Annotated in this window: 43 protein-coding genes and 2 pseudogenes (2 of these 45 running past the window's edge); 27 read left to right on the top strand and 18 right to left on the bottom strand. The window is 72.7% G+C overall.

Going from position 1 to position 57,671, the window contains the following annotated elements:
- Positions 1–746 carry the beginning of a glycosyltransferase family 2 protein gene (locus ABZX65_RS20355; protein WP_355341547.1) on the bottom strand. Its footprint begins 868 nt before the window's first position, so 746 of the gene's 1,614 nt are visible here — the first part of the coding sequence; it begins with the start codon at positions 744–746; its stop codon lies off the left edge, out of view.
- 168 nt (positions 747–914) lie between these two features.
- On the opposite strand from ABZX65_RS20355, the gene ABZX65_RS20360 reads away from it, so the two are divergent.
- The 4 genes from ABZX65_RS20360 (at position 915) to ABZX65_RS20375 (ending at position 4,471) form a co-directional block, all read left to right on the top strand.
- Positions 915–1,352, top strand: coding sequence for a BlaI/MecI/CopY family transcriptional regulator (locus tag ABZX65_RS20360; RefSeq protein WP_355341551.1), 438 nt, complete (start codon positions 915–917; stop codon positions 1,350–1,352).
- 304 nt (positions 1,353–1,656) lie between these two features.
- Positions 1,657–2,745, top strand: coding sequence for a M56 family metallopeptidase (locus ABZX65_RS20365; protein WP_355341554.1), 1,089 nt, complete (start codon positions 1,657–1,659; stop codon positions 2,743–2,745).
- Between the two features lie 105 nt (positions 2,746–2,850).
- The gene (locus tag ABZX65_RS20370; protein WP_355341557.1) at positions 2,851–3,594 is read left to right on the top strand and encodes a glucose 1-dehydrogenase; all 744 of its coding nucleotides are present in this window, start codon (positions 2,851–2,853) and stop codon (positions 3,592–3,594) included.
- Between the two features lie 115 nt (positions 3,595–3,709).
- The gene (locus tag ABZX65_RS20375) at positions 3,710–4,471 is read left to right on the top strand and encodes an NAD(P)H-binding protein (protein WP_355341560.1); all 762 of its coding nucleotides are present in this window, start codon (positions 3,710–3,712) and stop codon (positions 4,469–4,471) included.
- Between the two features lie 58 nt (positions 4,472–4,529).
- Here the strand turns inward: ABZX65_RS20375 and ABZX65_RS20380 are convergent, their stop codons facing one another.
- Positions 4,530–5,831, bottom strand: a complete 1,302-nt coding sequence (locus tag ABZX65_RS20380) for an MFS transporter (protein WP_355341563.1) — start codon at positions 5,829–5,831, stop codon at positions 4,530–4,532.
- Between the two features lie 203 nt (positions 5,832–6,034).
- Here ABZX65_RS20380 and ABZX65_RS20385 point away from each other — a divergent pair, with 203 nt between their 5' ends.
- Both ABZX65_RS20385 and ABZX65_RS20390 read left to right on the top strand, forming a co-directional pair.
- Entirely contained in the window at positions 6,035–6,391 is a 357-nt protein-coding gene (locus ABZX65_RS20385; RefSeq protein WP_355341566.1) for a YciI family protein, read from the top strand.
- A 7-nt stretch (positions 6,392–6,398) separates the two neighbouring features.
- Complete coding sequence (locus ABZX65_RS20390) at positions 6,399–7,712, top strand: RNA polymerase sigma factor (protein WP_355341569.1); 1,314 nt, start codon at positions 6,399–6,401, stop codon at positions 7,710–7,712.
- Positions 7,713–7,743: 31 nt separating this feature from the next.
- On the opposite strand, the gene ABZX65_RS20395 is transcribed toward ABZX65_RS20390, so the two are convergent.
- On the bottom strand, positions 7,744–8,226 hold the full coding sequence (locus ABZX65_RS20395; protein ID WP_355341572.1) for an NUDIX domain-containing protein: 483 nt from the start codon (positions 8,224–8,226) through the stop codon (positions 7,744–7,746).
- Between the two features lie 283 nt (positions 8,227–8,509).
- On the opposite strand from ABZX65_RS20395, the gene ABZX65_RS20400 reads away from it, so the two are divergent.
- Positions 8,510–9,511, top strand: coding sequence for a threonine/serine dehydratase (locus ABZX65_RS20400; RefSeq protein ID WP_355341575.1), 1,002 nt, complete (start codon positions 8,510–8,512; stop codon positions 9,509–9,511).
- Between the two features lie 91 nt (positions 9,512–9,602).
- Here ABZX65_RS20400 and ABZX65_RS20405 read toward each other — a convergent pair whose 3' ends face one another.
- Positions 9,603–10,688 (bottom strand): DUF5937 family protein, encoded by a 1,086-nt coding sequence (locus tag ABZX65_RS20405; protein ID WP_355341578.1) that lies wholly within the window; start codon positions 10,686–10,688, stop codon positions 9,603–9,605.
- 99 nt (positions 10,689–10,787) lie between these two features.
- Here ABZX65_RS20405 and ABZX65_RS20410 point away from each other — a divergent pair, with 99 nt between their 5' ends.
- From ABZX65_RS20410 to ABZX65_RS20420, 3 genes are all read left to right on the top strand, one after another.
- Positions 10,788–12,002, top strand: a complete 1,215-nt coding sequence (locus tag ABZX65_RS20410; RefSeq protein WP_355341581.1) for an MFS transporter — start codon at positions 10,788–10,790, stop codon at positions 12,000–12,002.
- 267 nt (positions 12,003–12,269) lie between these two features.
- Positions 12,270–13,739 carry an aldehyde dehydrogenase family protein gene (locus ABZX65_RS20415; RefSeq protein ID WP_355341584.1) on the top strand — a complete coding sequence of 490 codons (1,470 nt, stop codon included), beginning with the start codon at positions 12,270–12,272 and terminating at the stop codon, positions 13,737–13,739.
- Positions 13,740–13,794: 55 nt separating this feature from the next.
- Complete coding sequence (locus ABZX65_RS20420) at positions 13,795–14,382, top strand: short chain dehydrogenase (RefSeq protein ID WP_355341587.1); 588 nt, start codon at positions 13,795–13,797, stop codon at positions 14,380–14,382.
- Positions 14,383–14,487: 105 nt separating this feature from the next.
- On the opposite strand, the gene ABZX65_RS20425 is transcribed toward ABZX65_RS20420, so the two are convergent.
- Positions 14,488–15,075, bottom strand: coding sequence for a helix-turn-helix domain-containing protein (locus tag ABZX65_RS20425; protein ID WP_355341590.1), 588 nt, complete (start codon positions 15,073–15,075; stop codon positions 14,488–14,490).
- Positions 15,076–15,145: 70 nt separating this feature from the next.
- On the opposite strand from ABZX65_RS20425, the gene ABZX65_RS20430 reads away from it, so the two are divergent.
- Positions 15,146–16,039 carry an NADP-dependent oxidoreductase gene (locus ABZX65_RS20430; protein WP_355341593.1) on the top strand — a complete coding sequence of 298 codons (894 nt, stop codon included), beginning with the start codon at positions 15,146–15,148 and terminating at the stop codon, positions 16,037–16,039.
- Positions 16,040–16,234: 195 nt separating this feature from the next.
- Here ABZX65_RS20430 and ABZX65_RS20435 read toward each other — a convergent pair whose 3' ends face one another.
- Positions 16,235–17,407 (bottom strand): ROK family transcriptional regulator, encoded by a 1,173-nt coding sequence (locus ABZX65_RS20435; RefSeq protein ID WP_355341596.1) that lies wholly within the window; start codon positions 17,405–17,407, stop codon positions 16,235–16,237.
- Between the two features lie 516 nt (positions 17,408–17,923).
- Here ABZX65_RS20435 and ABZX65_RS20440 point away from each other — a divergent pair.
- The 3 genes from ABZX65_RS20440 (at position 17,924) to ABZX65_RS20450 (ending at position 23,514) form a co-directional block, all read left to right on the top strand.
- Entirely contained in the window at positions 17,924–21,241 is a 3,318-nt protein-coding gene (locus ABZX65_RS20440; protein ID WP_355341599.1) for a GH92 family glycosyl hydrolase, read from the top strand.
- A gap of 224 nt (positions 21,242–21,465) precedes the next feature.
- Positions 21,466–22,311, top strand: a complete 846-nt coding sequence (locus ABZX65_RS20445) for a hypothetical protein (protein WP_355341602.1) — start codon at positions 21,466–21,468, stop codon at positions 22,309–22,311.
- A gap of 135 nt (positions 22,312–22,446) precedes the next feature.
- Entirely contained in the window at positions 22,447–23,514 is a 1,068-nt protein-coding gene (locus ABZX65_RS20450) for a chitinase (RefSeq protein WP_355341605.1), read from the top strand.
- 73 nt (positions 23,515–23,587) lie between these two features.
- On the opposite strand, the gene ABZX65_RS20455 is transcribed toward ABZX65_RS20450, so the two are convergent.
- On the bottom strand, positions 23,588–24,472 hold the full coding sequence (locus tag ABZX65_RS20455) for an LLM class F420-dependent oxidoreductase (RefSeq protein ID WP_355341608.1): 885 nt from the start codon (positions 24,470–24,472) through the stop codon (positions 23,588–23,590).
- A 160-nt stretch (positions 24,473–24,632) separates the two neighbouring features.
- Entirely contained in the window at positions 24,633–28,643 is a 4,011-nt protein-coding gene (locus ABZX65_RS20460; protein WP_355341611.1) for a family 78 glycoside hydrolase catalytic domain, read from the bottom strand.
- Positions 28,644–28,910: 267 nt separating this feature from the next.
- On the opposite strand from ABZX65_RS20460, the gene ABZX65_RS20465 reads away from it, so the two are divergent.
- Both ABZX65_RS20465 and ABZX65_RS20470 read left to right on the top strand, forming a co-directional pair.
- Positions 28,911–32,057: a glycoside hydrolase family 2 TIM barrel-domain containing protein gene (locus ABZX65_RS20465; protein ID WP_355341614.1), complete on the top strand. Its 3,147-nt coding sequence runs from the start codon at positions 28,911–28,913 to the stop codon at positions 32,055–32,057.
- A gap of 24 nt (positions 32,058–32,081) precedes the next feature.
- Positions 32,082–32,555 carry an FtsX-like permease family protein gene (locus ABZX65_RS20470; RefSeq protein ID WP_355341617.1) on the top strand — a complete coding sequence of 158 codons (474 nt, stop codon included), beginning with the start codon at positions 32,082–32,084 and terminating at the stop codon, positions 32,553–32,555.
- A gap of 74 nt (positions 32,556–32,629) precedes the next feature.
- On the opposite strand, the gene ABZX65_RS20475 is transcribed toward ABZX65_RS20470, so the two are convergent.
- Positions 32,630–32,773 (bottom strand): hypothetical protein, encoded by a 144-nt coding sequence (locus ABZX65_RS20475; RefSeq protein ID WP_355341620.1) that lies wholly within the window; start codon positions 32,771–32,773, stop codon positions 32,630–32,632.
- A 324-nt stretch (positions 32,774–33,097) separates the two neighbouring features.
- A complete protein-coding gene (locus tag ABZX65_RS20480; protein ID WP_355341623.1) occupies positions 33,098–33,766 on the bottom strand; it encodes a TetR/AcrR family transcriptional regulator in 669 nt (222 codons plus the stop codon).
- A gap of 130 nt (positions 33,767–33,896) precedes the next feature.
- On the opposite strand from ABZX65_RS20480, the gene ABZX65_RS20485 reads away from it, so the two are divergent.
- Positions 33,897–34,634, top strand: coding sequence for an SDR family oxidoreductase (locus ABZX65_RS20485; protein ID WP_355341626.1), 738 nt, complete (start codon positions 33,897–33,899; stop codon positions 34,632–34,634).
- A 114-nt stretch (positions 34,635–34,748) separates the two neighbouring features.
- On the opposite strand, the gene ABZX65_RS20490 is transcribed toward ABZX65_RS20485, so the two are convergent.
- The gene (locus ABZX65_RS20490; protein WP_355341629.1) at positions 34,749–35,738 is read right to left on the bottom strand and encodes a L,D-transpeptidase; all 990 of its coding nucleotides are present in this window, start codon (positions 35,736–35,738) and stop codon (positions 34,749–34,751) included.
- A gap of 338 nt (positions 35,739–36,076) precedes the next feature.
- Positions 36,077–36,454 (bottom strand): VOC family protein, encoded by a 378-nt coding sequence (locus ABZX65_RS20495; RefSeq protein ID WP_188284292.1) that lies wholly within the window; start codon positions 36,452–36,454, stop codon positions 36,077–36,079.
- A 123-nt stretch (positions 36,455–36,577) separates the two neighbouring features.
- Between ABZX65_RS20495 and ABZX65_RS20500 the strand changes: the two genes are divergently transcribed.
- From ABZX65_RS20500 to acs, 6 genes are all read left to right on the top strand, one after another.
- Positions 36,578–37,768 (top strand): histidine kinase, encoded by a 1,191-nt coding sequence (locus ABZX65_RS20500; protein WP_223187657.1) that lies wholly within the window; start codon positions 36,578–36,580, stop codon positions 37,766–37,768.
- Positions 37,765–38,520, top strand: a complete 756-nt coding sequence (locus ABZX65_RS20505) for a LytTR family DNA-binding domain-containing protein (protein ID WP_355341632.1) — start codon at positions 37,765–37,767, stop codon at positions 38,518–38,520. The genes ABZX65_RS20500 and ABZX65_RS20505 overlap by 4 nt, the downstream gene beginning before the upstream one ends.
- Complete coding sequence (locus ABZX65_RS20510; RefSeq protein WP_355341635.1) at positions 38,517–39,038, top strand: hypothetical protein; 522 nt, start codon at positions 38,517–38,519, stop codon at positions 39,036–39,038. The genes ABZX65_RS20505 and ABZX65_RS20510 overlap by 4 nt, the downstream gene beginning before the upstream one ends.
- On the top strand, positions 39,035–40,882 hold the full coding sequence (locus ABZX65_RS20515; RefSeq protein ID WP_355341638.1) for a cation acetate symporter: 1,848 nt from the start codon (positions 39,035–39,037) through the stop codon (positions 40,880–40,882). Before ABZX65_RS20510 ends, ABZX65_RS20515 begins: the two co-directional genes overlap by 4 nt.
- Positions 40,883–41,065: 183 nt before the next feature.
- The gene (locus tag ABZX65_RS20520; protein WP_188284288.1) at positions 41,066–41,713 is read left to right on the top strand and encodes an acetate uptake transporter; all 648 of its coding nucleotides are present in this window, start codon (positions 41,066–41,068) and stop codon (positions 41,711–41,713) included.
- On the top strand, positions 41,710–43,701 hold the full coding sequence (acs, locus tag ABZX65_RS20525; protein ID WP_355341642.1) for an acetate--CoA ligase: 1,992 nt from the start codon (positions 41,710–41,712) through the stop codon (positions 43,699–43,701). Before ABZX65_RS20520 ends, acs begins: the two co-directional genes overlap by 4 nt.
- A 108-nt stretch (positions 43,702–43,809) precedes the next feature.
- On the opposite strand, the gene ABZX65_RS20530 is transcribed toward acs, so the two are convergent.
- Positions 43,810–46,065: an alpha-L-rhamnosidase C-terminal domain-containing protein gene (locus ABZX65_RS20530; protein WP_355341645.1), complete on the bottom strand. Its 2,256-nt coding sequence runs from the start codon at positions 46,063–46,065 to the stop codon at positions 43,810–43,812.
- An 82-nt stretch (positions 46,066–46,147) separates the two neighbouring features.
- The gene (locus ABZX65_RS20535; protein ID WP_355341648.1) at positions 46,148–48,355 is read right to left on the bottom strand and encodes a hypothetical protein; all 2,208 of its coding nucleotides are present in this window, start codon (positions 48,353–48,355) and stop codon (positions 46,148–46,150) included.
- Positions 48,356–48,631: 276 nt separating this feature from the next.
- Here ABZX65_RS20535 and ABZX65_RS20540 point away from each other — a divergent pair.
- Positions 48,632–48,775: pseudogene (locus ABZX65_RS20540) on the top strand (transcriptional regulator); the annotation flags it as partial.
- Positions 48,776–48,784: 9 nt separating this feature from the next.
- Here ABZX65_RS20540 and ABZX65_RS20545 read toward each other — a convergent pair.
- The 3 genes from ABZX65_RS20545 to ABZX65_RS20555 form a co-directional block, all read right to left on the bottom strand.
- Positions 48,785–49,687 carry a class I SAM-dependent methyltransferase gene (locus ABZX65_RS20545; RefSeq protein WP_355341651.1) on the bottom strand — a complete coding sequence of 301 codons (903 nt, stop codon included), beginning with the start codon at positions 49,685–49,687 and terminating at the stop codon, positions 48,785–48,787.
- Between the two features lie 62 nt (positions 49,688–49,749).
- On the bottom strand, positions 49,750–50,097 hold the full coding sequence (locus tag ABZX65_RS20550) for a VOC family protein (RefSeq protein ID WP_355341654.1): 348 nt from the start codon (positions 50,095–50,097) through the stop codon (positions 49,750–49,752).
- A 1-nt stretch (position 50,098) separates the two neighbouring features.
- Positions 50,099–50,287 carry a ribbon-helix-helix protein, CopG family gene (locus ABZX65_RS20555; RefSeq protein ID WP_355341781.1) on the bottom strand — a complete coding sequence of 63 codons (189 nt, stop codon included), beginning with the start codon at positions 50,285–50,287 and terminating at the stop codon, positions 50,099–50,101.
- A 97-nt stretch (positions 50,288–50,384) separates the two neighbouring features.
- Between ABZX65_RS20555 and ABZX65_RS20560 the strand changes: the two genes are divergently transcribed.
- Entirely contained in the window at positions 50,385–51,299 is a 915-nt protein-coding gene (locus ABZX65_RS20560; RefSeq protein WP_355341784.1) for an EamA family transporter, read from the top strand.
- Positions 51,300–51,394: 95 nt separating this feature from the next.
- Here ABZX65_RS20560 and ABZX65_RS20565 read toward each other — a convergent pair whose 3' ends face one another.
- Positions 51,395–51,943 (bottom strand): DUF1062 domain-containing protein, encoded by a 549-nt coding sequence (locus ABZX65_RS20565; protein ID WP_355341657.1) that lies wholly within the window; start codon positions 51,941–51,943, stop codon positions 51,395–51,397.
- 473 nt (positions 51,944–52,416) lie between these two features.
- On the opposite strand from ABZX65_RS20565, the pseudogene ABZX65_RS20570 reads away from it, so the two are divergent.
- Positions 52,417–54,741: pseudogene (locus ABZX65_RS20570) on the top strand (GH92 family glycosyl hydrolase); the annotation flags it as partial.
- Between the two features lie 1,106 nt (positions 54,742–55,847).
- Positions 55,848–57,671 carry the beginning of a GH92 family glycosyl hydrolase gene (locus ABZX65_RS20575; protein WP_355341660.1) on the top strand. The gene runs 2,088 nt beyond the window's last position, so 1,824 of the gene's 3,912 nt are visible here — the first part of the coding sequence; it begins with the start codon at positions 55,848–55,850; the stop codon falls past the right edge of the window.

Raw genomic sequence — 57,671 nt, forward strand, 5'->3', positions numbered from 1 at the left:
GCGGTGAAGACGTCGACGGCCTGGCGGTGGGCGGCGACGCGGGCGGCCCAGTCGCCGATGTCCCGGCGGGCGGGCGCGACCGGCTCCCCGGCCTCGCGGCGCGCCCGCCGGACGCAGACGGTGTCGGGCACGACGGCGATCGGCGGTCCCGCGGCCAGGACGCGGGCGGTGAAGACGAAGTCCTCGTAGGCGAAGGTGCCTTCGGGGCAGCGGAGCCGGTGCCGGTCGAGGAAGGCGCGCCGGTAGAGCTTGTTGACGCACAGGGTGTCGCGCAGGAGCTCCGGATGGTCCTCGGGGGACGCGAGGACGGCGGCCTCGCGGTAGAGCGCGGACTGCCAGCGAACCTCACGGCCGCCGGGCAGTTCGCGGCGGACGGCGACGCCGACGGTGACCGGCGTGCCGTGGGTCTCCGCGGCGGTCAGCAGCGCGCGTACGGCGCCGTCCGGCAGCACGCCGTCGCTGTCGAGGAACATCACGTACTCGGCGGTGGCGACCGCGACGCCGTCGTTGCGGGGCGTGCCGCGACCGCCGCTGTTCTCGGCGCGGTGCACGACGCGCAGCCGGGGCTCGCGGGCGGCCAGCGCGTCCAGGACGTCGGGCGTCCGGTCGCGGGAGGCGTCGTCCACCGCGACGACCTCGGTGACGGCCGCGCCCTGCGCGAGCGCGGACCGTACGGCGGCGCCGACGGTTTCCGCGTCGTCGCGGGCGATGACGACGACGCACACGCCCGGCCCTGTCATCCGCATGGCGAACGGTCCATGGCGGCCACTCCCTGTCGGCCCTCTCCCGGTCGGCGGCCCGGTGCTCCGGGACGCCGTGATGCCGGTGGTTACTACACTCCTTGTAGTAACCACCCGGAACCGGAAGCTACTACAGACCTTGTAGTAGCGTAATAAGGGGAGACGAGATCACCGATGGCCCCTCAGCGCCGGAGCCGCGGCAGTCTGGCACGCGACATCCAGGCCGTACTCGCCGCGGGCGCAGGACCGATGACCCCGGCGCAGGTCCGCGACGCGCTCGGCGGGGAGCTGGCCTACACGACGGTGATGACGGTGCTCACCCGGCTGCACGCCAAGGGCGAGGTCACCCGGCGGCAGGAGGGCCGCGGCTACGCGTACACCGCGCCCGCGCACCCGGCCGAGGTCACCGCGCAGCGCATGCAGCGACTGCTCGACGCCGACGACGACCGCGCCGGTGTGCTCGTCCGCTTCGTCGGCACGCTCAAGGCCGCCGACGAACACCTCCTGCGCAGCCTCCTCGACCCTCCGGGCCCCGAAAGTCGCCGGAACGGCGAGGCAACCGACGGCGCGGCCGATCCGTCTGACGGACCGGAGTCGGACGGAAAGCGGTGAAGGTGCTGACAGCGGTGGACGCGACGAACGGGCGGCACGCGACGGGCGCGACCGCCGTGCCCGAATCGGCGCTTCAGGCCCCGACCGACCCGACCGCGTCGCGCCGTTCGGCCTCCCCGGACCCGACCGCTGTGCGCGGGCCGACGCCTCAAGACCCGACCGCCGTGCCCGGATCGGCGTCCCCGGACCCGACCGACTCGACCGCGTCGCGCGGATCGCCGCCCCCGGACCCGACCTGCTCGACCGCGTCACGCCGTCCGGCACCCCCGGACCGGCGGCCGGCGGCCGACACCGGGGAGGCGGCGTGACCGGAGCCGTCTGCGCGACCACCCTCGTCTGCCTGCTGTTCGCGCTCACCGCGCCGCGGCTCGGAAAGCTGCTGCCGCCCGCCACGGCCACCCGGCTGCTCGTGCCCGCCGCGCTCGCGGTGGCCGCCTCGACCCTGTTCGTCCTCGGCGAGCTGGGCTTCACCTGGCTCGGACAGGTGCCCGCGATCGCCGCGCTCGGACCGTGGTCGCCCAAGCGCCTCGACGCCCTCGACCCCGTGCCCGACCCGCTGGCGGCGGCCAGCCTCGTCCTGCTGGCCGCGGCCGTCGCGCACGCCTCGCTCACCGTCGTCCGCCGACTGCGCGCGCTGGCCGCCGTCTACCGGATCGCCCGCGGCCCGCGCACCGCCGACCCCGTGCTCGTCGTCGACAACGCGTGGCCCGACGCCTTCACCACCCCCGCTCCCGCCGCGCGCATCGTCATCACCACCGGCCTGCTCAGGGCGCTCACCCCGCAGGAGCGGCAGGTCGTCCTCGCCCACGAGCACTCCCACCTCAACCACCGGCACGTCTGGTGGATCCTCGCCGCCGAACTGGCCGCGGGCGTCAACCCGTTGCTGCGCCGTACCGCCAAGGCGGCCGGTCAGGCCGTCGAGCGCTGGGCGGACGAGGACGCCGCCCGCAGCGTCGGCGACCGGCAGCTCGTCGCCAGGACCATCGCCCGCGCGGCGCTGCTCCAGCACGACGCGCCGCACCCGGCCGCCGGAGCCGCGCCCGTCGCGGCGGCCACCGGCAGCGACGTCCCCGCGCGGGTGCACGCCCTGCTCGGCCGCCCGCCGCGCCGCCGCCCGCTGGCCCTCACGACACTGGCCGCGCTGCTGGTCGCCAGTACGGTCGCCACCGCCGCCGTCGAACGCACCGGCGAGCACCTCTTCGACCGCGCGGCCCAGCCGCCGCCCGCCACCGTGCGCGACCACGTCCATGTGCACGCGCGCGTCCCCGCGCCCCACCGCGCGCACACCCCCGCACCGGGCCGGGTCACCCGCCACCTCCACTCGTCGCTGGTGCCCGCCCTCGCACGGGACCGGGCCGACCGCGATACGGGCGGCGACCGCCTCCCGGGGTGAGCGCGGCTCGCACCGCCCTTGGCGCGCCCTGTTCCGCGCCGGTACGGACCGGCGTAGGTTCTGGGGCGGAGACCGCGGCCGCAACGGCCGCCGGGGGAGGGCTGCATGACCGTGCTCAAGGGCAAGACCGCTGTGGTCACCGGCGGTTCGCGGGGCATCGGCCGGGCGATCGTGGAACGGCTCGCACGCGACGGCGCGGACGTCGTGTTCGGCTACGCGCGCGACGCCGAGGCCGCGGCCGATGTCGTACGCACCGTCGAAGAGGCGGGCGGGACCGCGCGGGCGCTCCGGGCTGACCTCGTGGAACCCGGCGCCGCCGAGCGGCTGATGGCCACCGCCGACCGCCACCTCGGCGGCCTGGACATCCTGGTCAACAACGCCGCGCTGAGCATCACCCCCGCGCCCCTGGCCGACACCGACGAGGAGATGTACGACCGCGTGATGGCGGGCAACGCCAAGTCCACGTTCCTGACCATGCGTTACGCGGCCAGGCACCTGCGCGACGACGGCCGTGTCATCAACATCTCCACCCTCAACACGCTCCGCCCGGCGCCCGGGAACGCGCCCTACGCGGCCAGCAAGGGCGCGATCGAGCAACTGACCCGCGTGGCCTCCCGCGAGCTCGGCGCGCGCGGCATCACCGTCAACACGGTCTCGCCCGGCGCCACCGACACCGACCTCCTGCGCGAGGCCAACCCGGGTGCGGACTTCCAGCCGCTCATCGACCTCACCCCGCTCGGCCGCCTGGGCCGCCCCGCCGACATCGCGGACGTCGTCGCCTTCCTCGCCGGCCCCGCCGCCCGCTGGCTCACCGGCCAGAATCTCCGCGCGGACGGCGGCCTCAGCTAGTGGGGCCCTGCGGTCTCCCCGCCGTGTTCCCACGGTGGCCCCGCGACAGACCATCGGATTCCGGCTCCGAACGAGACCGCCGGACGACTCGCCAGACGAACACGGAGAAGACGTCATGACAGCATCCATCCTGGTCACCGGCGGTACGGGCACCCTCGGGCGGCACGTGATCCCGCTCCTGCCGGAGGCGGGCACCAAACCCCGGGTGCTGAGCCGTACGGCCCACGCGTCCGGCGACGGCGTCGAGTACGTCATCGGCGACCTGCTCACGGGCGAGGGAATCGACGCGGCGGTGGACGGCATCGAGACCGTCCTGCACCTCGCGGGCGACGCGAAGAGCGACGACAAGTCCACCCGCGCCCTGCTGACCGCCGCGTCGGCCGCGGGCGTACGGCACTTCGTCTACATCTCGGTCGTCGCGGCGGACAAGGTCCCGCTCGGCTACTTCAAGGTGAAACTGGCCGCCGAGCGGATGGTGGCCGAGTCCGGGCTGCCGTGGACGACGCTGCGCGCCGCGCAGTTCCACGAGTTCGCCTTCACCGTGATCGGGAAGATGGCCAAGCTGCCGGTGCTGCCGATCCCCGGCGTGATGCGGCTCCAGCCGGTCGACTCACGCGAAGTCGCCGCCCGCATGGTGGAGTTGGCCCTCGCCGAGCCCGCGGGGCGGGTCCCCGACATGGTGGGTCCCACCGTCTACACGCTGGCCGAGGCGGCCCGCGGCTACCTCCAGGCGGTCGGCAAGCGCCGCCCGATCATGCCGGTCCCGATGCCGGGCAAGGCCGGGCGCGTGTACCGGGACGGGGAGAATCTGACGACTGAGGGCGCCACCGTCGGCGAGCGCACCTGGGAGGCGTTCCTGGCCGAACGGGCGGTCTGACCACGGTACGTGGGCACACCGCGGGCCGCCGTCCGCTCCGCGTACGAGGGGGCGGCCCTCACGTACGCGGAGGTTCGCCCCTGCCCCGGACCGGATGCTCCGGCTGCCCGGACGCGTCCCCCGGCGGGCGCGGCTCGGGTACGGGGGCGGGGGCCGCGCCGCCCGCGACCCGTGTGCTCGACCGGCGGGTACCGGTCGTCGCGTAGGCCGAATAGCGCGGCACCCAGCGCAGCAGCGCGCCCGCCGCCGCGAGGCCGACCGCGCCCATGAGGGCGATCCCGGCCGCGAGGCTGCCGAGGGCGGCGGCGGCCGAGACGACCAGCGGACCGCCCGCCGCGCCGGAGTCCGCGCACAGCCGCCACACACCGAGGAACTGCGAGCGGGCGCGCGGCGGCGCGACATCGGCGCCGAGGGTCATGAGGATGCCGCTGCCGATCCCGTTGCCGAAGCCCATCAGCATGGCGACGACGGTCAGCGACGCCAGGCTGTGGGTCAGCGGCAGCGCGGCCTGCGCGCAGCCCAGCACCACCATGGACGGCACGGCGATCCACAGCCGGCCCGCCCGGTCCATCACCTGCCCCGACGGATAGAAGGTCAGGGTGTCGACCAGCCCCGCGATCCCGAAGACCACACTGGTGGACGAAGGGCTCAGACCCAGATGGTCGGCCCACAGCGGCAGCACCGTCTGCCGGGTCGCGCGGACCGAGGCCACCAGCAGGACGGCCAGGCCCAGCGTCAGGAAGACCCGGCGGTGGCCGCGCAGCACCGACCGTACCGAGGCGGTCTCCCGCACGGCCCCCGCCGCCGGGTCCGCGACGTCGCGCACGGTCAGCAGCACCACGACCGTCACCGCCGTGCACAGCAGCGCCAGCCAGTAGATGTCGTGCACCGGGAACCTGGTGAGCACGGCCGCGCCGAGGAACGGCCCGACGAAGGCGCCGACGCGCGACATGCCGCCGAGTGTGGACATCGCCCGCGCGCGCAGCCCGGTGGGCACGACCTCGGTGAGATACGACTGTCTGGCCAGGATGAAGACGGCGTTGGAGGCGCCGGTGACGGTCACGGCCGCCGCGAGCTGCCACACGCTGCGGGCCAGCGCGCAGCCGGACAGCGTCACCGCCGTGACCCCGGAGGCGACCAGCATCGCCTTGCGGTCGCCGAGCCGGGCCGCCAGCGCGCCGGCCGGCACGTCGCCGAGGATCTGCCCGACGCCGAGCAACGCCAATACCAGCCCGGCGCTGCCGACGCTCGCGCCCAGCGCTCTGCCGCTGAGCGCGAGCACCGGAGCGAGGGCGCCCATGCCCGTCTCGAAGATCAGGACCGGCAGGAAGACCGCCGGTATCAGACTCCTCAGGGACACGGGACGCGCACTCACCTGTTGATTGCCTCACCTCGGGCCGGACCTCACCGGGCACGCCCTCGGTCGGCGGCGGGCCGTCCACCATTCAACAACAGCCGAGATGTCGATCCGGGCCCGACCCGTTCGTATGGACAGTGAGAGCCGGTCGGCGCACCGGCCGCAGGAACCGGGCAGGAGCCCGGTACGGACCCGGGAGGCACCCCATGCCGCAGTATCTGCTCAGCGTCTACCAGCCCGACACCGACGAGCCGCCGTCCGCCGAATTCCTCGCCCCGATCCGGCGCGACCTCGACACGCTCAACGCCGAGATGAAGGCCGCCGGGGCCTGGGTCTTCGCCGCGGGCCTGTTCCCCGCGGGCACGGCCACCGTGCTGCGGCACAAGGGCGACGACATCCTGACCACGGACGGCCCGTACGTCGAGGGCAAGGAGCACCTCGGCGGCTTCACGATCATCGAGGCGCCCGACCTGGACGCCGCCCTCGCGTGGGGCCGCGCGCTCGCCCGCGCGACGACCCTCCCGATCGAGGTCAGGCCGCTCCGGTACGGGCCGTCCGAGTGACGTCGGCATGACGCGCGAGCCGGAGCGACGGCCGCCGTACGAGGGGCCGGAGCCGGGGCCGGAGCCACGGGCGGCGTACGGGCCGGGAAAGGGGGCGGCGCCCGAGCCGGAGGTCGCCCGCGTCTTCCGCGAGCAGTACGGCCGCGCCGTCGCCGTCCTCGTCCGCTCCTTCGGCGACATCGACATCGCCGAGGAGGCGGTCCAGGACGCGTTCACCACGGCGGTACGGCGCTGGCCGGCCGACGGGGTGCCGCCGAGCCCGGCGGGCTGGATCATCACCACGGCGCGCAACCGCGCGATCGACCGGCTGCGCCGCGAGTCCTCCCGCGCGGACCACCAGGCCCAGGCCGCGCTGCTGCGGGCCGACCGGGAACCGGCGCGAGAGGAGGGCCCCGTGCACGACGACCGGCTGCGGCTGATCTTCACCTGCTGCCACCCGGCCCTCTCCCCGGCGGCCAGGACCGCCCTGACGCTGCGGCTGCTCGGCGGGCTGACCACGGCCGAGATCGCGCGGGCCTTCCTGGTGCCCGAGCCGACCATGGCGCAGCGGCTGGTGCGGGCCAAGGGCAAGATCCGCGACGCGCGCATCCCGTACCGCGTCCCGTCCGACGCCGACCTGCCCGACCGGCTCCGCGCGGTGCTCGCCGTCGTCTATCTGATCTTCAACGAGGGCCACACGGCCGGTTCGGGCGACCGGCTGGTCCGCGCCGACCTGTGCGCCGAGGCGGTACGGCTCGGCCGCCTGCTGCACGCGCTGATGCCCGACGAGCCCGAAGTGCCCGGCCTGCTGGCGCTGATGCTGCTCACCCGGTCGCGGGAGGCGGCCCGCACCGCCGGGGACGGCGGCCTCGTCCTCCTCGCCGACCAGGACCGGAGCCGCTGGGACCGCGCCCTGATCGCGGAGGGCCAGGACCTCGTACGGCAGTGCCTGCGGCGGGGGCAGCCGGGTCCGTACCAGATCCAGGCGGCGATCAACGCCGTGCACAGCGACGCGCCGACGGCGGCGGCCACGGACTGGCCGCAGATCGTGACGCTGTACGACCAGTTGCTCGCCGTCGCCCCCGGCCCGGTCGTCGCCCTCAACCGCGCGGTCGCGGTGGCCGAGGTCCAGGGACCGGCGGCGGCGCTCGCCCTCGTCGACCGCCTCGACCTGGACGGCTACCACGTCCTGCACGCCGTCCGCGCCGACCTGTTGCGCCGCCTGGGCCGTACGCGGGAGGCCGCGGCGGCCTACGACGCGGCGCTCGGGCGGACCGACAACGCGGCCGAGCGGGCCTTTCTGGGCGGCAGGCGGCGGTCGCTCGACGGGCCGACGCCGTAGGGCCGGTGGGGGCGGCCCCGTATGCCCTTCGTCAACCGGCGCGCAGCGCGGCCAGGCGGTCGAGGAAGACGCGCTGCCCCTCCACGATCTTCTCGTGGGCCTGCGGCAGACCGAGCCAGGCCACCCGGTCGATCTCCGGGAACTCCTGGAGGCGGCCCGACCCCTTCGGCCACTCCATCGTGAAGGTGCCGGGCACGGCGAGGGCCGGGTCGAAGTCGGCGTGCAGCGCCCAGGCCGTGACGACCTTGCCGCCGGACTGCTCGGTCTCGCCGAGCGGGAGGAGTTCGCCGTCGGGCAGCGGCAGGCCGACCTCCTCCCGGAACTCGCGCCGGGCGGCGTCCACCGCGGCTTCGTCCGCCCCGTACTCGCCCTTGACGATCGACCACGCGCCCGCGTCGCGCCGGGCCCAGAAGGGCCCGCCCATGTGCCCGAGAAGGACCTCGATCCCGCCGTCCCGGTCCGCGCCGCCGATCTCGCGGAAGAGCAGGACCCCGGCGCTGCGCTTGTTCACCACACCGCCAAGTCTGGCCTCCCGGCCGAGGTTTACGGGAGAGGCACACCAGACAGACGCCTGCCGGACCGGGCCCGCGCAAGGCCGCGTCCCCCCGCGCCCCGGTCGGCACCCTCGCACGGCGCCGCTTTGGCCGCAGCCGTCGCCGTCCGCGCGGCGGGGGGATCTCCATGGCGACGTCGACCGGGTGCCACCAGGCGTCCTGGGCGGCGCGGGGCGCCGATCGGGCGCGTGGCACGATGATCGGACCGCGAACCCCCGAACCCCCGAACCCCCGGAGCAGCGCGTGCGCCACCTCGACTATGACGACATCCGGCAGGCGGCCGACCGCATCGACGGCCACATCAGGCCGGTGGCCGTCACCAGGGCCGACCCCGGCCTCGTCGGCGGCGGCCGGGGCGGCGAGCCCTACGAGCTGTGGTTCGCCCTGGAATACCTCCAGTTCACGGGCTCCTTCAAGGCACGCGGCGCGCGGAATTTCCTGCTCGCGCACAGCGCCGCCGGCACCCTCCCGGCCGCGGGCGTCACCATCGCGTCCGGCGGCAACGCCGGGCTCGCCTGCGCGTGGGCGGCCAAGGCCCTCGGCGTCCCCGCCACCGTCTTCGTGCCCGAGACGGCCCCCGCGGTGAAGGTCGCGCGCCTGCGGGCCTACGGCGCGGACGTACGCCTGGTGGGCAAGGAGTACGCCGAAGCGCTCGCCGCCTGCGAGGAGTTCACCGCCACCGCGGGCGCGCTGGGCAGCCACGCCTACGACCACCCGTACATCGCCGCGGGGGCGGGCACCGTACTGGACGAGATCCGTACCGCGATTCCCGGCCTGGACACCGTCCTTGTGGCGGTCGGCGGCGGCGGACTGTTCGCCGGGGTCGCCACCGCCGCGCGCGAGCACGGCATCCGCGCCGTCGCCGTGGAGCCGGAGAACGCCCGTACGCTGCACGCGGCCGTCGAGGCCGGTCACCCGGTCGACGTGACCGTGGACTCCGTCGCGGGCGACTCGCTCGGCGCGCGCCGCGCCACCGAGATGGCGGTCCACGCGGGCCGTCAGGACAACGCGCGGTCCGTCCTGGTGCCCGACCGGGCCATCATCGCCGCCCGCCAGACGCTCTGGGACGAGCTGAGGATCGTCACCGAGGTGGGCGGGGCCACCGCCTTCGCGCCGCTGCTGCCGACCGGGGGAGAGGACGGCGGCGGGCGGCCGTACGAGCCGCGCCCCGGCGAGAAGGTGGCGGTCCTGCTGTGCGGGGCCAACACCGACCCCGGCGATCTGGTGGCCCGCGCGGAAGGCTGAGCCGCGGCCGTTCGAGGGCGTCCCGCTGCGGCGGGGCGTTCCGAGCGGCACCGCTTAGCGCAGGACGGCCGCCAGCGCCGAGCGGCGCCGCTCAGCGCAGGACGGCCGCCAGCAGATCGGAGCCGAGCGACGTCAGATCGGGCGCGTTGAGGGTGTACCGGACGTAACGGCCGTGGCGTTGGCTCGTGAGCAGGCCCGCGCGGCGCAGGACGGCGAGGTGGCGGGAGACCTCGGGGGGCGACAGCTCCCAGGCGTGGGCCAGTTCGACGGTGGTGTGCGGGCCGCGCGCGAGGGTGCGCAGCAGCCGCAGCCGTACCGGATGCGCGAGCGCCTCCAGCCGGAGCGTGACCGTCTCCATCGGCACCTGCTCGGACGGGCCCGGCTCGGCCACCGGGTACTGCACCACCGGCCGCCACCCGGGCGCGTGCACCGCCACCAGGTGCGGGCGGCCGAAGACGCTCGGGATGAAGGTGACCCCGTCGTCGCGGGCGGCGGTCGCGCTGTCCTGGAGCTTGTCCACGACGATCCGGTCACCGCCCGGCGCCAGGGCGACCGCGCCGGAGACCGAGGCGAGCGCCGCACCGAGACCCTGCCGCTTGAGCAGGTCGTGCTTCAGGCGCAGGTCGGAGGCGATGCGTACGGCGGCCCCCGACCAGGCGGCGTCGAAGAACGCCCCGGCGCACTGTTCGAGGGTGTCGCGCACCCGCGCCCGCACGGCGGCCGGGTCCGCGAGCAGCCGTTCCGCGAACGCCTCCTGCAACGCGCCGCGCGCCTGGGCGAGGTCCAGGGCCCGTTCGCGCGCGGTCGCGTCGGTGAGCGGCGACGGGGAGCCGAAGTGGATCCGGTTGCTGCCGCAGGTGGTGACCAGCGCGGCGGTCACGTACCGGGCGTCGTCGATCCGGTCCACGTCGTCCAGTTCCTCGGCGAGGGTCGGCCGGGGCCGGGCGGGCACCAGGAAGTCGGCGCGCGAGGACCGCCACAAGAACTCCGCCTCCCGCAGCCGCTCGGCCAGCTCGGGCCGCAGCGCGGCCCACACGTCCGCGGCCCACCCGGCGAGCTGCGGATGGTGTCCGGGTTCCGCCAGGACGTGCAGCATCGCCGTCAGCTCCGCCAGCGGGGAGGCGGCGAACCGCAGCCGCTCGGGCGGCAGGCCGCCGATGTCGATCCGCAAGGTCACCCACCCATTATGAGCAGCGCAAAAGCCCCTGGCCGCGTCGGTTGACGGTCTGAGTCAACCGACGCGGCGGGCGCGGCGGCCGACCGCACCGTTGTCGCCATGGCAACCACCACCCAGATCCGGCCCCGCGCCCTCGTCCGCGCCTTCGGAGGCCCCCGCTACGCCGTCGCCATGACCGTGGACGCGCTCGGCACCGGCCTGCTCCGGCCGTTCCTGCTGCTCTACGGGGTGACGGTGCTGAGCCTGTCCGCGCCCGCCACCGGCATCGCCATGACGGCCGGTGTCGTCGTGGGGCTGGTGTGTGTGCCCGCCGTCGGGCTGTGGCTGGACCGGGGCGCGCGCAGTACGGCCGTGGCGGCGTCGATGCTGGTGCGCGTGCTGGGCGTGGCGCTGCTGCTGGCCACCCCGGCGGGCAACGGCTGGATGTTCGCGGCGGCGGCGCTCTTCCTCGGCATCGGCAACCAGGCGTGGCCCGCCGCCCACGCCGCCGTGGTGGCCACCGTCGCCCACGGCAGGGACCGCGACACCGCGCTCGCGGCGGGCCGCGCCCTGCGCAACGCCGGTATGGGCGCGGGCGCGCTGCTCGCCACCGCGTGCCTGGCGGGCGGCGCCGCCGCGTTGCAGGTCCTGGCGGGCGTCACCGGGCTCGCGTATGTCACCGCCGCCGTCCTGGCGTGGTCGGTCCGGCTGCGCACGGACCCGGTCGCCGCCCCCGCCGAGGGCGGCGACAGCGGTCCCGCGCCCCGGATGCGCGCGCTGCTGGCCGCCAATGTGGTCTACGTCTTCTGCCTCAACGTCCCCGAGATCGCGCTCCCGTTGGTCCTGGTGACCCAACTGCACGCGTCCCCGGTGTGGTCGGCGGCCGTCTTCGTGGCCAACACCGTGCTGGTGGTCACCCTCCAGGTCCCGGTCACCGTCCTGATGTCCCGCTTCTCCCGGCGGTCCGTGCTCGCCCTCGCTGGTGTCGTCCTCACCGCGTCCTACCTCGGCTTCCTCGCGGCCACCGAACTGCGGCACGGCTGGGGCGCCCCGGCCGTGGCCACCGTGTCCGTGGTCTGCACGCTCGGCGAGATCATCTACGCCGGAAGCGCCACCGCGCTGGTCACCGCCCTCGCGCCGGCCCACGTCCTGGGGCGCACCCTCGCCCGCTTCCAACTCTCCACCGGCTTCGGCCTCGCCGTCTCTCCCGCGGCCATCACCGCCCTCGCCCCGTACGGCTCGACCGCTCTGTGGGGCAGCCTCGCCGCCGCGACGCTCCTGTCCTCCGCCGCGGTCGCCACGGAGAAGGACCAGGGGGCACGGCTCAGCGGTTGACGCGGACGGAACGCCTCCTGCCGGACGGCCCTCCTGCCGGACGGCCCTCCTCAAAGCCGGTCTTCGCTGCTACGGTGAGAGTTCGGAAGGTTAACAAACTCAGACGGCCGGACCGGCGCTGTCGTGCTGCCCGGGCGCGCGCGGACCGCGAGGACACCGCCGCGCGGGCCGCCGTACCGCCGCGCGCCCGTACCCGACGCGCGGCGCCACCGGGACCCGCACCGCAACACCCGTACTTCGACCAGTGCTTCGACACGGAGGCCCGTTATGCCGACCCCATCCACGCCGCGCGCCCGGGACGGCGCTCTCTTCGTCGGCGGGGCCTTCGTCCCGGCCGAGAACGGGCGTACGTCGACGGTCCTCGACAAGGCACGCCAGGAACCGCTCGGCCGGGCGGGCTGGGCCTCGCCCGCCGACCTGGACCGCGCCGCGCGGGAGGCCGCCGTCGCCGGACGGGCCTGGGCCGCCGCGGACTTCGGCGTCCGCGCCGACGTGCTGCGCGAGGCCGCCGCCCGACTGCGCGCCCGCGCGGGGGAGTTCGCCGACCTCATCGTCCGCGAGACCGGCTCGATCCGCGGCAAGGCCGAGTACGAGATCGCCGGAGCGGTCGAAGAACTCCACCTGGCCGCCGCGCTCGCCGGTCACATACGGGCCGAGACGCTGCCCACGCGCGCGTCCGGCCGGGAAAGCGTCGCGCAGCGCGTCCCGTTGGGCGTCGTCGGTGTGATCACCCCGTGGAACTTCCCGCTGGTGCTGGCCATGCGCGTCCTCGCGCCCGCCCTCGCCGTCGGCAACGCCGTCGTCCTCAAGCCCTCACCGCACACCCCGCTCAGCGGCGGACTGCTGATCGCCGATGTCTTCGCCGAGGCCGGACTGCCCGCGGGCGTACTCCAGGTCGTGCCCGGCGGGCAGGACACCGGCGAGGCGCTGACCGCGCACCCCGACATCGCCATGGTCCACTTCACCGGATCCAGCGCCGTCGGCCGCACCATCGCGCGGGAGGCGGGCGAGCGCCTGAAGAAGGTCTCCCTCGAACTCGGCGGCAACAACGCCCTGATCGTCCTGGACGACGCCGACCTCGACCAGGCCGGACAGATCGGCGCCTGGTCCGCCTTCCACTACCAGGGCCAGACCTGCATCACCGCGGGCCGGCACATCGTCCAGCGGCCCGTCTTCGACGCCTACGTCGCCGATCTCGCCGCGCGTGCCGCCCGGATCACCGTCGGCGACCCGACCAGGGACGGCGTCGGCCTCGGTCCGATGATCAGCGCGGAACAGCGCGAACGGGCCCGCGAACTCCTCGCCGAGGCCGTCGCCGCAGGTGCCACCGTCGTCGAGGGCGGCGACGGCGACGGCCTCTTCCACCGGCCCACCGTCGTCACCGATGTCACCCGCGACATGGCCCTGTGGACCGAGGAGATCTTCGCCCCCATCGCCCCCGTGCTGGCTGTCGACACCGACGCCGAGGCTCTCGCCGTCGCCAACGACACCCCGTACGGCCTGGTCGACGCCGTCCTCACCTCCGACCTCGCGCGCGGTCGCCGCCTCGCCGCGGGGCTCGGCTCCGCCATGGTCCACGTCAACGACTCGACCTGCCTCGACGAGCCCCAGGCGCCCTTCGGCGGACTCGCCGCGTCCGGCCTCGGCGGCCGTTCCGGCGGTGAGTCCAACCTCCACGAATTCACCCAACTGCGGTGGCTCACCGTGCAGTCCACGCCGGTCCACTATCCGTACTGACCGGGTCGGGTGGGGCCGTTGAGGGGGAGGGGGCCGGTGGGGGATGATCGGGGGCATGAGGGCATTGGTGATCGGAGCTTCCGGAACCGTCGGGAGCGCGGTGGCCGCCGCGCTGACAGCGGCACGGCACGAGGTGGTCGCGGCCTCGCGCCGGGGTCCGCTGAAGGTGGACCTCGAAGTCCCGTCCACGATGGACACGCTCTTCGGTGAGGTCGACGGTCTGGACGCGGTCGTGTGCTGCGCCGCCAACGGCCCGCTGCTGGAGCTGGCGTCGGCCACGGACGAGGACTTCGCGACCGGGGTGCGGGCCAAACTCTGGGGCCAGGTCGCCCTGGTCCAGCGCGCGGCCCGCCATGTGCGCGACGGCGGCTCCATCACCCTGACCGGCGGCACCTTCGCCGCGCCCATGGCGGGCGGCTCGCTGGGCGCGCTCATCAACAGCGGCCTCGAGGGCTTCGTCCGCAACGCCGCGAGCGAACTCCCGCGCGGGCTGCGCCTCAACCTCGTCAGCCCCGGCTGGATCAGTGAGACCCTCCGGGCCATGTCCGCCGATCCCGCCGCGGGCACCCCCGTCCGCGAGGTCGCGGAGGTCTACGTCGGGATCGCGGAGGGGACGGTGCGGGGCCGCACCTTCCGCCCGTGAGCCGCGGGCGGGCTTTCTCTGCCTGAGCCGCGGGTCGCTGCGTCCCGTCCCTGGCGTTCCCGGCGGTCGTCGCGTTCCCCGCGTTCCCCGCGTTCTTCGCGTTCCTCACGCCTGCCGCAAGGGGCGGGCGGCCTCCCAGGCCGCCTCGATCATCGCGAAGACCTCGTCCACCGCGGCCTGCGGATCGGCCGACTCGCGGGCCAGCGAGAAGGCGTCGATCACGAACCTCGCGAGCGTCCGGCAGGCCGTCGCGCTCTGCGGCAGTCCGGGATCGGCGACGAGGGCCGCGGCCACCGACTCCGCGTGCCGCAGCCGCATCGACTCCTCGTACTTCCGCAGCGCGGGCGACCCGTCGATCATCCGCCAGACCGGCGCGGCGCCGTCCGCCGTGCAGTGCCGTACCAGGGCGTGTATCTCGCGGCGCAGCGCGGGCACGACCGGCTCGTCCGGCGCCCGGTCGGTGACCGCCCGCGTGAGGCGTTCCTCGAAGTCCTCGTCCTGCTCGAACACCAGCGCCTCTTTGGCGGCGAAGTGCGAGAAGAGCGTGGTGACGGCCACGTCGGCCTCGGCGGCCACGTCACGGATTCCCACCGCGTCGTAGCCGCGCTCCAGGAAGAGCCGCAGGGCGGTGTCGGCGATCTTCCGGCGGGTCGCGGCCTTCTTGCGCTCACGGCGTCCGGTCGGCACGGTCATGACCGCACACTATCAGCTACGAAAAAGGAACGGTTTCAAAACACTAACCGTTAGTGTTACGGTCCGTCGCATGAAGAAAGTGAGCTTCGCCGAGTTCGGCGGCCCCGATGTCCTGCGCCTCATCGACGCCGAGGAGCCCCACGCGGGCCCCGGCCTGATACGCGTCGCCGTACGGGCGGCCGGTGTGAACCCCGCCGACTGGCGGGTCCGGGAGGGCCAGATCCTCAAGGCCCATCCGGTCCAACTGCCCGCGGGCGTCGGGCTGGACGCCGCCGGGGTGGTGGACGAGATCGGCGAGGGCGTCGACGGTGTCGAGATCGGCGACCACGTATTCGGCGAAGGGACCAGCACCTACGCCGAGTTCGCGGTCCTCTCGGCCTGGGCCCGGATGCCCGAAGGGCTGACCTTCGAAGAGGCGGCCGGATACCCCTCCGTGGTCGAGACCGCGCTGCGGATCCTCCGCGAGGTCGGCGTCGAGCCGGGACAGACCCTGCTGGTCAGCGGCGCCTCCGGGGGCGTCGGATCAGCCGTCCTCCAGATCGCCCGCGACCGCGGCGTCACCGTCATCGGCACCGCGGGGCCCGCCAACCAGGACTACCTCCGCGAACTCGGCGCCCTCGCCACGACCTACGGCGACGGCTGGACCGACCGGGTCCGCGCCCTCGGCCCCGTCCACGCCGCGCTCGACCTCGCGGGCTCCGGCGTCGTCCCCGAACTCGTCGCCCTCACCGGCGACCCCCGCAAGGTCGTCTCCATCGCCGACCTCACCGCCCCCGACCACGGCGTCCGCTTCTCCGGCACCGCCGGCAGCGTCCCCGCCGCCCTCGCCGAGGCCGCCGCCCTCATCACCCGCCGCGCGCTCCGCATCCCCGTCGACACCTCCTACCCCCTCGCCGAGGCCGCCGCGGCCCACGCCGACAGCCAGGCCGGCCACACCCGCGGCCGCAGAGTCCTGATCGTCTGACCCGCCAGCCGGACGAGACCTTGCGGAGGCCCGAGGGCCTGTCCGGCGGATCACGAACGGCCCCTTCGACCCCTGGCACGCACGCCCGCCGCGTTGCCGGAATACCCGAATAGCTCCGCTATGAGGCCATCCCGGCGCCTTGCGCTCGCACGCGCCAGGCGCCGCCTGGACCGCCCATGATCCGCCGGACAGGCCCTAGGTCATCGAGTCCAGGGCGCGGGTCAGGGCGACGTGGACGGCGCCGAGGAGGGTGGCGCGGTCGGCGAGGCCGCCGATGGTGATGTCGGTGGGCCAGGTCAGTTCGTGGACGGTGCGGCGGACTTCCAGGAGGACCAGCTGGTTCTGGCCCACGCCGCCGCCGAGGACGACGAGGCCGGGGTCGAGCAGGGCGACGACGGCGGCGACGAGGCGGCCGATGGCGGCGGCGTGTTCGTCGACGACGCGGCGGGCGGCGGCGTGGCCGGAGGCGGCGGACGCGAAGAGGGCCTTGGCGTCCAGCGGCACGGGCCCGCCGCCGGAGGCGGGCCAGGCGGCGCGGCAGCGTTCCATCAGGGCGTCGGAGCCGAGGAAGTGCTCGAGCCCGGCGCGCCGGGGCTGTTGGGACTCCGACCAGGGGAAGGGCAGCATGGCGGCCTCACCGGCGGCACCGTTCGCACCCTGCATCAGGCGTCCGTCGAGCACGATGCCGACGCCGATCTTCACGCCGACCTGGATGTAGGCGAACATCTGCTGGTGGCGGGCGACACCGAAGCGGTGCTCGGCGACGGCGGCGCAGTTGACGTTGTTCTCGACGGTGACCGGCACGCCGTCGGGCACGGCGAGCGCGTCGGTGATCCGTACCGTGCCGTCCGGCTGAAGGCCACCGCCTCCGCGTCCCGCACCGGAAGCCCCCACATTCGGCAGCGTCGGCGCCGCGACCACCACCTCGCGCAGCGGCCCGTACCGCGCCCCGACCTCCTCGCGCACCGTACGCACCACCCCCGCCGCCGCGTCCGCCGCCTCCGGTGTGACCGTCGGCTGGTCGGAGGGCAGCCGCACCTCGGCGGTGCAGATCTCCTGCCCGTCGAGGGTGTACGCCGCCGCCCGGACCACGGTGGCGCCGATCTCGACGCCGAGGACGTGCCCGGCGGTCGGCGCGAGCGAGTAGAGGACGGCGCTGCGCCCGGTGGCGCCGCGTGAACTGCCCTGCCCCTCGACCAGCCCGAGCCGTGACAGCTCCGCCATGGCCACCGACATCGTGGGCCGGGACAGCGCGAGCGCGGTGCTGAGCTGCGGCCGGGTCGCCGGGCCGTCGGTGGCCAGCGCGCGCAGCACGGCGCGGGCGCTGGCGGGCAGTTCGAAGCGGTCGACGGCGGCGGTGGTGTCCATCAAGTCCCTTCTCGGACGGCGTCGGACGGCGTCGGTCAGTGCCCGGTCAGTGCCGGACCGTGCCGGTCAGTGCCGACCAGGCCCCGGCGGAAGTCGCCCGGCCTTCGGGGGGGGGGGGGGCGGCTCCCGATCCCACCCCGCGGCCCACGCGACAGGCGCGCAGGGCAAAGTTACCCGATCGACGTCACGGCACCCCGCTGTGTTCACCCGCTTGCCCAAACACCGCCGCCCGCGCGCCCGCCGCGAGCCGTACGCGACACCCCCCGACGCCGCGACTCCGCCTCCCGCCGAGCCGGCACTCCACCCCCCCGCCGGGCCGCCGCCCCACCCCGCTCCGAGCCGCCACCCCACCCCGCCCGCGGGTACCTGACAACTCTTGACACCCTCCAACCCCGGGAGGAACATCTACAGTTGATCGTTTGACAACGTTGTCGTAAGCGATACACACGAAGGGCGGGAACCGTGTCGGACAGATCAGTGCGACCCGTGGACAGCAGGCGGTGGAAGGGTCGCGGCGTGCGCGCCGTGGCCGCGGTGGCGACGGCGGTCCTCGGCATCGGCCTGGGCCTCGGCGCCGGGCCCGCCACCGCGAGTCCGGGCGCCTCCGGGGGGCATGACGCCGACCCGGCCTCGTACGTCAACCCCCTGATCGGCTCCTCGAACGCCGGCAACACCTACCCCGGCGCCGTGCTGCCGTTCGGCATGCTGGCGTGGAGCCCGCAGAATTCGACGGGCAACCAGTTCTCGACACCCGCCCCCGGCGGATACCGGTACGACGCGACGAAGATCCGCGGCTTCAGCCTGACCCACCTCAACGGCGTGGGCTGTTCCGGCGCCAACGGCGACATACCGATCATGCCGTACGTGGGCGACGTCGACTCCTCGCCGAGCGCCGACACCAAGGACGCGAAGTACGCCTCGACCTTCTCGCACGCCAACGAGACGGCGCAGGCGGGCTATTACCAGGTCGGCCTGGACAGCGGGGCCAGCGCGCGGCTGACCACCACCGAGCGCACCGGCACCGGCCAGTTCGGCTTCCCGGCCGACAAGCCCGCCAGCGTGCTGTTCCGTACGTCCAACTCCGAGAGCGGCAGCGCCGCGGCGGACGTCACCGTGAATGCGGCGGCCCGTACCGTGACCGGCTCGGTCAGCGCGGGCAACTTCTGCGGACCGCAGAGCGCGAACAACCGGCACGACGTCTACACCCTCTACTTCACGGCCCACTTCGACCAGCCATTCGCCAAGGTCGGCACCTGGACCGACGGCACCCTGACGCCCGGCTCCACATCGGCCAGCGGCGGCACCGGCTACAACTCCAGCGGCAACGCGACCGCGGGCAAGGGCTCGGGCGCGTATGTGACCTTCGCGTCCGGCACCAAGCAGGTGCAGGCCAAGGTCGCGATCTCGTACGTGAGCGCGCGCAACGCCGAGGCCAACCTGACGGCGGAGAACCCGCAGCGCGCCGGCTTCGACTCGATCAGGTCGAAGGCCACCGCCGCGTGGAACACCGCGCTGCGCAAGATCCAGGTGTCCGGCGGCTCCGCCGACCAGAACACCACCTTCTACACCGCGCTCTACCACTCGATGCTGGAGCCGACCCTCACCAGCGACGTCAACGGCCAGTATCTGGGCGGCGACCGCAAGACCCACTCGCTGGCCAGGGGACAGCACGAGCAGTACGGCACCTTCTCCGGCTGGGACCAGTACCGGGCGCAGGTGCAGTTGCTGACGCTGCTTCAGCCGAGAGTCGGCAGTGACTACGCGCAGTCGCTGTTCAACTATGCCCAGCAGCGCGACGGCGAATGGGACCGCTGGCTGCTGGAGAACGGCAAGACCAGCATCATGTCCGGCGACCCGTCCGACGCGGCGCTCGCGGGCATCTACGCCTTCGGCGGCCGGGACTTCGACGTCAGGGGCGCCCTCGCCTCGCTGGTGAAGGCGGCCACCGTGCCGACCGCCAACGACTCCGACAGCTCCGGCTGCAACGTCGAATGCGTGGGCCAGCGACCGGCGTTGGACAAGTACCTGACGCTCGGTTACGTGCCGTCCGACAACTGCCACTGCTGGGGAGGCGCCGCCGAGACCCTGGAGGACGCCGCCGCGGACTTCGGTCTCGCGGAGCTGGCGGGACAGGTCGGCGACCGAAAGAACCAGCGGAAGTTCCTCGACCGCAGCGGCAACTGGACCAACGTCTTCGATCCGAACGCGACCGCGCAGGGCGGCTACATGCGCGACCGCAAGTCCGACGGGTCGTGGGTGGGAGCCACCTTCAACCCCGCGACCGGCAGCGGCTTCGTCGAGGGCAGCAGCGCCCGCTACACATGGATGGTCTACTCCGACATCGCCGGACTGGCCAAGGCCATGGGCGGCAACGCGACCGCGATCTCCCGCCTCGACGCCTTCTTCCGGAACCCGGACGGCACCTTCGACTTCTCCGCGAAGGACGACACGCGCTACGACGCCACCAACGAGCCCGACATCAACGCGCCGTACGTGTACGACTACCTGGGCGCCCCGTACAAGACCCAGGAGACCGTGCGCGCCGAGACCGACGGCCTGTGGACCAACGCGCCCGGCGGCATCCCCGGCAACGACGACGCGGGCACGATGTCGTCCTGGTACGTCTTCTCCGCGCTCGGCATGTACCCGCAGGTGCCCAGCCGCGCCGACCTGGTGCTCTCCAGCCCGGTCTTCCCGCGCGCGGTGATCCACACCGGGCTCGGGAAGACGATCACGGTCAACGCCCCGCGGGCGTCGGCCGAGAACATCTACATCCAGGGCCTGCGCGTCAACGGCAAGAAGTCCGACCAGCCGTGGGTCCCCGCCTCGTTCGTCACCCGCGGCGGCACCCTGGACTACACCCTGGGCGGCACCGCGAACACCACGTGGGGGAGCGCGGCCAAGAACGCGCCGCCGTCCTTCCGCGACGGTGAGGCCCCGTTCTTCGCCTCGACCGACCCCGGCCAGGTGAAGATCGAGCCCGGCGGCTCCGCGGACGCCGCCGTCAAGCTGTCCACGATCCAGGACAAGAAGGTCGACGTCCGCTGGACCGCGAAGCCGCCCGCGGGCATCACGCTCAAGCCCGCGTCCGGCACGGTGACCGTCCCGAAGGGCGGTGCCACCAGCGCGAAGTTCTCCGTGTCGGTGGCCGCCGACACCAAGGCCGGGGTCTACACGGTCCCGATCACGCTCGGCTCCGCGCACGGCGGCACCGCCCCGGCGGCCTCGCTGTCGGTGACGGTCGGCGTACGCGGCACCCTCACCTGGTACGTCAACAACAACGGCATCTCCGCCGACGACACGAATCCGTCCGCCAACTTCGACGGCGAGGGCTGGAGTTACTCGGCGGCGGCGCTCGCCGCGGCCGGTGCCGCGCCCGGCGGCACGGTGTCCTCCGGGGGCTTCGACTTCACCTGGCCCCAGGTGGCACCCGGCGCGCCCGACAACATCGTGGTGGGCGGCGGCGACCAAGTGCTCGACGTCTCCAAGTCCGCAGCCGGTGCGACCAAGTTGAGCCTGCTCGGCAGCGCCAGCGAGGGCCAGACCACCGGCACGGTGACGCTGACGTACACCGACGGCACCACTCAGAAGGCCGACATCGGCTTCAGCGACTGGACGCTCGGCGGCGGCTCCCAGCAGCCCTCGTACGGCAACGTCGTGGCGGTGCACACCGCGTACCGCGACGTCCAGGGCGGCGGAAAGGACCCGGTGGGCACCGAGATCTTCTCCACCGCGCCGATCGCGCTCCAGGCGGGCAAGCAACTGGCCAGTGTGACGCTGCCGTCCAGCACGAACGGCGGTGACATGCACATCTTCTCCGTGGCGACCGCCTGACCCCGGCAGCCCACCGCGGAGAGCGCGGGGCGGGCGAGGACCGGCACGACCGGCCCCGCCCGCCCCGCACCCATGTCCGGCGCGAACGAACCGATCGCCGCCCGTTCAGACCGAGTTGGCCCACGCGCTGTGGTGGCGTCGGCCCGTCAGGCCCTAGGGTCACTGCTGTCACAGGGCTGCCCCGTGCCGCGGGCGGCCCCCCACCGTCCACACCGGGGGTTCCGTTGACCGCACGCGCACTCCGTAGCCGCGCCGCCGCCCTGCTGCTCGCCACCGCGGCCCTGACCGCCGTGGGCACCTCCACCGCGCACGCCGACTCGCCCGGCGGGTGGGTGGCCGCAGGCAACACGGTGTACAGCACGCTCACCGCGGGCGAGGGCATCGCCACCCGCGCCGACGGCTCGGTCCTCACCCGCGGCCTCGGCTCGATCCCGCTGCGGCTGCGCATCGCGGGCTGGAACCACGTCGGAGACCCGGACATCGTCAACGGCTACGTCTTCGACGCCTACCAGGGCGGCGACAGCGCCACCTCGAAGATGTTCGAGGTCACCACGCCCGACGGGCACAGCTACGACTACGTGCACCCGCTGGACCAGGGCGAGTTGCTCAACAACTCCTTCGCGACCGTCTCGCCGGACGCGCGGTGGCTGGTCGAGGGGGAGTGGGGCACGGTCAACCGGCTCCAGGTCTTCCCCGCCCCGCTGACCAACCCGGCCACCCCGGCCACCGGCGGCACCCTCGCGCAGGCCGGACAGATCAGCCTCGACAAGGCCGTCACGGACGTCCAGGGCTGCGACTTCGTCTCCGCGACCCGGCTGGTCTGCGTCTCCGACAACGACGCCGAGGACGTCTTCCAGGTCGACCTGCCGCACGCGCTCGACGGCACGCCCGTCACCGGCCGGGTCGCCACCCTCTTCCAGGTGCCGCGCGTCAGCGTCTGCTCGGGCGGCTTCGAGACCGAGGGCGTCGACTACGACGCGAACGCGAAAGTACTGCGGGTCGAGATCATCTCGCCGAGCGTGTGCGCGGTCTCCACCACCGCCTACGCCTACCGTCCGACCACCGGCTGACCCTTCCGTATCCCCCGTCACTGTCGTCGCCGCACCACGGGCTTGGTCCAGACCTATTGACGAGTGGTTCAGACCACTTTACGATCCGGTCCACTACGGCCTGTGAGTGCGCGACGACACCACGAGGAGTACGACATGATCGGTCGGAGGGTGCGTCTGCTGGGAGTCGGCCTCGCCATGGCCTTCCTGGCGCAGATTCCGGTCGCCGCGGCGACCCACGCGGCACAACCGGCGTCGGCCGCGGCCGACACTTGCGCGACCAAGGCACGGCCCTCGGGCAAGGTGCTCCAGGGGTACTGGGAGAACTGGGACGGCGCCGCCAACGGCGTGCACCCCGGCCTCGGTTGGATCCCCATCACCGACAGCCGGATCGCCGCCCACGGCTACAACGTGATCAACGCGGCCTTCCCCGTCATCCAGTCCGACGGCACCGTGCTGTGGCAGGACGGCATGGACACCGGCGTCAAGGTCGCCACCCCGGCCGAGATGTGCCAGGCCAAGGCGGCGGGCGCCACGATCCTGATGTCCATCGGCGGTGCCGCGGCCGGCATCGACCTCAGCTCGAGCGCGGTCGCCGACCGCTTCGTCGCCACCGTCGTGCCGATCCTCCAGAAGTACAACTTCGACGGCATCGACATCGACATCGAGACCGGCCTGGTCGGCAGCGGCAACATCAACACCCTCTCCGCCTCGCAGGCCAACCTGGAGCGGATCATCGACGGCGTCCTGTCCCGGATGCCCGCGGGCTTCGGCCTGACGATGGCCCCCGAGACGGCGTACGTCACCGGCGGCAGCATCACCTACGGCTCGATCTGGGGCGCCTACCTGCCGATCGTGAAGAAGTACGCCGACAACGGCAAGCTCTGGTGGCTCAACATGCAGTACTACAACGGCAGCATGTACGGCTGCTCCGGCGACTCCTACCAGGCCGGTACGGTGGCCGGCTTCACCGCGCAGACCACCTGCCTCAACAAGGGGCTCGTCGTCCAGGGCGCCACCATCCGCGTCCCGTACGACAAGCAGGTCCCCGGTCTTCCGGCCCAACCCGGCGCGGGCGGCGGCTACATGACGACCGGTCTGGTCTCGCAGGCGTGGAACAGCTACAGCGGCGCGCTCAAGGGCCTGATGACCTGGTCGCTCAACTGGGACGGCTCGAAGAACTGGACCTTCGGCAACAACGTCAAGGCGCTGCAAGGCCGTTGATCCCGCGGGAATCCGGGGCGCCCGTCCGCGGCGGGCGGGCGTCCCGGTCAACTCCGTGCGAAGAAGCGGAGACTCAGCCCTCGATCAGCACCGGAGCGAGCCTGCGCCACTCCGCCAGCGGCAACGGCCGCGCCGGATCGCCGGTGACCACCTGGACCGCGAGGTGGTCGGCGCCCGCGGCGAGGAATTCCGCCGCCCGCGCCGCAATGACGCTCTCGTCGCCCACGGCGAAGACCGCGTCCACGAGCCGGTCGCTGCCACCGCCCGCCAGGTCCTCCTCGGTGAAGCCCGAACGCAGCAGATTGCTCGTGTAGTTGGGCAGCGCCAGGTACAGCTTCAGATGGTCCCTGGCCTTGGCACGCCCCGACTCCAGATCCGTGTCCAGCACGACCTTGACCTCGGGCGCGAGCAGCGGCTCCGCACCGAGGACCGCGCGCGCCTTCGCGGTGTGCTCGGGGGTGACCAGATACGGGTGCGCGCCGCCCGCACGGTCACGGGACAGCTCCAGCATCTTCGGGCCGAGCGCCGCCAGCACCCGCCGCCCGGCGGGCACCGGCTCCGGCGCCGCGTCCAGCGCCGCCAGGTAGTCGACCATGGCGGAGTACGGCCGCGCGTAGCGCTTGACCAGCGGGCCGTGGCTGACGCCGAGCCCGAGCAGGAACCGGCCCGGATGCGTACGCTCCACCGCCGCCCACTGCGAGGCGACGTCCGCGGCCTCGTCGTTCCAGATGTTGAGGATGCCGGTCGCCACGGTCAGCCGGGTGGTGGCCTTCAGCAGCGGTTCCGCGACGGCGACGCCGGGACTCCCGCCGAGCCAGACGGCGCCGTACCCCAGCGCCTCGACCTCGGCGGCGGCCTCGTCGTACGCGCCGGTGTACGTCACTCCGGCGCCGTTCACCGCCGCCGTCCAGGCGCCGCTCCAGATCCCGATCCTGCCCAGCCGGTCGTGCTGTCCCATGTGAGCCCTTCCTCGATGCGCGCCGCGCGCCCGCCCGGTCGGCCGGGCGCGGTCCGTCACCCATGCAAGCGGAACGGGCGGCCCGTCTGTTCCGCACCCGGTGAGCCGAACGGGTACGAACAGCCGGGCCGCCCGTGTGAGGCGCCCTGGGACGGCGACCCTAAGGGGTCAGCTCCACGATCCGGGTGAAGCTGTTCTGCGCCGCTGTCACCACGACGCGGACCCGCGTGGTGGTGACGGAGCCCGCGAAGGGGATCCAGCGGTACTGGTCGGTGTTGCCGGTGATGTCGGCCTGTGTCACCCACGCCGCGCCGTCCCAGGTCTGGACGGTGAAGGCGGTCGGGACGCCGTCGCTGTGCGAGGCGAAGCCCACGCCGTTCAGCGTGGTCGGGGCGGGCGCGGTGACGGTCAGGGTGTCGGGGTACCGGGAGTCGGTGTCGTCGTTCCAGAAGGTGCTCAGATCACCGTCGACGGCATTGCCCGCGGTGTACGTACGGGTCGCGCCGTCCACGACGTTCGGCGCGTGTTCGCTGGAGGCGGCGGCCGTGGTGCCCTGCGGCCAACTGCCGAGGACCAGCACCTCGAGGGCGGCCTTGGCCGTCGTACCGTCGGACGACCGTACGGTCACAGTGACCGGATACGTACCGCTCCTCGTCCCGCTCGGCGGGGTGACCTTGACGTTCGCCAAGGTCGCGGTGGACGCCGGGGTCAGCGGGACGCGGGCGGGTGTGGACGTCACGGTCCAGCCCGCCGGGACGTCGGCGCCGACCGTGGCCGTGGCGCCGGGCGCGGTCGAGTGGCCCTCGACCACCGCGCCGATCGTCGTACCGCCGTCCCCCTTGACCAGTGCGGGCGCGGGCGCGCCCGCGGAGACCGACACCTGGGTGTACGGGGTCCGCGGCGGGCGGACGGTGAAGGTGTAGTCACCGGACCCGGCGGTCACGGTGAGCGTCGTGCCGTCCGCCGTGCCCACGCTCAGGCCGGGGTCGCTCCGGCCGCGGCGGCCGTCCGCGAAGATCGTCCGGCCGCTCTCGGTCACCGTCGACCGGGCGCCGCCGAGCAGCGGCACCTTGATGGTCGCGGTCGAGCCGACCGGCACCACCGCGTGGTAGGTCAGCGTGGACCCGTCGCGCTGCCAGGCGCTGACGACCGTGCCGCGCGCGGTCCGCTGCCGCGCGGAGACCCGGGTGAGGTCGCCGACCACGCTGGGCGCGAGGGTGAAGGCGCGGTACGCGGCGCCCGCCGGTCCCGTGTCCGGCTGGATGCCGCCGAGCTGCTGGTAGTACCACTGGCCGATCGAACCGGCGAGACCGATGTGGTCCTTGGACGAGGTGCCGTCCGCCGCCGAGGAGTTCGGCCACTTCTCCCAGATCGTGCCGGGGCCGTTGGCCACCATGTAGCCGAAGCTCGGGAAGTCGGTGCGCTCCGCGACGGCCAGCGCCACGTCGTTGCGGCCGGACATGCCGAGCGCCTGGTAAACGAAGGACGTGCCGACGAAGCCGGTCGTCACGTGATTGCCGTGCTTGGCGATGTCCTGGACGAGCCGGTCGACGGTCGCCTTCTGCTGAGCGGCCGGGACCAGACCGAGCACCAGGGGCATGGCGTAGGCCAGTTGGGTGCCGGTGCTCCACACACCGGTGTCGGCGTCGAGGAACCGCTTGGTGAAGCCCGCCCCGATCTGCCGCGCCAGGTCGGTGTAGCGCCTGGCGTCCGCGGTGTCGCCGACGACCGTGGCCATCTTCGCCAGCAGTGTGGCGTCCAGGTAGTAGTAGCCGGTCTGGAAGAAGACGTGCGGGGTGCTGACCGTCGCCACCCAGTCGTCGCCCCAGGAGCCGGGCGCGGCGGTGACGACGTGGTCGCTGTCGCTGATCGTGCCGAGGTAGTCGACCCAGCTCTTCACCTGCGCGTAATTGGCGCGCACCAGGCCCGCGTCGCCGTACTGCGTGTAGGAGTCCCAGATGATCTGCGGGTAGGCCGAGCCCCACGCGGGGTCGGTGAACCAGTCGGTGGCGCCCTGGGTGGGCGCGACCGAGGGCAGGCTGCCGTCGGGGTGGGCGCTGGTGACGACGGTCTGCGCCCACTGGTCGTAGAACGCCCGCATGTCGAAGTTGCTCATCGCCTCGACGTCGGTGTCGCCCGCGTCGCCGAGCCAGCCGTGCTTCTCTCGCGTCGGGCAGTCCAGCGGAATCGACTGGAGGTTGTTCAACTGGGTCTGCACGAGGGCGGTCTGAATGCTGTTCAGCACCTTGTTCGACGTGTCGAACTGTCCGGTCGTGGCGACGTCGGAGTGCACTTCTTGCGCGGTGACGGTGACGGCGGTGCCCGCGGGCACGCCGGTGAGCTGGGCGTACCGGAAGCCGGAGTAGTTGAAGTGCGGGGCGTAGGTCTCGGCGCCCTTGCCCGCGAAGGTGTAATGCTCGGTCTGCCGGACCGGATCGCCGTCGCCGAAGCTGATGTTGGACGTGGTGACCTGGCCGTCCGAGGCGAGGATCTCGCCCTTCTTGATGTCAACGGCGGTGCCGGACGGGGCGCTTGCCCTGACCGTCACCCAGCCGACGATGTTCTGCCCGAAGTCGTACACCTGCGACCCGGCCACCGGGTGCGTGACGGCGACCGGCTTGAGGGTTTCGACGATACGTGTCGGAGGCGTCGTGTCGGCCTGGAGCCGGGTCAGTGCGCTGAACACGGTGGCCGGGTGGGCGCCGTACACGCCGAGTTCGGCGAGCCGGAGATTGCACCCGGAGCCGTTGCAGTACAGCTTGGTGGCCGTGACGCGCACATAACGGGCCGTCACCTCGGCCGGTATCGAAACCGACGCCGTACCGGGGTTGGGCTGGTCGGCGCCGGTACGGTCCACGAGGGTCGTCGCGGTGGCGAAGGTCGGGTCGTCACCGGCCTCGACGCGGTAGCGGACCGGGAATCCGGCGCCGGGCAGGTCGCCCGCCGGGTCGTTGGTCGGCCGGGCGGGGAAGAGTCTGACGCCCGAGAGCGGCTGCGCGGAACCGAGGTCGACCTGCACCCACTTGGCGTCGTCCGCGGTCGTCGCCACGGCCGAGTGGTAGCCCTGGGAGGCGTCCGTCGAGCCGTCGACGCCGTCGGTGAGGGCGGCGGGCGACCAGCCGCAGCAGGAGGTCGTGTCCCGCGAGGTCACCGGCCTGCCCTGCGCGAGGCTCTGCGGGTGCGTCGCGGCGGCGACCGCCACGACGGCCTTCCACGCGCTGTCGTCGAAGCCCGCGGTGTCCCAGCCGGTCACGGCCCGACGGGCGTCGTACGTCTCGCCGAGGTAGAAGTCGTCGCCGGTCACCGGCCCCGCGGTGGTGCGCCAGGCCGGTCCGGTGCCGAAGGCCGCCGAGGTGCCGTCGGTGTAGGTGACGTTGAGCTGCGCGACGAAGGTCGGCTGCCCGGAGAACTGTCCCTTGCCCGCCATGAAGGCCAACGCGTTGTGTCCGCGCACCAGTTGCCGGGTGACGTCGAAGTCGCGGTAGAGCACGCGCTTGGTGTAGTCGGTCACCGTCGAGTTGAGCACCTGGTCGGGTTCGGCCACGGCGCCGTTGACGTGCGGTTCCACGATGCCCTGCGCGCCGAAGTACAGCCGGGCGCGGGCGACGGACTTGGGGAGGTCGACGCCGCCGCGCACCAGCGCGCCGTCGGCGACCCGCAGCCAGGACGCGGACCAGTCGGACGCGGAGAACAGCGCGGTGTCGAAGTGCGCGGGGGCCGACCAGGGGGAGCGGTCGCCCGCCCGGTCCCAGGTGCGCACCGACCAGGTGTAGGTGGTGTTGCTCGCCAGCGCGGGACCACCATAAGAACGATTCACCGAGTCGGCCGAACGGACGCGGCCCGAATCCCACACCTGATGCGCGTGGCCGCCCTTCCCGACGGCCGCCGCCTCGACCACGACCTGATACGCCGTCTGCGCCTCGGCACGCCGCGAGTCGTTCACCACCCACGACAACGTGGGGCGCTGACCGCCGACGACCGCGTCCGAGGACTCCCCGTCCACCTGCAAGGACGTCGGCGCGAGTGCGCCGAGGTGCCCGGACGACGCCTGGGCGGGCGTCACCGAGCCGACGGCGGGAAGCAGGGCCGCGACGGCCGCGGTCACCGCGAGGAGCGCCGAGCGGCGCCGGGGGGCGACGCGAGCGGCGGTCGTCCGGACCGGCCGCTTCACGGTGTTCTCCTGGCATGCGATCGAAACGTTTCAAGATGCATGGATAGATTCATACGGCGTGTGGCGGTGCCACGACAAGGTGTGCGACAGCGATTTCTGGGCCGGCCGAACCGGCGGTGACGCGACCCTTGACCCCCGGCGGTGCGGCCCTGCAAGAATCCGTGTGCGATTGGTTGATTCTGTTCAATGCCGGTTGTTCGCCCGTGAGTTGCCGACGCTCGGTCGAGGGCGCCGGAATGCGCGTACCTCAATGAGGAGGGATCCACCATGCCGGTCGATCGCAGGTCGTTCCTGATCGCGGGGGTGGCGGGGGCCGTCGCCGTACCCTCGCTCCCCGGTCTCACCGCAGTCGCGAGCGCCCGTTCCGGATCAACAGGAACCACCATTCCGCGGACGGTCGACCTCGCCGACGGGTGGCGTTTCGCCCTCGTCAACCCGGGCGGCATCACCGACCCGACCGGCGCCTACGCCGACGCCGCACAGCCCGGCTACGACGACTACCGCTGGCGCACCGTCCGCGTCCCGCACGACTGGAGCATCGAGCAGACCCCGACCACCGCCAACGGCACCTCGGGCGGCACCGGCTATCTGCCCGGCGGACTCGGCTGGTACCGCAAGGCGTTCACCCTGCCGCCCTCGGTCGCGGGACGCCGTGTCTCGGTCGAGTTCGACGGCGTCTACATGGACAGCAACGTCTACTGCAACGGCACACTCGTCGGCAACCACCCCTACGGCTACACGGGGTTCGCCCTCGACCTCACCGACCTGCTGCACACCGACGGCCGCACCCCCAACGTCATCGCCGTCGAGGTCCGCAACCAACTCCCCAGCAGCCGCTGGTACTCCGGCAGCGGCATCTACCGCAACGCCCGCCTGGTCGTCACCGACCCCGTGCATGTCGCGCGCTGGGGCACCCATGTGACGACGCCGGGACTCGCCGACACCCTCGCCGCCTCGCACGGCAAGGGCTACGCCACCGTCCGCGCGCAGGTCTCGGTCGTCAACGAGTCGGGCGCGGCGGCCTCCGCCACCGTCGTCAACACCGTCCTCGACCGGCGTGGCCGCCAGGTGGCGAAGGCCAGTTCACCGCTGACGCTGCCCGGCGCGGGCGGAGCGCGGGACGTCACCGCCGAACTGCGCGTGGACCGCCCCGACCTCTGGTCGTTCGACACCCCGGAACACCGGTACTCCCTGCTGACCGAAGTCCGCGTCAACGGACGGACGGTGGACACGTACACCACCGGCTTCGGCATCCGCCACGTCACGATCGACCCCGACCGCGGGCTGTTCGTCAACGGGCGGTACGCCAAGCTCAAGGGCGTCGACCTGCACCACGACCAGGGCGCGCTCGGCGCCGCCGTCCACATCGACGCGGTGCGCCGCCAGATGACGATCATGCGGTCGATGGGCGTCAACGCCTTCAGGACCTCGCACAATCCGCCGTCGCCGGAGATCGTCCAGGTCTGCGAGGAACTGGGCATCGTCATGATGGTCGAGGCGTTCGACTGCTGGCGCAGCGGCAAGAACACCTACGACTACGGCCGGTTCTTCGACGCCCACAGCGCCGCCGACATCACCGAGATGGTCGACGCGGCCCGCAACTCGCCCGCCGTCATCCTGTGGTCGATCGGCAACGAGATCCCCGACTCCACCAGCACCGCGGGCCTCGGCATGGCCGACGGGCTGATCACCGCGGTCCGCGCGCGCGACACCAGCCGTCCGGTCGTCATCGGCTCCGACAAATACCGCGGCCTGCCCGCGGTCGGCTCCGCCGCCGACCTCATGCTCGCCAAACTCGACGGCCTCGGCCTCAACTACAACACCGCGGCCTCCGTGGACGCCCTGCACGCCCGCTACCCGCACCTGTTCCTCTTCGAGTCCGAGTCGTCGTCCGAGACCTCGACCCGCGGCGCCTACCAGGAGCCGGAACACCTCAACACCGGCGAGAACCACACCCCGGGCAAGCGCGCCACCTCCAGTTACGACAACAACCTCGCGTCCTGGACGATGAGCGGCGAGTACGGCCTGAAGAAGGACCGCGACCGCGCCTTCTTCGCCGGCGAATTCCTCTGGTCGGGCACCGACTACATCGGCGAACCCACGCCCTACGGCGTCTTCCCGGTGAAGGCGTCCTTCTTCGGCGCCGTCGACACCGCGGGCTTCCCCAAGGACATGTACCACCTCTTCCGCAGCCAGTGGACGAGCGAGCCGATGGTCCACCTGGTGCCCATGGACTGGACCGACCACGCGCCGGGCGAGACCGTCGAGGTCTGGGCGTACGCCAACGCGGACACCGTCGAGCTGTATCTCAACGGCCGCTCGCTCGGGGTGCGGCGCTTCGACACCAAGAAGACCGTCGACGGGCGGACGTATCTGGAGACCACCGAGGCGACCGGCGACGACAAGACGGTCACCGGCGGCCCGTACCCCGGCAGCTACACCAGCCCCAACGGCAGCGCGGGCAGACTCCACCTGACCTGGAAAGTCCCCTTCGCACCCGGTGAGTTGAAGGCCGTCGCCCGGAAGAACGGCAGGACGGTCGCGACCGACGTGCTGCGCACCGCGGGCGAGCCGCGCGGCCTGCGCCTGACGCCGGACCGCGACTCCCTGACCGCCGACGGCGATCGCCTGGCCTTCGTCACCGCCGAGGTGATCGACGCGCACGGCACCGTCGTCCCCGGCGCCGGCCACCTGATCACTTTCAAGACCACCGGCGGCTCCCTGGCCGGAGTCGACAACGGACAGCAGGAGAGCGCCGAGCGCTACCAGGCCACCACCAGAACCGCCTTCCACGGCAAGGCACTCGCCATCGTCCGCTCGGGCACCGAGGCGGGCCGCCTCACCCTGACCGCGAGCGCGCCGGGGCTGCACTCCGCGACCACCTCGATACGGACCGGCCGCGCGTCGGGACCCGTCGCCACCACACCCCCGGTCCGCTTCTCACCCGACCCGGGCCCAGGGCCCGTCAGCTACCCGCTGGCGGACGCCAGTTACTCCGGCGCGGGCAACGCGCTGCCCGCGGCGATGCTCGACGGCAACCCCGCGACCGGCTGGTCCAACGCCTTCAACAAGAGCGCCACCGCCCTGCTGCCCGCCTTCCGCGGCGCCCGCCCCGCCGACTGGGTCTCGGTCGCCTGGGCCGCGCCGCAGCGGATCGACACCCTCTCGGTCACCTTCACCGTCGACGCCACCCACTCGCTGCCCGGCGCCGTCACGCTCTCCTACTGGGACGGCGACCGCTACGTGCCCGTCACGAACCCGGCGATCACCTGGGCGACGGCGAGCGGCGCGCCGACCGTCATCACCTTCCCCGCCGTCCGCACCCCGCGGCTGCGCCTCGACCTGACCAGCGCCGCCCCCGGCACACCCGACGGCGCCCAGCGCATCACCGACTTCACCGTCAGCGGGAGCTGACCGCGCCGCCGTCACCGTTCGGTCGTGGTCCGTACCCAGGCGCCCCCGCCTCCGGGCGCGGTCGGGGCGCCGGGCCCGGGGCAGACCGGGCAGACCGGGCAGACCGGGAAGGCCGATCCCGCCGCGGTCGCCCGGATTCTGGCCGCCCAGCCGGGCACCCGCTCCTACCTCGACACCGCGCTCGGCCTCGCCGTGTTCGAAGCGCTCGGCATGGCGCCGCGGCAGACCGTCGCCATGGTGCTCACCTCGGCGGGCGCGGTCGGCGCGGTCGCGGGACTAGCGGGTGTGCCGCTCGGTATCGCCCTGCACGGCCATGTGCCGCCGATCATGGGCGAAGCGGCCGGTACGGGTATCCCGCACGCCGACCTCGCGGTCTACCACGCCCCGCAGATCGCCCTGCTCGCGGTGGCGGGCCTGGCCATCGCCGCGGGCGGGGCGCTGCTCCCGGCGAGCTGGGCGGCCAGGACGCGGACGGCGGTGGCGCTGCGGACCGAATGACGGGGTGACCGAACGACGTGGTGACCGGGTGACCAGGTGACGGGGTGACCGGGGCGGGACGGGGGCGCCGGTCGTTACGAGGCGTCCTCGTCCTCTTCCTCGTGCGGGCCCTCCGGCGGCGCGAGGAACGGGTCGTTGACCGGCGCCGGGTTGGGCACGGTGGCCGGGCGCGGGGCGGTCTGCTCCGGATTGGAGAAGAGCGAAGGCGAAGAGTCCATGAAGATCCCCCAGTGAGTGGTGATGACGGCGGTCGCCGCTGCCTCGGTCCGCCCGCGGCGGTCGTCGCCGTCATTGGTGACGGCTCCGCCCTGGTGCGTGGGAAAACGGCAGGTCGTCCTGGGACGACGGTACGCGCCGCCTATGACGGTACGCCCTGCGGGCCGCAGGACCGAACGTGGCGTTGGCCCTGGCGGGTCGGCGGGGTCCGGAGCGGGGTCGAAGCGGGCCCGGCGCCGGCCCCGGTGCGGCCCGGCTCGGGCCTGTCGCGGCGCTGCGGCGGTCCCGTCGCGGCCCGGTCGCGGCCCGGTCCCGGTCCCGCGCGGTCAGTCGTGCGGGCGTCCGGGAGAGGGCGGGCCGGGGCCGGCGGCTTCGGGCGCGCCGCGCACCAGGGCGCGGCTCGTGGCCACCGCGAGGTCCGCGGTGCCGTCGACCCCCTCCCGCGGGCTCACGCGGCTGAAGAGGCCGCCGGGGTGCAGCGTCGCGTAGCCGTGGGCGGCCGTCACGTGCTGCTCCAGGAGCGTCAGCGCGGCGGCGGGACCCTGACCGAGGGCGTCCTGGGCCAGTTCGAAGAGCAGATCCACCAGTCGGCGGCCCGCGTCGGCGAGGTCCCGGTCCTGGAGCGCCACCAGGGGCCTGGCGAAGATCACGTCGAAACCGGCGCCGCGCGCGCCGACGTAGCGGACGTACGCCCCCGCGGTCGCCGCGAAGCGCTCGGCCGGGTCCTGGCCCGCGCCGTCGGCCGCCTGCCGGAACCGCTCGGCCAGTTCCTCGGCGGCGCGGGTCGCGACCGCGGCCAGGAGGTGGTCGCGGTCGGCGAAGTGCCGGTAGGGCGCTGCCGTGCTCACCCCGAGCCTGCGGGCGACCCGCGCGACCGAGAAGGCCGCGGGCCCCGCCTCCGCCAGCAGATCGAAGCTCGCCTCGATCAGCGCGGGGCGCAGCTCGCCGTGGTGGTAGCGGCCCCGCTGGGGGCCGCCCTGCGCGTTCCCCGACACGGGCCGCCTCCTCGCGCGTTGGACGTGATAGCCCTCTTACCGTACCGTAGTGATAGCCCTCTTACATTCCTCGTGCGCGGAACTCCCCCCGCACACTCGGACCCCTCAATCCCGCAGGGACGGAAAAGTCATGACCGAAATCAAGGACAAGGTCGTCGCGATCACAGGAGCCAGCAGCGGAATCGGCGAGGCGACCGCGCTGCTGCTCGCCGAACGCGGCGCGAAAGTGGTGCTCGGCGCCCGTGGGACGGACCGGCTCGCCGCGGTCGCCGCACGGATCGGGAAAGCGGGCGGCGAGGTCGCCCACCTGCGCACCGACGTGCGCAGCCGCGCCGACGTCGCCGGGCTCGTGGGCCTGGCGACCGAGCGCTACGGGCGGCTCGACGTGCTGGTCAGCAACGCGGGGGCGATGCCGATCTCCCCGCTCGACGAACTGCGCGTCGAAGACTGGGAGGAGATGGTCGACGTCAATCTCAAAGGCGTGCTGTACGGCATCGCCGCCGCGCTTCCGGTATTCCGCGCGCAGGGCTTCGGCCATTTCGTGAACACCGCGTCCACGGCGGCCCACCGAATTGTGCCCAGCCAGTCGGTCTATTCCGGTACGAAAATGGCCGTGCGCGCCGTCTCCGAGGGCCTGCGGCAGGAAGCGGGGGGCAAGCTGCGGGTGACGATCGTCTCGCCGGGTATGACGATGACCGAATTCGCGGGCGGCATGCGGCGCCCCGAAGCGCGCGTCAAGCTGGCCGAGATGGTGGAAGGGATCGCGATGCCGCCGGACGCCGTCGCCCGCGCCATCGCCTTCGCGATCGAGCAGCCCGCCGACATCGACGTCGGCGAGATCGTCGTCCGCCCGACCGCGCAGAGCTGACGGCGCGGGACCGGGTCGGCCGGTCCCGCGCCGCCGGTACGCCAACGCCGCACCTCGGACGGTCAGCGGTCAGGGGTCCGGGGTCAGCGGTCAGGAGGCAGGAGGCGGCGGGTCTCAGGCGGTCGTGGTCGTCATCTGGCCGGTGCCGCTGTCCTGGAGCCACTGCGACCAGGACAGGTTGAAGTCGGCGTAGCCGTTGTTACCCGGGGCCTTGCCGCGCGGGGAGCCGGTGATGGTGACCGGGTCGCCCTGCTTGACGTAGTTGTAGAACCACTTGGCGTCGGTGAGCGACAGGTGGACGCAGCCGTGCGAACCGAAGCTGTGCCCCGGCTGCGGGTCCCCGGTCGAGTAGTGGATGTACGTGCCCGAATTCGTCAGGTGCACGTCCCACGGCAGGGTCAGGTCGTAGTAGTCCGGATTGCTCTTGTCGCAGGTTATGTGGACGCTGCAGGACGTCATGTGGACCTTCTCCGCCTTGTCGATGACGGCCATCGTCCCGTCCCAGGACGGCCACGTGGGGCTGCCCGCGTCGATCGGCAGGGTCTTCACGACCTGTCCGTTGTGCGTGACCTTCATCGTGTGACCCGGCACCGACACGGTCGCCTCGTTGTCGTCGCCGACGGTGAACGCGTGGTGGTAGCCGTGCACCCCGTACCGCCCGTTGCCGTTGGGCACATCGGTCAGATTCGCGTCGACCGTGACCTTCGTGCCCGGCTTCCAGTACGACTGGGGCCGGAAGTCGACCCGGGTGGTGCTGAACCAGTGCCAGGCGCCGGTGGTCGGCACGGACGTGGTGATCTTGAGGTGCTTCTCTATGTTCGCGCGGGCCGAGGCCGCCACCGGGTTGGTGAAGAGCACCGAGACCGGCATCGCGACGCCGACCGTGGTCCCGGTCTGCGGGGTGATCGTGTCGAGCAGCATCGGCGGCCCCTTCGGGGTCGGCTTCGTCGGCGAGGGCGTGGCGCTCGGCTTCGCCGACGCCGACGCCTTCCCGTCGGCAGCGGACGAGGCGGCGTCGTGCCCGCTCCCGCCGCACGCGCTCGTGCCCGCGAGCACCGCTCCGGCCACCAGCGCGATACCCAAGCTGCCCCTGAACCGACTCATGCCCGTGCTCCACTCGTATCACTGCGTCACTTACGTCCGGTACGTACGGTCGTGTCCCGGCGCGTCCGCTACGCCTGATCACCACGGTACGTCTACTACAGACCCCTACCCGATCACGGCGGTTGCAGGGCTCACGTAAAGCGACGGCCAAGCCTGCCGGATCGCCGCGTGGCGTCTGTCACACAGGGTGATGCGGTGTCACCGGGCGTGTGCCCGGCGCCCGGACGCGCGGAATCGGCGCCCGGAGACGCGGAATCCGCGCCGAGACGCGGAATCAGCGGCCGGACACGCGGAATCCGTACGCGGACCCGCGGACGCGGTGTCCGATCAGCCGGGACTCAGTGCTTGATCAGGCAGAAGGGGTGCCCCGCGGGGTCCGCGTAGACGCGCCAGCTCCGGGTCCCGGCGCCGTCGTCGAGCAGGATCGCACCCCTGGCCAGCACCTTCTCCTCGGCCTCGGCGAGATCGGGCACGCCGAAGTCGAGGTGGAACTGCTGCGGGGAGGCGGGCTCCGGCCAGCGCGGCCTGCGGTATTCGGTGACCCGCTGGAAGGCCAGCACCAGCCCGGCCGCGGTGTGCAGTGTCGCCCAGCCGTCGCTCAACGACCAGCGCGGATCGGGCCGGTCGACCGTACCGCCGAGCAACGACTTGTAGAACCTGGCGAGTTCCGCCGGATCGGAACAGTCGAGCACCACGCACTGCAATTCGGCAATCATGAACAGAGCGTAGGGGGCACGGCGGCTCCGGCGCGCGACGGCGGGGCCGAAACCGGCGGTACGGCCCCCGCACGACGGAATCTTGCGAACGGAACCTGTCTCACGCCGTCACACCTGGCGATAATGCGGGGCATGGGGTCAGTGATCACCGTGGTGTCGGTCGCGCTGGTGGTCGCGGGCGCCGCGGCGGCCCTGTTCTGGCTGGTTCGCGGGCGCAGGGGATTCGGTACGCCCGCCGACCGGGCCGCCTTCGCCACCCTGCACTCGGCGTCACTGGCCGCGCCCCCGCTGCGCAACGGCCTCGACCCCGAGTCGGCCCGCAGCGCCGCCCGCCATCTGCGAGCACTGCTCGGCACACCCGCGCTGGCCGTCATCGGCGACGGCGAACTGCTGGCCTGGGAAGGTCCGGGCCGCCGACACGCGGCGCAGGCCGTGGAACACGCGCGGGAGGCGATGGACGCCGGGCGGCCGTGGGTGGTCCCGGCCGAGGAGATCCACTGCGGCGACGACCGGTGCCCGATCCGCAGCGCCGTCGTCGTACCGCTGGTGGTGGACGGCCTGGTCGTCGGCGCCCTGTCGGTGTACGCGCGCCAGGTGTCGGCGGGCCTGGTCAGAGCCGCGGGCGAGGTCGCGCACTGGGTCATCTCGCAGTTGGAACTCGCCGAGCTGGACCGCTCGCGCACCCGGATGATCGAAGCCGAACTGCGCGCGCTGCGGGCGCAGATCTCCCCGCACTTCGTCTACAACTCGCTGACCGCCATAGCCTCCTTCGTCCGCACCGACCCCGACCAGGCCCGTGAACTGCTCCTCGAATTCGCCGAGCTGACGCGCTACAGCCTGCGCAGGCACGGCCAGTTCTCCACCCTCGCCGAGGAGTTGCGGTCCGTCGACCGCTATCTGCGCCTGGAACGCGCCCGGTTCGGCTCCCGGCTCCGCGTCGATCTGCTCATCGCGCCCGAAGTGCTGCCGGTGGCCGTACCGTTCCTCTGCCTCCAGCCGATCGTTGAGAACGCCGTACGCCACGGACTCGGACCCAAGTCGACGCCGGGGCGCATCACCATCAGGGCCGAGGACGCGGGCGCGGAGTGCCGCATCAGTGTGGAGGACGACGGCGTGGGCATGGACCCCGAGGAGGTCAGGATGCGGCTCGCCGGGGAGGACGACGGCGACTCGCTCGGCCTGGGCAATGTCGACGAGCGGCTGCGTACGGTCTTCGGCGACGAGTACGGCCTGGTGGTGGAGACCGCCCCCGGCGCCGGGACGAAGGTCAACGTCCGGGTGCCCAAGTACCGGAACGGAGTACGCGCATCGTGAAACCGTTGCAGGTCCTGGCCGTCGACGACGAACCGCCCGCCCTGGAGGACCTGACGTATCTGCTGCGCGGCGACCGGCGGGTCGGCCGGGTGCTCAGCGCGGGCAGCAGCGACGAGGCCCTGCGGCTGCTGGAGGACGAGTCGGTCGAGGCCGTCTTCCTCGACATCCGGATGCCGGGCCTCGACGGCCTCGACCTGGTCCGCGTCCTCGGCCGCTTCGCCCGGCCGCCCGCGGTCGTCTTCGTCACCGCCTACGAGGACTTCGCCGTCGACGCCTTCGCCCTCAAGGCCTGCGACTACCTGCTCAAACCGGTCGGCAGGGAACGGCTGGCCGAGGCGGTCCGCCGCGTCGCCGCCGTCATCGAGGGCAACACACCGGGAGCCGCCCCGGCGGGCCGTTCCGACGAGCGCATCCCGGTCGACCTCGGCGGAGTCACCCGCTTCATCCGCCGCGAGGACGTCGCGTACGTCGAGGCGCAGGGGGACTACGTACGCCTGCACGCGGGCGGCCACGCGCCACTGGTCCGGATAGCGCTCGCCGTCCTGGAGGAGCGCTGGGCGCAGCACGGCTTCGTCCGCATCCACCGCGGGTACCTGGTCTCGCTCCGCCACGTCGAGGAGCTGCGCTCGGACGCCGGGCACTGGACGGTACGCGTGGCGGGCGGTGAACTCCCGGTCAGCCGACGCCACTCCAGGGAACTGCGGGACCTGCTGATGCAGTGGTCGCCCGCGCCCGGCGAGGGGCCGTCATGAGCGGTACGCAACCGCCACCGCCGCGCCGGGTCGCGGTGACCGCGCCGCGCCGCGACCGTACCGGCGGCTGGTCCGCGCGAGCCGTCGCCGAGGACCTGCACGCACAGCCGCGCCTCGGCCAGGTCTATGTCCGCTCCCTGGTCAGGGACCAACTGCGGCTCTCGCTCGGCGTGCTGGCCGTCCTCGCGGTCGTCATCGGCGGTCTGCCCGCCGCCTTCGCGCTCGCGCCGGGACTGCGCACCGTGGACGTCCTCGGGGTCCGGCTCGCCTGGCTGCTGCTCGGCGTCGTCGCCTACCCGCTGCTGGTGGGCGCGGCCTGGTTCCACGTACGGCACGCGGAGCGCGTCGAGCGGGACTTCACGGATCTGCTCAACGCCCCTGACGCGCCGCCGGGTTCGGCCCCGGCACCCGCGGCCCCGACGCCCGGCGCCCCTGACCCGGCGGCGGGACCCGCGCCCACCGCCTCTGACCCGGCGACGGGCCCCGCGCCCAGCGCCCCCGGCCCGGAGGCCGGATGAATCCGGCGCTCGGCTTCACCGCCCTCGTCGTCGTCCTCGTGGCGACCGTCGTGGTCGGCTTCTACGGCCTGCGACTGTCCCGCGCCACCTCCGACTTCTACGTCGCCTCCCGCGAGATCTCACCGCTGTGGAACGCCTCGGCGATCGGCGGCGAGTATCTGTCGGCCGCCTCCTTCCTGGGCGTCGCGGGCCTGTTGATGGCCTACGGCGTCGACATGCTGGCCTACCCGGTGGGTTACACGGCCGGATATCTGGTGCTGTTGCTGCTGGTCGCGGCGCCCCTGCGCCGCTCGGGCGCGTACACGCTGCCGGACTTCGCCGAGGAACGCCTCGGGTCCACCGCCGTGCGCCGGGTGGCGAGCGTCTTCGTCGCCGTCATCGCCTGGCTCTACCTCGTACCGCAGTTGCAGGGCGCGGGCCTGACCCTCCAGACGGTGACGGGCGCGCCGCGCTGGGTCGGCGCGGTGGTCGTGGCGGTGGCCGTCGTCGGCGTCTCGGCGGCGGGCGGCATGCGCAGCGTCACCCTCGTGCAGGGCTTCCACTTCTGGCTGAAGCTCACCGCCATCGCGGTGCCCGCCGTCTTCCTCGTCCTGGCCTGGCGGTCGGCGGGCACCCCCTCGCTGACCGCGCCCGACGTGCCGCGCTTCCCGCACACCACGGTCGTACGGCTCGACAGCCAGGTCCGCTTCGACGTGGCGACACCCGTGACGGTGACGGTCAGCGGCACCCTCGACGGCACGGCCTACGGCGCCAAGGGGGCCTCGCGCGCGGAGCGACACGGCGTGCCCGTACGGCTGGTGCGCGGCGAGCACACGGCGGAAGGCGGCACCGGCCTGACCTTCCCCGAAGGCGTCCCCGTACCGCACAAGGTCGGCCTCGCACCGGCGACCGGCGCCAGGTGGGCGAGCCCACTGTCCGGCGCGGGCGGCAGATCGCACCCGCTGTACGCCGTCTACTCGATCCTGCTGGCCACCTTCCTCGGCACGATGGGCCTGCCGCACGTCCTCGTCCGCTTCTACACCAACCCCGACGGCCGGGCCGCCCGCCGGACGACGCTGCTCGTCCTGATCCTGCTGAGCGGCTTCTACCTGCTGCCGCCGGTCTACGGGGCGCTCGGCCGGATCTTCGCGCCGCAACTGCTGCTCACCGGGCAGACCGACACCGCGGTACTGGTGCTGCCGCAGATCACACAGGCCGGTGAGGCGGGGCGGCTGCTGGCGGCGCTGGCGACCGCGGGAGCCTTCGCCGCCTTCGTGTCGACCGCGTCGGGACTCACGGTGTCGGTGGCGGGCGTGGTCTCGCAGGACCTGCTGCGCGGCTCGACCCACGGCTTCCGCTGGGCCTCGCTCGCGGCGGCCGTACCGCCGCTGGCGATGACGGTCGCGACCCCCGGCCTGCCGGTGGCCGACGCGATCGGCCTGGCCTTCGCCGTCGCCGCCTCGTCCTTCTGCCCGTTGCTGGTGCTGGGCATCTGGTGGCGCGGACTGACCGACCTGGGCGCGCTGTTCGGCCTGGTGGCCGGGGGCGGACTCGCCGCCGTCGCGGTCGTGCTGACCAGCGTGCGCGGACCCGGCGGCGGCTGGAGCGCCGCGCTGCTCGAAGAGCCCGCGGCCTGGACCGTCCCCGTGGCCTTCGCCGTCATGGTCGTCGGGTCGCTGCTGACCCGCGGCCGGATCTCGCGCGCGGACGTCGACCGGGTGATGCTGCGCATGCACCTGCCCGAAGAGGTCGGCGCGCAGCCGGAACCCGGTCAGCCCGGTCGACTCGGCGTCCCCGCGCCGCGGGAGACGCCCGGCGCGCCGGGACCCGCCGGTGAGCGGTCACCGACCGTTCGCCGTATCTGACCGACCGCTCACCGTATCTGACGGACCGTCCGTCGCCCGGACCCGACCGCTGGGCGACGCCCGCTGTGGGGCTGTGGCCCCCCGACGTCGGCGTTCCTAGCGTGGGAGCGGGCCCAGCACGGCCCGCGGCGGCGTACGTACCGCGCTTCGCGCCGCCATTCCTCACCGAGGAGGGAACCGCAGATGAGCACCCCCGTCACGACCGAACGGCCGCCCGTGGACGGCATCGCCGACCCCGGACCGCTCGGCCTCGCCGCGTTCGCCGCCACCACCTTCGTCCTGAGTTCCTTCAACGCCCACCTCATCGACCAGAATCTGCTCACGGTGGTCCTGCCGCTCGCGCTGTTCTACGGCGGACTCATGCAACTGCTCGCCGGAATGTGGGAGTTCAAGAAGGGCAACACCTTCGGCGCCACCGCCTTCGGTTCCTACGGCGCCTTCTGGCTCTCCTACGCGGCCTATGTGAAGTTCGTCGTCGGCGATCTGCCCCCGGACACGGCCAACCAGGCCACCGGCCTCTATCTGCTGATCTGGGCGATCTTCACCGTCTACATGACGGTCGCGGCCCTGCGGACCAACGCCGCGCTGTTCGCGGTCTTCGTGGCCCTGTCGGCGACCTTCATCGTGCTGACCGTCGCGGAATTCGACAAGTCCGTCACCATCACCAAGGTCGGCGGCTGGATCGGGCTGGTCACCGCCGTGTTCGCCTGGTACGCCTCCTTCGCCGTCGTCACCAACAGCACCTGGAAGCGCGCCGTCGTCCCCGTGCTCCCGCTGTCAGGACTCCCCGTCGGCCGCCGCGGCGGACCGGTGGAGGAGCCCCACTCATGACCGAGGAGACCCTCTCCAACCTGCTCAGAGAAGACCGGCGCTTCCCCCCGCCGCCCGAACTGGCCGCGCGGGCCAATGTCACCGCGGCCGCGTACGAGGAGGCCGCGGCCGACGTCGAGGCGTTCTGGGCCGCCGCCGCGGCCCGGCTGGACTGGGCCGAGCCCTGGACCCGGGTACGCGACTGGAGCCGGGCGCCCTTCGCCCGCTGGTTCGTCGGCGGGAAGCTCAACGTCGCCGACAACTGCGTCGACCGGCACGTGCGCGCCGGGCTCGGCGACCGGGTCGCCTTCCACTGGGAGGGCGAGCCCGGCGACACCCGCACGCTCACCTACGCCGACCTCCAGGAACAGGTCTGCCGCGCCGCCAACGCCCTGCTCTCGCTGGGCGTGCGGGCCGGCGACCGGGTCGCGCTCTACATGCCGATGATCCCCGAGACGGTCGTGGCGATGCTGGCCTGCGCCCGTATCGGCGCACCGCACACCGTCGTCTTCGGCGGCTTCTCCGCCGACGCGCTGCGCGGCCGGATCCTCGACTGCGACGCGCGGGTGGTGATCACCGCGGACGGCGGCTACCGCAAGGGCGCCGCCTCGGCCCTGAAGCCCGCCGTGGACGAGGCCGTGGAAGGCTGCCCCGACGTCCGCAGCGTCCTGGTCGTGCGCCGTACGGGCCAGGACGTGGCGTGGACCTCGGGCCGGGACGTGTGGTGGCACGACCTGGTGGACGCGCAGTCGGCCGAGCACGAGGCCGAGGCGTTCGACAGCGAGCACCCGCTCTACATCATGTACACCTCGGGCACGACGGCCCGCCCCAAGGGCATCCTGCACACCACCGGCGGCTACCTCACCCAGGCCGCCTGGACGCACTGGGCGGTCTTCGACGTCAAGCCGGAGCGGGACGTGTACTGGACGGCCGCCGACATCGGCTGGGTCACCGGCCACTCCTACATCGTCTACGGCCCCCTCGCCAACGGCGTGACCTCGGTGCTCTACGAGGGCACGCCCGACTCCCCGCACCAGGGCCGGTGGTGGGAGATCGTCGAGAAGTACAAGGTGACGATCCTGTACTGCGCGCCCACCGCGATCCGCACCTTCATGAAGTGGGGCGACACGATCCCGGGCCAGTACGACCTGACGTCGCTGCGACTGCTCGGCTCGGTCGGCGAACCGATCAACCCCGAGGCGTGGATGTGGTACCGGCGCGCCATCGGCGGCGACCGCTGCCCGGTGGTCGACACCTGGTGGCAGACCGAGACCGGCGCGCAGATGATCAGCCCGCTGCCGGGCGTCAGCGTCTGCAAACCCGGCTCGGCGCTCAGGCCGCTGCCCGGCATCTCGGCGGAGGTCGTGGACGACACGGGCCGTCCGGTGCCGAACGGCTCCGGCGGCTACCTCGTGCTGACCGAGCCGTGGCCCGGCATGCTGCGCACCATCTGGGGCGACGAGCAGCGGTACATCGACACGTACTGGTCGCGCTTCCCCGGCTGGTACTTCGCGGGCGACGGCGCGAAGAAGGACGAGGACGGCGACATCTGGCTGCTCGGCCGGGTCGACGACGTGATGAACGTGTCGGGGCACCGGATCTCCACCACCGAGGTGGAGTCCGCGCTGGTGTCCCATCCGCTGGTCGCCGAGGCGGCCGTCGTCGGCGCCACCGACGCCACGACCGGGCAGGGCATCGTCGCCTTCGTGATCCTGCGCGCCGACGGCGAGAAGGCCGCGCGGGAGGCGGGCGGCGACGACGTGGCCAGGCGATTGCGGGCGCACGTCAGCAAGGAGATCGGGCCGATCGCCCGGCCCCGGCAGATCCTCGTCGTCGCCGAACTGCCCAAGACCCGCTCGGGCAAGATCATGCGCCGACTGCTGCGCGACATCGCCGAACACCGCGACCTCGGCGACGTGACGACGCTGACCGACTCCACGGTGATGGACACCATCCGTGAACGGCTGCCCGGCGGCTCGTCCTCCGGCGCCCCGGCGGACGAGGAGTAGCGGGGAGCGGCGTACCGCCCCGGATCCGGTCCCGGCCGGTACGCGACGACGGCCCGCGAGGCGGTCTCCCCACCGCCCGCGGGCCGTCGTCACTCAACTCCCTTGCTGCTAGCGCACCTTGTGCGAGACCAGCGTGTGGTGCCCGGCGCCGACCGCGTCCACGTACACGTTCACGCCGTCACCGCTCACGCGCGCGCCGCCGACCGCCCGCGTGCCGTCCCAGACGGTCCGCCCGTCCAGGGTGACCCGCACCCTCGCGCCGCCGGTCGGCACCGCGAGCCTGCCGGTGGTGCCGCGCGGCGCGTCGGTGGCCAGCGTGAAGCCGCCGCCGTTCGCGCGCCAGGACGCGCTGATCGCGCCGTGCGGGGTGGGCACCTTGCCCTGCGCCCACGTGAGGTCGCCGGGCGTGGGCACGACCGCGTACGAGGCGAAGCCCGCGCCGGTCGGCCGGATGCCCAGCACCTGGTTGGTGAGGCTGACCGTCGGCCCCGAAGCCCAGCCGTGCGCGAGGCTGGTGAACTGCGAAAGGGCGGGCTGTCCCGCCAGGTCGGCCTTCTCCCAGAAGGTGCCGCCCGGGTCCTTCGAGAGCTGGTAGCCCCAGAAGGTACGGATCAGATCCAGGCCGCCGGTCTGCTGCGCGCCGCTCGCGTCGGCCAGACCCAGCCGCGCGCTCGCCTCGAAACCGCTGGGCAGCGGCTCGTAGATCGGCCCGATCGACGCGTTGGGCGTGCTCGGCGCCATCGTCAGCGCGCCGTAGGGACCCCAACTCGTCCGCCGCAGATAGTCCATCGCGCTGCTCGCCTGCCGCTGGTCGGCGACCCCGGTGAGCGCCGCCGCCGCGTTGGCGTCCTGCGGATAGGCGCCGGGGATCTCCCGCGAGAGCCGGTACGCACCGACGGCCGCGTCCCAGAGCTGGTCGTTGACCGCCTTCTTCACCACGGTCGCGCGGTCCGCGTACACCCCGGACGCGGCCTTGTCGTGCCGGGCGGTGGCCAGCTCCGCCATCTCCTGGAGATTGCGCACATACAGCGCGTTCACATACGTCTCGTGCCCGCAGTCGCTGTAGCCGTAGTGGCCGCAGGAGTTGACCGCGCCGAAGGCGATCAGCCCCTGCGGGTCCTGGGCGCGCACCGACTCCAGCCACGCGGTGGCCTTCGTCAGCGCGGGCCACCACCTGTCGAGATAGCCGCGGTCACCGGTGTAGAGCCAGTGCTGGTACTGGTTGTAGACGAACCACGTCACGTACTCGCCGTACGTGCGGATCTCGTCCTGATTGTGCGGCCCGACCAGGCTCTCGCCGGGCATGTACCCGTCCGGCAACTGCTGCGCGGCCAGCGAGGACAGCGAATTGTCCACCGCGTCCGTGTCGTTGGTGCTCAGATACGTGACCGGGACCTGCACCGCCAGGTCGCCCTGCCACACGATGCGGTCCCGCTTGGCGCCGTCGAAGATGACCTCCTTGGCGGGATCGGCGTTCGGCACCTGGCTGTCCGCGTGATCGCCCTCACCCGTCGCGTACGGCCAGCTCTTGGCCGTGTCCGACATCCAGGTGTCGAGCTGCACGGTGTACGCGCCCGCGTACCAGATCTTGTTCAACTCGTCGTCGCTGGACAGGAACCAGCCCTGGTACGCGGCGGGCGACTTCTGCCGCGGCGCCGCGTCGAACTTCACGGACACCGCGCCGAGGTCCACCCAGCCGGGCCCGTCGAGGAACAGCGTCGCGTAGCGGAAACCGCCGCGCAGCTGAGTGTCCGTCAAGGTCGCGGGCAGCTTCGCCGTGTCCAGGGTGATGGTGTGGCTGTCGGCGTCGTAGGTGTACGGCTGGCCGGGATAGCCGTTCCAGATGTTCGCGGTGTCGCAGCCCGGCGCCTGAGCCGCCTCGCCGTTGTTGTCGCCCGGAGCGGTGGCCGCGTACTGCACCGACTCGCTGAAGCACACGTGCAGTCGAGGCGGTGTCTTGGACGCGCCCGCCACCTTGACGCTGATCCGGCCGCCGACGTCCTTGCCGAAGTCCAGTGCCAGCAGCGGGGATTGGGTGCGGTCCCCGGTGCTGACCAGCCGAACGGCCCTGCGGCCGTTGCCCAGCACCGCCTTCGGGTCGCCCTGGATCGCGCCGCCTCTCGCGGTCGCCGACAGTACGCGGACCGGGGTGACCGTGTGGCCGGCCGGCGCCAGGACGTACGGGCGCCAGTCGCCGGGGCGCGGGGTGTAGCCGTCCTGCGTCCAGGGGTCGTGCGCCTTCGCCGCCGCGGTCGTCGTCGGCGCGTCGGCGCCGAAGGCCGAGCCGGGCAGCAGGCCCAGCATGACGGTCCCGGCCGCGACGGCCGCGGCAGCCGCGCGGCTCCTGCGGACATGAATGGGCATACGTCGTTCCCTCTCTGTGTCCCTCTGCGGAAGCGGGTGCGTTCCCGCGCGCGATCCCTGTGGGGCGCGGGCGGGCGGCCGGTCAGCGGCGGCGCACGGTCACCTTGCGGGTGCCCGCCGCCACGCCCGCGATCCGCACATAGCCGCCGGAGAAGGTCACCCCGGTGCGCCGCGCCGACCCCTGCCAGACCGTGCGGCCGTCGAGGCGTACGACGCAGGTGCGCGCGTCGGGCACCGGGACCGCGATCTCGTCCACGGCGCCGCCCGGCGCGTTCACCGTCAGGTCGAACTCACCGCCGCCGCGCTGCTGCCACGACGCGCCGATCACCCCCTTCGCGGTGGTCAACTGGCCCTGTGCGAAACGCTGTTGGCCGGGGTGCGGCTCCACGCGGTGCCCCGCGCCCGCGTCGCCGGTGGGGGAGATGCCCAGGAAGCGGTAGGTCAGCGCCGAGGTCGGGCCCGTCGACCAGCCGTGCGCGGCGCTCATGTACGAACCGGAGTAGTCCGACGTGCCGTCGGTGCGGTAGCCCTCCCAGAACGTACTGGCCGTCCCCGTGGGGCTGTCGAGCATGAAGCCCCACTCGCGGCGGATCAGGTCGAGCGCGGTCGCGTCCTGCCCCGCGGCGAAGTGCGCGTGCACCTCCATGCCGCCGGGGAACGGGTGCACGGAGGAGCCGCTCTTCTCCGGTGACAGCGCGCCCACCGCCGTCCAACGCCACGCCAGCGAGGCGCTGATGGTCCGCGCGCGGTCCGCGGAGTCCACCAGGCCGAACCACACGGCCAGCGCGTTGCCGTCCTGCGGATACAGCGAGGCGCCGCCGCCGGTCGGCTTGTCGCGGTACAGGCCCACGGCCTCGTCCCAGTAACCGCCGCTCTCCACCGCCGACTTGAGCGCGGCGGCCTTCGCCTTCCACGCGCCCGCCGAGGCCGGGTCGCCGAGCGTCGTGGCGAGCGCGCTCGCGGTCACCAGCGCCCGGTACATGATGGCGTTGGCTTCGAGGTTCTTGCCGTCGGCGTCCGAACGCGCCCAGTCCGCCGCGCTGGTGACGTTCAGCAGCCCGTCACCGTCGATCTTCGCGACGATGTACGTCACGGCCTTCTTGTACGCGTCGTACGCCGTACGCGCCCACGCGGTGTCGCCGCTGAGCTGGACGTAACTCGCCGTGCCGATGAGCGTCCACAGGTGGTAGGCGTCGGAGTTGCCGATGAAGTTCACGGCCGGCCCCGCGTACGGGAGCGCGCCGCCGGCGTCCTGGTGGTTGTAGAGCGTCTGGAGCGAGTCGCGCACGGTCACCAGGTCGCCCAGCGACACGTAGTCGGTCAGGACGGAGATGCCGAGGTCGCCCGGCCACACCGTGCGGTCGCGCTTGGCGCCGTCGACCAGCACCGTGCCGCCCGCCTCGCCGACCTTCGCGCTGTTGTCCCAGCCGAGGTCCGGCGGGCCCCAGACCCGGCCCTGGTCGGCGGCGATGATGTTGGTCTGCACGGTGTAGGCGCCCGCGTACCAGACCCGGTTGAGCATGTCGTCGTCGCAGTAGAAGTAGTTGGGGTACGCCGACAGGTCGGCGGCGTTCGGCGCGAAGGTGATCCGTACCGAGACATCGGTCAGGTCCACGGAGCCCGAGGTCTCGTTGACCACCGTCAAGTAGCGGAAGCCGCCGCGCAGTTGGGACGCCGGGTGCGCGGTCGCGGCGGGACCCGCGCCCGCGACCGGGGTGTCCTTGTCGGTGCTGATCCGCCCGCCGGGCGTCACCGCGTAACGCACGGCGGGCTCGTTGTTGCTGCCGCCGTTGGACCCGTCGCTGGACGACGCGCTGACGAAGTTGGACAGCTCGGAGTACGTCAGCCCGACCGTCTGATTCGTTTCACCGCCCGGCCCGAAGCTGAGAGTGACGAATCCGCCGACCTCCTTGCCGAAGTCGAAGGTCACGGAGGAGCCCTTGCCGGTGATCCGGGTGACGGCCTTGGCACCGCGCCCCTTGGTCACCAGCGCCTCGGGCCGCCGCACGACACCGGTGAGCGTGTAGACGGCGACCGGGCGCACCGTACGGCTGGCGGGGGAGAGGTTGAAGGCGTCCCACTTGCCCGAGGGCGCCTTGCCGCCGGGCCGCGAGGCGGGGACCGAGGCGCCCGCGGGCACCGCCGACGCGCCCTGCGGCGCGGCTCCCGCGGCCGGTTCCGCGGCGACGGCCCGGCCCCCGCCCGCCTCCGTCGCCGCGACGAACGCGGCGGCCAGCCCCGTCGTGACGAGTACGCGCCGTGTCGGTCCCTGCACTTCGCTGTGCGGCATGTCTCTCCCGGATGAATCGTTTCAAGATCGCGGACGCGGAAACCCTCACTGATCTTTCTGGGCCGCCGAGCACACTACGTCGGTGTTTCGCGGCCCGTCCATACCCGTGCGGGGAGTTGTTGCCCGGCCGATCGCGGCGGATCCGGGCCGCGGAGCGGCCATGGGGGCTGTGACCAGGGAGGCGGTGGGGGCGGGGGAGGCGTCCCGCCCGGGAGGGAGAAGTGCCCTCTCAGCGGATCAGGCGGATCGAGTGCCGTGGCTCGTCCAGCCGGACCCTGGCACGCGGAGCTGCGGATCGACGACGCGGTCAGCGTAGAGACGTACCTGCGCACCTGGCGCACCCTGCGGGAATCCGCCGTGTACGGCGCCGACGCCCTTCGCGTCATCGGCGCGGCTCGGCGGGACCCGCGGGGGATCTGAGGGAGCCGGTCAGACCGTCGCGACCAGCAGCTCCTCGCCGTTGGAGGTGCGCAGGCCGTCCGGGCGGTCGGCGAAGTAGCGCTCGTTGAGGGCGGCGGCCGAGACGTGGCGGGTGTCGGTGAATCCGGCGGCGCGGGCCAGGGCCAGGATCTCGGCGGGGGCGTAGAAGCTGATGAACGGGGTGCCGGAGCCGCGGGCGCCGTTCTCCGCGGCCTGGCGGACGGCGCGCTCGTCGGGTTCCATCAGGTCCAGCGGCGGCATGAACGTCATGACGACGGTGGAGCCGGGCGCGAGCGAGGCGAGGGTACGCAGAGTGGCGGCGTTGGCCTCCTTCGTGAGGTACATGCTGACCCCGGCGGAGGCCGCCACCGCGGGCCGTCCGGCGTCGAATCCGGCCCTCCTCAGCCGATCCCACCAGGAACCGGCCGTCTCGAAGTCGACCGGCACCAGGCGCAGCCCGTCGCCGACGCCGTAGCCGAGTTCGGTCAGCCGCCGCCGCTTCCACTCCTGCGGCTCCGGCCGGTCGACCTCGAAGATCCGCAGCCGGTCGGCGAGATCCGGCCTGCGCTGCGCGAAGGTGTCGAGCCCCGCGCCCAGCAGCACGTACTGCCCGACGCCCTCGTCCAGCCGCTCGACGACCAGGTCCTCCACGAAGCGCGCGCGGGCCACGACACCCGCACGGAAACGGCTGGTGCCTTCGGGATGCATGTCCCCGCGCTCCCGCCAGCCCGCCTCGGGGTCGGCCAGCCCCAATCCGATCTCGTCCGCCAGCACATGCGGCGGCGGGTCGTGCAGCACATGGACCGCCCGCCACAGCGCGACCCGTACGGCGGTGCTGTCGGGCTCGGCCGCCGCGCCGTCGGCCTCCGGGACGGCGCGGCCCGCCGTCGATCGCTCGTGCCGCTCGCTCATGTCGCGCTCCCTGTCGGTGCTGCCTGTCGCCTGGTGTGGTGCACGGCCCGCCGTGCGGACGGTCAGCTCTTCGCCGGGGCCTGGAGGCTCCACAGCCGGCCGTCCGGGTCCCGTACGGTCATCTCCCGCGTCCCGAAGTGGGTCTCCTCGAACGGCGTGACGACCTCGACGCCCGGCGCGGCTTCGAAGGCGTCCGCGTCGGCCACGGTCAGCACCATCCGCGGCGCCCGCGGCTCCTGGCTCTCCGGGATCTCGGCGATGAAGAGATACGGTCCTTCGCCGTTGCGCAACTGCCCCGAATTGTGATCCGTCGAGAACTCCAGCTCGTAGCCGAGCCCTTGGAAGAACTTGGCCGCCTTGCCCCAATTGTGCGTTTCCAGGAACACGGCCTCGATGCCCCGCGTCGTCATCTCAACTCTCCTTGTCACTCGCCCGCCGCCGCTGGTCGCGGGGCTCCGCCGCCTCGTCGAGATACGCGCGCAGCGCCTCGGCGACCAGCGCCGACAGCGACTTCTCCGACTCGATGGCGTGGTGCTTGACCTGCTTGATCAGCCCTATCGGCAGATACACGTTGAACTGCTTGACGTCGTCGTCGCCCACATCGCCCATGCTAGCAATCTAGTTCCCTAGGTCAAGCTTCCGGGAAAAACCACGCGACGCGCGGCGCCCGATCGTCGATACTCCGCGCGTGGCCACCATGAACATCGGCAGGACCGAACGCGCCCCGTACCTCCGCTTCTCGCCGGCCGCGCGGGCCCGACGCGGCTTCGGCGCGATCCCGCCGACGGCGCTGGTGCTGCTCGGCACCCTCAGCGTCCAACTGGGCTCTGCGGTGGCCACGCACCTGTTCAGTGCGGTGGGCAGCCTTGGTACGGTCGCGCTCCGGCTGTTCTTCGCCGCGGTCGTGCTGACGGCGCTGTGGCGGCCGTCGCTGCGGATGGACCGCCGGGCGTGGGCCGTGGTGATCGGCTACGGCGTCACGATCGGCGTGATGAACCTCTGCTTCTACCAGGCGCTGACCCGGCTCCCGCTCGGGATCGCGGTGACCACCGAATTCCTCGGACCGCTGACGGTGGCCCTGGCCGGGTCGCGGCGGTGGCTGGACGCCTTCTGGGCGCTGCTCGCGGCGGCCGGTGTGCTCCTGCTGGTCGGGGGACGCGGCGACATCGACCTCGTCGGTTTCCTGTTCGCGCTCGCCGCCGCCGCGTGCTGGGCCGCGTACATCCCGGTCGGCGCGGCACTGGGCCGGCACACCGCCCACGGCAACGGTCTCGCGCTGGGCATGGTCGTCGCGGCCCTGGTGGCCGTCCCGTTCGGTGTGGCCGGCGGCAGTACGGCGCTGGTCCACCCGTGGGTGCTGGCCGCCGGATTCGGCGTCGCGCTGCTGTCGTCGGTGGTCCCGTTCTCGCTGGAACTGGAGGCGCTGCGCAGGATCCCGCCGCGGGTCTTCGGCATCCTCATGAGCCTCGAACCGGCGATGGCCGCCCTCATCGGCCTGATCGTGCTCCAGGAGGCGCTGCGCTGGACGCAGTGGATCGCGGTGCTGTGCGTGGTGGCGGCCTCGGCGGGCGCCGCGCGCGGTGCCCGCCTCGACGTCACGGACGCCCCGTAGGGCCTGCCCGGCGGACCCGTAAGGCTTGTCCGGCGGACCCGGACGCCCCGTAGGGCCTGCCCGGCGGACCGCGCCGAACAGGCCCCCGGCAGGGCTCAGAGCTTGAGCAGGAAGGTGAAGTCGCCACCCGCCTTTCCGCTCAGGCGGTGCGCCGAGACGATCTTCCCCTCGTCGATCAGCCGCTTGACCTCGGCGCGTGAGACGCCGAGCCCGTCGGCGATCAGCCGGACGGGCCGGAGCGGGATCTGCGCCGCGAAGCGCACGGACACCTCCAGGGCCTCGTCGTCCGCGTGACCGGGGCCGGTGATGTCGAGGCGCCAGGCGTCGGTCCAGTCGAGGGCGACGCCGTTGCGGTGCCGGACGGCCGGGTGTCGGAGCAGTTCGGCCGTCAGTCCGGGGTCGTTGGTGTGGAGCCTGTCCAGCAGGTCGGGGCGCAGGGAGCGCACGTTGACCCGCTCGAAGACCGTGAGCTTCGCGGTCTCCCCGCATCCTGCGCACAGGACGAGGAGCCAGACGTCGAGGGACTTGTGGTGCGCGTTGACCCGGAATCTGCCGCTCGCCCGGAAGCGATCGGACGGGCACGAGTGGCAACGGCGCACGACAAGAGGCGGGCAGGTGGGAGCGACCACCCAGGTTTGTGACACGAATGAACACCTGTTCGGTGAGAAAAACCGCAGCGAAAAGGGGCACGGCGCCCGGGGGCGACGTGCGACAGATCAGCGCCAGGGGTGTCTCAACAGGTGTACAACGGCGTTCCTTTGCCACGGCGACAGGTGCGGCAGCACGATAACCGTGCGTGGCGGCACGGTTCCACGGGTTTTCGCGGCCCGGCTCCCGAGGCATCCAGTCACACCGCGAATTCGCCCAACTCGGTACAAAATGCCCGCAAGGCGACCGTGTCCTCTGCCGAGTCGGTGCCGATTCAAGGGATTTGACGGACAAATACCCGCCATTGTGGGGGTATGCACCCCGTCCTTTGATCATCCTGCGCTGCGCCATTGACGCCAGGGGCTCTTCGGGCAAAGATTCCTGACGTCTCATTGGCATGTCCCCGTGCCTCCCACCACCTGTATCCCAGGTGTGCTCTGACAACGTTGTCAAACGAGTAGAGGACAAAATGACTCCACGGATGCCGCGTCTGCGCTCCGCGGCGCTGGCCGCGCTCACCGCGCTGCTCGCCGCCGGAGCGGCGACGCTGCCCGCGCAGACCGCGTCGGCCGACGGCGGTTCCGCCGCCGCCGGCGGCGATCTCACGCACCTGGTCAACCCTTTCATCGGCTCGCAGGACGACGGGAACACCTACCCCGGCGCCGCCGTGCCGTTCGGAATGGTGCAGCTCTCGCCCGACACCGGCCACAACACGGGTTACGACTACAACCAGGACCACATCCGCGGCTTCAGCTCCGTGCACCTGTCAGGCGTGGGCTGCGGGCTCGGCGGCGACCTGCCCGTACTGCCGACGACCGGTGCGATCACCGCCACCGACGACGCCGCCTACGCCGCGAAGTTCAGCCACGCCGACGAGACCGCTTCCCCCGGCTACTACAAGGTCAAGCTCGACACCGGCATCACCGCCGAACTGAGCGCCACCACCCGCACCGGCTGGCAGCGCTACACCTTCCCGGCGACCGACCAGGCCAACGTGCTGCTCAACAGCGGCCAGGCGCTGCACAAGGTGACCAGCAGCACGGTGACCGTGCTCGACGACCGTACGGTGCTGACCGCCATCACCGGCCGCGGCTTCTGCCAGGACACCCAGCCGTACACGGTGTACACCGAGACCCGCTTCGACCGGCCCTTCCAGTCGTACGGGACGTGGAGCGGCAAGACCGTGACGGCGGGCAGCCGTACCTCGACCTCCACCGGGCTCGGCGGCGCCTACGCGCGCTTCGACACCACGAAGGACCAGCAGGTCACCGCGGTCACCTCGCTGTCGTGGGTGAGCCAGGACGGCGCCGCGAAGAACCTCGCGGCCGAGGGGCGCGGCACCTTCGACACGACGGCCGCCGCCGCGCGGCAGTCCTGGCAGGACCGGCTCGGCCAGATCCGGGTGCGGGGCGGCAGCCAGGAGCAGCAGCGGACCTTCTACTCCTCGCTCTACCGCTCCTTCCTCGCGCCGAACGTCGGCAGCGACGTCGACGGCCGCTACACCGGCTGGGACGACAAGGTGCACCCGGCGGGCGGCATCACGTACTACCAGAACTGGTCGCTGTGGGACACCTACCGCACCCAGCAGCAACTGCTGTCGCTGCTCGCGCCGAGCGAGTCCCGCGACATGGCGCTGTCGCTGCTGCGCGTCGCGGACGAGGGCGGACAGCTTCCGCGCTGGGGGTACGCCACCGCCGAGACGAACATCATGACCGGCGACCCGGTGACCCCGTTCCTGGTGGACGCCTACCGGCAGGGCCTGCTCAAGGGCCATGAGGAGGAGGCGTACCGCGCGCTGAAGAAGCACGCGGACACCGTGCCGCCCGCCTCTTCGCCGTCCGCGGGCCGGCAGGCCGACGTCGAGTACCTGGCGAACGGCTATGTGCCGTACGACCCGGCGCGGCCCGGCAAGCCCGGTGACAACGACTTCCAGCACGGCCCGTCCGCGACGCTCGAATACGCGCTCGCCGACGCCGCCCTGGGCGGGATGGCGCGGTCGCTCGGTCACACCGCGGACGCCCGGCGCTATCTGACGCGAGGTCAGAACTACCGGAACATCCTCGACCCGAGCACCGGCTTCTTCCGGGCCAGGAACACCGACGGCGCCTTCGTCGGCCCGGCGGACCCCGCCTCCAGCGTCGGCTTCCACGAGGGCACGTCCTGGCAGTACATGTGGCTCGTCCCGCAGGACGTGCCGGGGATAGTGGATCTGATCGGCGGCAACGCGACCGCCAACGCCCGGCTCGACTCCTTCTTCGCCTACGACCAGTTGGTGAAGGACCCGGCGGGCACCGCGCGCGATGTCTGGGTCAACGGCCCGTACTCGTACTACAACCAGGACAAGTACAACCCGCAGAACGAGCCCGACCTCAGCTCCCCGTACACGTATCTGTCCACCGGGCAGCCGTGGAAGACCACCGACGTGGTGCACGCCGGGCTGACCCTCTTCACGGACGCGCCGAACGGCGTCACCGGCAACGACGACCTCGGCACCATGTCGTCGTGGCAGGTGCTCTCGGCGATCGGCATCTACCCGATGACGCCGGGCACCGACCTGTGGGGCCTGTCCACGCCGGTCTTCGACCGGGTCGACCTGACCCTCGACCGGCACTACTACCCGAGCGGCAAGATGACGATCACCGCGCCGGGCAGCACCGACACCAACCGGTATATCCAGTCCGCGCGGCTCGGCGGCAAGAGCCTGCGGACCACGTACATCAGCACCCGGGACATCAAGGCGGGCAAGGACCTCTCGCTCACCGTCGGCGCCAAGCCGTCGAGCTGGGGCACCGGCAAGAACGACGGGCCGCCCGCGCCCGCCCACGTGGCGGCGCCCGTACGGCACACCGCCGCGTCGCTCTCCCCGGCCGCGCCCGGCGTCCTCGCGGGCGGCCCCGGGACGGACGTGGACGTCTCCGCCGTCCTCACCGCCCCCGGCAAGGTCTCGGGCACCGTCACGGTCAGCGCGCCGCACGGGCTCACCGCGAGCCCGCGCACGAGCGGCTTCCGCGTGGACTCGGGGACGCTGCCCACCACCAAGGTCGTGCCGGTACGGATCTCCGCCCCGGCGGGCACCCCCGACGGCACCTACCAGGTCACCGTCAAGGTCACGCAGTCCGGCGGCCCCTCGGTGACCAGGACCGTCCCGGTCTCGGTCGCCACCTCGACCTGCCAGGGCGGCAGCGGGTACTGCCCGCAGGACCTGTCCGCGCAGTACGACGTGGACGGCGTCAGCACGGCGGGCGCGACCGGCGCCGACTTCGACGGCACCGGGACCAGCTTCCCCGCGGAACAGCTCCCGGCGCCGGGCCCCGGCGTGCTCGGCGGGCGGGCCTACACCTTCCCCGACACCACCGGCGCCGCGGCCAACTTCGCCACCGCGCACGGCCAGAGCGTCGCTCTCGTGCGGCGCTCCTACTCCGCGCTCGACGTGCTGCTCACCGCGCACCACGGCGACGTCACCGGCGCCGCCACCGTGCACTACTCGGACGGCACGTCCGCGCCCGTCACCCTGACCGCGACCGACTGGGCGGCCAGCGCTCCCCGGCTCGGCGAGGACGCCGCGATCCACGCCGACTCCCGCTACGACAAGCAGGGCGCGCCCGACGGTGTCGGGGTCGACATCTGGCACATCGCGGTCCCGCTGGACAGCGCGAAGACCGCCGTCTCCCTCACCCTGCCCGACGACGCCCGGCTGGCGCTGTACGCGATCAGCGGACGTGACGCGTGACGAGCGACGCCCCCGAACCCGTATCCGAACCCGCACCCACAGCGGCACCCGCACCCGTAACAGAACGTCCCGGAGCACGACCCGGAGCCGCAAGCAGAAAGGCAACACCCATGAGACGTGGCCCACTTCGCCGCACCCTCACCAGAACATTGCTGGCAGGCGCGGTATCGATGACCCTGACCGTGCCCGCGTCCGCCGTGGCGCACGCGGACGCGGACGCGGCCAAGTCGGGCGGCGCCCCCGCCTTCACCACCTCCTTCGAGTCCGGCGACACGCAGCCCACGTGGAGCAGCACCGCCGAGACCGACGCCAAGGGCAACCCCCTGGTCTCCGGCGTGACCGCGGGCACCCTCCCGGTGCTGGCCGGCAGCGTCAAGGACAAGATCGCCGAGGTCACGGCCAGTTCGGACAATCCGCCGAACGAGGTCGCGAAGAACGCGGCCGACGAGGACGCCAACACCAAGTGGCTCACCTTCGCGAACACCGGCTGGCTCCAGTACAAGCTGTCCGAGGACGTGACGGTCAAGAAGTACGCGCTGACGTCCGCGAACGACTCGCCCGAGCGCGACCCGAAGGACTTCACCCTCCAGGGCTCCGACGACGGCAGCACCTGGACGACGGTGGACACCCGTAGCGGCGTGAAGTTCAGCGGCCGGTACAAGTCCAACATCTACGACGTCGCCGACCCCGCGCCGCACCGCTACTACCGGCTGAACGTCTCGGCCAACAACAGCGGCGACATCGTGCAGCTCGCGGACCTCATCCTGTCCGACGGCTCCCCGGCGCCGACGCCCGTCGCGGGCATGACCACCGAGATCGGCAAGGGCCCCGCCTCCGGGCCCAATGTGAAGCCGAGCGTCGGCTTCAGCGGCCTGAAGGCGCTCCAGTACTCGGGCACCCACACGAAGTCCGGCGCCGTGCACGCCTATAACAAGCTCTACGACGTGCGCATCCCGGTCAGCCGCAACACCCAGCTCTCGTACGACATATTCCCCGAGCTGACCGGCGGCGACCTGAAGTACCCGAGCACGTACGCCTCCATAGACCTGCACTTCACCGACGGCACGTACCTGAGCAAGCTGCGGACCCCGGCGCTCGACGAGTACGGCACCCCGCTCAGCCCGCAGGGCCAGGGCGCGGGCAAGATCCTCTACGCCTCGCAGTGGAACGCCGTGGTCTCCGCGATCGGCAAGGTCGCCGCGGGCAAGACGATCGACCGGGTCCTGCTCGGCTACGACGACCCGGCCGGCAGCTCCGAGGCGGGCGCGTCCACCCAGTTCAAGGGCTGGATCGACGACCTGACCATCGGCGCCGCCCCGGCGCCCACCGCCAAGAGCTACGCCGAGCACGTCGACACCCGGCGCGGCACCAACGCCTCCGGCTCCTTCTCGCGCGGCAACAACCTGCCGCTGACCGCGGTCCCGAACGGCTTCAACTTCTTCACGCCGGTCACCGACGCGGGTTCGACGAGCTGGGAGTACAGCTACGCGGCCCAGAACAACGCCGACAACCTGCCGACGCTCCAGGCGCTCGGCATCAGCCACGAGCCCAGCCCGTGGATGGGCGACCGCGACACCTTCCAGGTGATGCCGTCCGCGGTGTCCGGCACCCCGGACCTGAACCGGAGCAAGCGGGCGCTGGCCTTCGACCACAAGGACGAGGTCGCGCAGCCGCACTACTACGGCGTCACGTTCAAGAACGGCGTGAAGGCCGAGATAGCACCGACCGACCACTCGGCCGTCTACCGCTTCACCTTCCCCGGTGACAACGGCGACCTGCTCTTCGACAACGTGAACAACAACGGCGGCCTGACCTTCGACGCCGCCAAGGGCACCCTGGACGGCTTCTCGGACGTCAACATCGGCGGCGGCGAGGCCGCGACGCGGATGTTCGTGCACGCCGAGTTCGACCGGACCCCCGGCACGGCCACCAAGGTCACCGGACAGGGCCGCGACAACGTCACCGGCTACGCGCAGTTCGACACGTCCAAGAGC

It is taken from the genome of Streptomyces sp. NPDC003300 (assembly GCF_040610915.1).
Lineage (GTDB): Bacteria > Actinomycetota > Actinomycetes > Streptomycetales > Streptomycetaceae > Actinacidiphila.

Coding starts and splice junctions, on each gene's coding strand:
- ABZX65_RS20360 (WP_355341551.1), top strand. CDS start 915: ATGGCCCCTCAGCGCCGGAGCCGCGGCAGTCTGGCACGCGACATCCAG.
- ABZX65_RS20370 (WP_355341557.1), top strand. CDS start 2,851: ATGACCGTGCTCAAGGGCAAGACCGCTGTGGTCACCGGCGGTTCGCGG.
- ABZX65_RS20375 (WP_355341560.1), top strand. CDS start 3,710: ATGACAGCATCCATCCTGGTCACCGGCGGTACGGGCACCCTCGGGCGG.
- ABZX65_RS20385 (WP_355341566.1), top strand. CDS start 6,035: ATGCCGCAGTATCTGCTCAGCGTCTACCAGCCCGACACCGACGAGCCG.
- ABZX65_RS20390 (WP_355341569.1), top strand. CDS start 6,399: ATGACGCGCGAGCCGGAGCGACGGCCGCCGTACGAGGGGCCGGAGCCG.
- ABZX65_RS20410 (WP_355341581.1), top strand. CDS start 10,788: ATGGCAACCACCACCCAGATCCGGCCCCGCGCCCTCGTCCGCGCCTTC.
- ABZX65_RS20415 (WP_355341584.1), top strand. CDS start 12,270: ATGCCGACCCCATCCACGCCGCGCGCCCGGGACGGCGCTCTCTTCGTC.
- ABZX65_RS20420 (WP_355341587.1), top strand. CDS start 13,795: ATGAGGGCATTGGTGATCGGAGCTTCCGGAACCGTCGGGAGCGCGGTG.
- ABZX65_RS20425 (WP_355341590.1), bottom strand. CDS start 15,075: ATGACCGTGCCGACCGGACGCCGTGAGCGCAAGAAGGCCGCGACCCGC.
- ABZX65_RS20430 (WP_355341593.1), top strand. CDS start 15,146: ATGAAGAAAGTGAGCTTCGCCGAGTTCGGCGGCCCCGATGTCCTGCGC.
- ABZX65_RS20435 (WP_355341596.1), bottom strand. CDS start 17,407: ATGGACACCACCGCCGCCGTCGACCGCTTCGAACTGCCCGCCAGCGCC.
- ABZX65_RS20450 (WP_355341605.1), top strand. CDS start 22,447: ATGATCGGTCGGAGGGTGCGTCTGCTGGGAGTCGGCCTCGCCATGGCC.
- ABZX65_RS20455 (WP_355341608.1), bottom strand. CDS start 24,472: ATGGGACAGCACGACCGGCTGGGCAGGATCGGGATCTGGAGCGGCGCC.
- ABZX65_RS20465 (WP_355341614.1), top strand. CDS start 28,911: ATGCCGGTCGATCGCAGGTCGTTCCTGATCGCGGGGGTGGCGGGGGCC.
- ABZX65_RS20475 (WP_355341620.1), bottom strand. CDS start 32,773: ATGGACTCTTCGCCTTCGCTCTTCTCCAATCCGGAGCAGACCGCCCCG.
- ABZX65_RS20485 (WP_355341626.1), top strand. CDS start 33,897: ATGACCGAAATCAAGGACAAGGTCGTCGCGATCACAGGAGCCAGCAGC.
- ABZX65_RS20490 (WP_355341629.1), bottom strand. CDS start 35,738: ATGAGTCGGTTCAGGGGCAGCTTGGGTATCGCGCTGGTGGCCGGAGCG.
- ABZX65_RS20495 (WP_188284292.1), bottom strand. CDS start 36,454: ATGATTGCCGAATTGCAGTGCGTGGTGCTCGACTGTTCCGATCCGGCG.
- ABZX65_RS20500 (WP_223187657.1), top strand. CDS start 36,578: ATGCGGGGCATGGGGTCAGTGATCACCGTGGTGTCGGTCGCGCTGGTG.
- ABZX65_RS20510 (WP_355341635.1), top strand. CDS start 38,517: ATGAGCGGTACGCAACCGCCACCGCCGCGCCGGGTCGCGGTGACCGCG.
- ABZX65_RS20515 (WP_355341638.1), top strand. CDS start 39,035: ATGAATCCGGCGCTCGGCTTCACCGCCCTCGTCGTCGTCCTCGTGGCG.
- ABZX65_RS20520 (WP_188284288.1), top strand. CDS start 41,066: ATGAGCACCCCCGTCACGACCGAACGGCCGCCCGTGGACGGCATCGCC.
- acs (WP_355341642.1), top strand. CDS start 41,710: ATGACCGAGGAGACCCTCTCCAACCTGCTCAGAGAAGACCGGCGCTTC.
- ABZX65_RS20530 (WP_355341645.1), bottom strand. CDS start 46,065: ATGCCCATTCATGTCCGCAGGAGCCGCGCGGCTGCCGCGGCCGTCGCG.
- ABZX65_RS20535 (WP_355341648.1), bottom strand. CDS start 48,355: ATGCCGCACAGCGAAGTGCAGGGACCGACACGGCGCGTACTCGTCACG.
- ABZX65_RS20545 (WP_355341651.1), bottom strand. CDS start 49,687: ATGAGCGAGCGGCACGAGCGATCGACGGCGGGCCGCGCCGTCCCGGAG.
- ABZX65_RS20550 (WP_355341654.1), bottom strand. CDS start 50,097: ATGACGACGCGGGGCATCGAGGCCGTGTTCCTGGAAACGCACAATTGG.
- ABZX65_RS20560 (WP_355341784.1), top strand. CDS start 50,385: ATGAACATCGGCAGGACCGAACGCGCCCCGTACCTCCGCTTCTCGCCG.